General features: G+C 73.1%; 50 protein-coding genes and 1 tRNA gene (1 of these 51 running past the window's edge). 27 read left to right on the top strand and 24 right to left on the bottom strand.

The features are described from left to right. The 3 genes in view from CTE05_RS17520 to CTE05_RS17510 are tightly spaced (at most 48 nt apart) and all read left to right on the top strand, a layout consistent with a single transcriptional unit that may run on beyond the window. Positions 1-190, top strand: the 3' portion of a protein-coding gene (locus CTE05_RS17520; RefSeq protein ID WP_146847594.1) for a histidine phosphatase family protein. Its footprint begins 533 nt before the window's first position; the window shows 190 of its 723 coding nt (coding positions 534-723); its start codon lies off the left edge, out of view; the stop codon is at positions 188-190. Continuing rightward, positions 174-1,037, top strand: a complete 864-nt coding sequence (locus CTE05_RS17515; protein ID WP_146847586.1) for an NAD(P)H-hydrate dehydratase — start codon at positions 174-176, stop codon at positions 1,035-1,037. The genes CTE05_RS17520 and CTE05_RS17515 overlap by 17 nt, the downstream gene beginning before the upstream one ends. A gap of 48 nt (positions 1,038-1,085) precedes the next feature. After that, positions 1,086-2,084, top strand: a complete 999-nt coding sequence (locus CTE05_RS17510; RefSeq protein WP_146847585.1) for a tetratricopeptide repeat protein — start codon at positions 1,086-1,088, stop codon at positions 2,082-2,084. 4 nt (positions 2,085-2,088) lie between these two features. On the opposite strand, the gene CTE05_RS17505 is transcribed toward CTE05_RS17510, so the two are convergent. Both CTE05_RS17505 and CTE05_RS17500 read right to left on the bottom strand, forming a co-directional pair. Continuing rightward, positions 2,089-3,618, bottom strand: coding sequence for an alpha-N-arabinofuranosidase (locus tag CTE05_RS17505; protein WP_186814921.1), 1,530 nt, complete (start codon positions 3,616-3,618; stop codon positions 2,089-2,091). A gap of 97 nt (positions 3,619-3,715) precedes the next feature. Next, positions 3,716-4,720 carry a LacI family DNA-binding transcriptional regulator gene (locus CTE05_RS17500; RefSeq protein ID WP_146847583.1) on the bottom strand — a complete coding sequence of 335 codons (1,005 nt, stop codon included), beginning with the start codon at positions 4,718-4,720 and terminating at the stop codon, positions 3,716-3,718. A gap of 368 nt (positions 4,721-5,088) precedes the next feature. On the opposite strand from CTE05_RS17500, the gene CTE05_RS17495 reads away from it, so the two are divergent. The 3 genes from CTE05_RS17495 to CTE05_RS17485 all read left to right on the top strand — a co-directional run bounded on the left by CTE05_RS17495 (position 5,089) and on the right by CTE05_RS17485 (position 8,797). Then, on the top strand, positions 5,089-6,759 hold the full coding sequence (locus tag CTE05_RS17495; protein WP_146847582.1) for an ABC transporter substrate-binding protein: 1,671 nt from the start codon (positions 5,089-5,091) through the stop codon (positions 6,757-6,759). Between the two features lie 68 nt (positions 6,760-6,827). Beyond that, the gene (locus tag CTE05_RS17490) at positions 6,828-7,871 is read left to right on the top strand and encodes an ABC transporter permease (protein WP_146847581.1); all 1,044 of its coding nucleotides are present in this window, start codon (positions 6,828-6,830) and stop codon (positions 7,869-7,871) included. Next, the gene (locus tag CTE05_RS17485) at positions 7,865-8,797 is read left to right on the top strand and encodes a carbohydrate ABC transporter permease (RefSeq protein WP_146847580.1); all 933 of its coding nucleotides are present in this window, start codon (positions 7,865-7,867) and stop codon (positions 8,795-8,797) included. Before CTE05_RS17490 ends, CTE05_RS17485 begins: the two co-directional genes overlap by 7 nt. A gap of 3 nt (positions 8,798-8,800) precedes the next feature. Here the strand turns inward: CTE05_RS17485 and CTE05_RS17480 are convergent, their stop codons facing one another. Next, the gene (locus CTE05_RS17480; protein ID WP_146847579.1) at positions 8,801-10,435 is read right to left on the bottom strand and encodes a GH39 family glycosyl hydrolase; all 1,635 of its coding nucleotides are present in this window, start codon (positions 10,433-10,435) and stop codon (positions 8,801-8,803) included. A gap of 134 nt (positions 10,436-10,569) precedes the next feature. On the opposite strand from CTE05_RS17480, the gene CTE05_RS17475 reads away from it, so the two are divergent. Together CTE05_RS17475 and CTE05_RS17470 are read left to right on the top strand one after the other, a co-directional pair. Beyond that, complete coding sequence (locus tag CTE05_RS17475; RefSeq protein WP_146847578.1) at positions 10,570-11,625, top strand: LacI family DNA-binding transcriptional regulator; 1,056 nt, start codon at positions 10,570-10,572, stop codon at positions 11,623-11,625. 83 nt (positions 11,626-11,708) lie between these two features. Beyond that, positions 11,709-12,449, top strand: a complete 741-nt coding sequence (locus CTE05_RS17470) for a glycoside hydrolase family 25 protein (RefSeq protein ID WP_146847577.1) — start codon at positions 11,709-11,711, stop codon at positions 12,447-12,449. A 74-nt stretch (positions 12,450-12,523) separates the two neighbouring features. Here the strand turns inward: CTE05_RS17470 and CTE05_RS17465 are convergent, their stop codons facing one another. Together CTE05_RS17465 and CTE05_RS17460 are read right to left on the bottom strand one after the other, a co-directional pair. Next, positions 12,524-12,724 (bottom strand): hypothetical protein, encoded by a 201-nt coding sequence (locus CTE05_RS17465; protein WP_146847576.1) that lies wholly within the window; start codon positions 12,722-12,724, stop codon positions 12,524-12,526. A gap of 354 nt (positions 12,725-13,078) precedes the next feature. Beyond that, complete coding sequence (locus CTE05_RS17460; protein ID WP_146847575.1) at positions 13,079-14,164, bottom strand: winged helix DNA-binding domain-containing protein; 1,086 nt, start codon at positions 14,162-14,164, stop codon at positions 13,079-13,081. A 75-nt stretch (positions 14,165-14,239) separates the two neighbouring features. Between CTE05_RS17460 and CTE05_RS17455 the strand changes: the two genes are divergently transcribed. The 7 genes from CTE05_RS17455 to CTE05_RS17425 all read left to right on the top strand — a co-directional run bounded on the left by CTE05_RS17455 (position 14,240) and on the right by CTE05_RS17425 (position 20,628). Then, positions 14,240-14,653, top strand: a complete 414-nt coding sequence (locus CTE05_RS17455) for a VOC family protein (protein ID WP_146847574.1) — start codon at positions 14,240-14,242, stop codon at positions 14,651-14,653. Positions 14,654-15,155: 502 nt separating this feature from the next. Beyond that, positions 15,156-16,091, top strand: coding sequence for a cysteine synthase A (gene cysK / locus CTE05_RS17450; RefSeq protein WP_146847573.1), 936 nt, complete (start codon positions 15,156-15,158; stop codon positions 16,089-16,091). Positions 16,092-16,138: 47 nt separating this feature from the next. After that, on the top strand, positions 16,139-16,726 hold the full coding sequence (gene epsC, locus CTE05_RS17445) for a serine O-acetyltransferase EpsC (RefSeq protein ID WP_246123728.1): 588 nt from the start codon (positions 16,139-16,141) through the stop codon (positions 16,724-16,726). Positions 16,727-16,770: 44 nt separating this feature from the next. After that, positions 16,771-17,121 (top strand): GntR family transcriptional regulator, encoded by a 351-nt coding sequence (locus CTE05_RS17440; protein WP_146847572.1) that lies wholly within the window; start codon positions 16,771-16,773, stop codon positions 17,119-17,121. A gap of 104 nt (positions 17,122-17,225) precedes the next feature. Next, positions 17,226-18,269, top strand: coding sequence for an LLM class F420-dependent oxidoreductase (locus tag CTE05_RS17435; protein ID WP_146847571.1), 1,044 nt, complete (start codon positions 17,226-17,228; stop codon positions 18,267-18,269). Positions 18,270-18,277: 8 nt separating this feature from the next. After that, positions 18,278-18,610, top strand: coding sequence for an MGMT family protein (locus tag CTE05_RS17430; protein ID WP_146847570.1), 333 nt, complete (start codon positions 18,278-18,280; stop codon positions 18,608-18,610). A gap of 104 nt (positions 18,611-18,714) precedes the next feature. After that, positions 18,715-20,628, top strand: coding sequence for an acyltransferase family protein (locus CTE05_RS17425; protein ID WP_146847569.1), 1,914 nt, complete (start codon positions 18,715-18,717; stop codon positions 20,626-20,628). Positions 20,629-20,630: 2 nt separating this feature from the next. On the opposite strand, the gene CTE05_RS17420 is transcribed toward CTE05_RS17425, so the two are convergent. Then, on the bottom strand, positions 20,631-21,722 hold the full coding sequence (locus tag CTE05_RS17420) for a PP2C family protein-serine/threonine phosphatase (protein WP_146847568.1): 1,092 nt from the start codon (positions 21,720-21,722) through the stop codon (positions 20,631-20,633). A 94-nt stretch (positions 21,723-21,816) separates the two neighbouring features. Here CTE05_RS17420 and CTE05_RS17415 point away from each other — a divergent pair, with 94 nt between their 5' ends. Then, positions 21,817-23,085 carry a GNAT family N-acetyltransferase gene (locus CTE05_RS17415; protein WP_146847567.1) on the top strand — a complete coding sequence of 423 codons (1,269 nt, stop codon included), beginning with the start codon at positions 21,817-21,819 and terminating at the stop codon, positions 23,083-23,085. Between the two features lie 4 nt (positions 23,086-23,089). On the opposite strand, the gene CTE05_RS17410 is transcribed toward CTE05_RS17415, so the two are convergent. Next, positions 23,090-23,539, bottom strand: a complete 450-nt coding sequence (locus tag CTE05_RS17410) for a ribose-5-phosphate isomerase (RefSeq protein ID WP_146847566.1) — start codon at positions 23,537-23,539, stop codon at positions 23,090-23,092. Positions 23,540-23,653: 114 nt separating this feature from the next. On the opposite strand from CTE05_RS17410, the gene CTE05_RS17405 reads away from it, so the two are divergent. Next, on the top strand, positions 23,654-25,642 hold the full coding sequence (locus CTE05_RS17405) for a M13 family metallopeptidase (RefSeq protein WP_146847565.1): 1,989 nt from the start codon (positions 23,654-23,656) through the stop codon (positions 25,640-25,642). A 31-nt stretch (positions 25,643-25,673) separates the two neighbouring features. Here the strand turns inward: CTE05_RS17405 and CTE05_RS17400 are convergent, their stop codons facing one another. The 3 genes from CTE05_RS17400 to CTE05_RS17390 form a co-directional block, all read right to left on the bottom strand. Then, positions 25,674-26,201: a DUF6636 domain-containing protein gene (locus CTE05_RS17400; RefSeq protein WP_146847564.1), complete on the bottom strand. Its 528-nt coding sequence runs from the start codon at positions 26,199-26,201 to the stop codon at positions 25,674-25,676. Between the two features lie 110 nt (positions 26,202-26,311). Next, positions 26,312-26,932 carry a mycothiol-dependent nitroreductase Rv2466c family protein gene (locus CTE05_RS17395; protein ID WP_146847563.1) on the bottom strand — a complete coding sequence of 207 codons (621 nt, stop codon included), beginning with the start codon at positions 26,930-26,932 and terminating at the stop codon, positions 26,312-26,314. Between the two features lie 64 nt (positions 26,933-26,996). Beyond that, a complete protein-coding gene (locus CTE05_RS17390) occupies positions 26,997-28,541 on the bottom strand; it encodes a phytoene desaturase family protein (RefSeq protein WP_146847562.1) in 1,545 nt (514 codons plus the stop codon). A gap of 82 nt (positions 28,542-28,623) precedes the next feature. Here CTE05_RS17390 and pepN point away from each other — a divergent pair, with 82 nt between their 5' ends. Next, on the top strand, positions 28,624-31,218 hold the full coding sequence (gene pepN / locus CTE05_RS17385; protein WP_146847561.1) for an aminopeptidase N: 2,595 nt from the start codon (positions 28,624-28,626) through the stop codon (positions 31,216-31,218). A 117-nt stretch (positions 31,219-31,335) separates the two neighbouring features. Further along, complete coding sequence (locus tag CTE05_RS17380) at positions 31,336-31,839, top strand: hypothetical protein (protein ID WP_146847560.1); 504 nt, start codon at positions 31,336-31,338, stop codon at positions 31,837-31,839. On the opposite strand, the gene CTE05_RS17375 is transcribed toward CTE05_RS17380, so the two are convergent. Beyond that, positions 31,814-32,080, bottom strand: coding sequence for an AAA family ATPase (locus CTE05_RS17375; protein ID WP_186814920.1), 267 nt, complete (start codon positions 32,078-32,080; stop codon positions 31,814-31,816). The two genes, CTE05_RS17380 and CTE05_RS17375, sit on opposite strands and share 26 nt — an antisense overlap. Continuing rightward, complete coding sequence (gene malQ / locus CTE05_RS17370) at positions 32,077-34,215, bottom strand: 4-alpha-glucanotransferase (RefSeq protein WP_246123727.1); 2,139 nt, start codon at positions 34,213-34,215, stop codon at positions 32,077-32,079. The genes CTE05_RS17375 and malQ overlap by 4 nt, the downstream gene beginning before the upstream one ends. A gap of 100 nt (positions 34,216-34,315) precedes the next feature. On the opposite strand from malQ, the gene CTE05_RS17365 reads away from it, so the two are divergent. After that, positions 34,316-36,457, top strand: a complete 2,142-nt coding sequence (locus CTE05_RS17365; RefSeq protein WP_146847559.1) for a prolyl oligopeptidase family serine peptidase — start codon at positions 34,316-34,318, stop codon at positions 36,455-36,457. Further along, positions 36,454-37,593, top strand: coding sequence for a mechanosensitive ion channel family protein (locus CTE05_RS17360; protein ID WP_146847558.1), 1,140 nt, complete (start codon positions 36,454-36,456; stop codon positions 37,591-37,593). Before CTE05_RS17365 ends, CTE05_RS17360 begins: the two co-directional genes overlap by 4 nt. 12 nt (positions 37,594-37,605) lie before the next feature. Here the strand turns inward: CTE05_RS17360 and CTE05_RS17355 are convergent, their stop codons facing one another. Together CTE05_RS17355 and CTE05_RS17350 are read right to left on the bottom strand one after the other, a co-directional pair. Further along, a complete protein-coding gene (locus CTE05_RS17355; RefSeq protein ID WP_146847557.1) occupies positions 37,606-38,067 on the bottom strand; it encodes a PTS sugar transporter subunit IIA in 462 nt (153 codons plus the stop codon). Between the two features lie 23 nt (positions 38,068-38,090). Beyond that, entirely contained in the window at positions 38,091-38,321 is a 231-nt protein-coding gene (locus CTE05_RS17350; RefSeq protein WP_055921493.1) for a PTS sugar transporter subunit IIB, read from the bottom strand. A gap of 152 nt (positions 38,322-38,473) precedes the next feature. Between CTE05_RS17350 and ptsP the strand changes: the two genes are divergently transcribed. The 5 genes from ptsP to CTE05_RS17325 are packed head-to-tail and all read left to right on the top strand — an operon-like array spanning position 38,474 to position 44,211. Further along, positions 38,474-40,177, top strand: a complete 1,704-nt coding sequence (gene ptsP / locus CTE05_RS17345; RefSeq protein WP_222595509.1) for a phosphoenolpyruvate--protein phosphotransferase — start codon at positions 38,474-38,476, stop codon at positions 40,175-40,177. Between the two features lie 21 nt (positions 40,178-40,198). Next, positions 40,199-40,582, top strand: a complete 384-nt coding sequence (locus tag CTE05_RS17340) for a globin (protein WP_146847556.1) — start codon at positions 40,199-40,201, stop codon at positions 40,580-40,582. A gap of 42 nt (positions 40,583-40,624) precedes the next feature. Then, positions 40,625-41,494: an acyl-CoA thioesterase gene (locus CTE05_RS17335; RefSeq protein WP_146847555.1), complete on the top strand. Its 870-nt coding sequence runs from the start codon at positions 40,625-40,627 to the stop codon at positions 41,492-41,494. 46 nt (positions 41,495-41,540) lie between these two features. Then, the gene (locus CTE05_RS17330) at positions 41,541-42,545 is read left to right on the top strand and encodes a DNA topoisomerase IB (RefSeq protein ID WP_146847554.1); all 1,005 of its coding nucleotides are present in this window, start codon (positions 41,541-41,543) and stop codon (positions 42,543-42,545) included. 52 nt (positions 42,546-42,597) lie between these two features. Next, positions 42,598-44,211 carry an SDR family oxidoreductase gene (locus CTE05_RS17325; protein ID WP_146847553.1) on the top strand — a complete coding sequence of 538 codons (1,614 nt, stop codon included), beginning with the start codon at positions 42,598-42,600 and terminating at the stop codon, positions 44,209-44,211. Here the strand turns inward: CTE05_RS17325 and CTE05_RS17320 are convergent. The 7 genes from CTE05_RS17320 to CTE05_RS20775 all read right to left on the bottom strand — a co-directional run bounded on the left by CTE05_RS17320 (position 44,189) and on the right by CTE05_RS20775 (position 54,024). Next, positions 44,189-44,683 (bottom strand): acyl-CoA thioesterase, encoded by a 495-nt coding sequence (locus CTE05_RS17320; RefSeq protein WP_146847552.1) that lies wholly within the window; start codon positions 44,681-44,683, stop codon positions 44,189-44,191. The two genes, CTE05_RS17325 and CTE05_RS17320, sit on opposite strands and share 23 nt — an antisense overlap. A 20-nt stretch (positions 44,684-44,703) precedes the next feature. Continuing rightward, the gene (locus CTE05_RS17315; RefSeq protein WP_307724302.1) at positions 44,704-46,347 is read right to left on the bottom strand and encodes a GTPase; all 1,644 of its coding nucleotides are present in this window, start codon (positions 46,345-46,347) and stop codon (positions 44,704-44,706) included. Then, positions 46,320-48,170 carry a dynamin family protein gene (locus CTE05_RS17310; protein ID WP_146847551.1) on the bottom strand — a complete coding sequence of 617 codons (1,851 nt, stop codon included), beginning with the start codon at positions 48,168-48,170 and terminating at the stop codon, positions 46,320-46,322. Before CTE05_RS17310 ends, CTE05_RS17315 begins: the two co-directional genes overlap by 28 nt. A 110-nt stretch (positions 48,171-48,280) precedes the next feature. Then, positions 48,281-49,963, bottom strand: coding sequence for an energy-dependent translational throttle protein EttA (gene ettA / locus CTE05_RS17305; protein ID WP_146847550.1), 1,683 nt, complete (start codon positions 49,961-49,963; stop codon positions 48,281-48,283). 175 nt (positions 49,964-50,138) lie between these two features. Further along, entirely contained in the window at positions 50,139-50,642 is a 504-nt protein-coding gene (locus tag CTE05_RS17300; protein WP_146847549.1) for a single-stranded DNA-binding protein, read from the bottom strand. Between the two features lie 131 nt (positions 50,643-50,773). Then, the gene (locus tag CTE05_RS17295) at positions 50,774-52,261 is read right to left on the bottom strand and encodes a GTPase (RefSeq protein WP_146847548.1); all 1,488 of its coding nucleotides are present in this window, start codon (positions 52,259-52,261) and stop codon (positions 50,774-50,776) included. After that, on the bottom strand, positions 52,258-54,024 hold the full coding sequence (locus CTE05_RS20775; RefSeq protein ID WP_146847547.1) for a GTPase domain-containing protein: 1,767 nt from the start codon (positions 54,022-54,024) through the stop codon (positions 52,258-52,260). Before CTE05_RS20775 ends, CTE05_RS17295 begins: the two co-directional genes overlap by 4 nt. A 118-nt stretch (positions 54,025-54,142) precedes the next feature. Here CTE05_RS20775 and CTE05_RS17285 point away from each other — a divergent pair. Continuing rightward, positions 54,143-54,215 (top strand) — tRNA-Arg (locus CTE05_RS17285). A gap of 32 nt (positions 54,216-54,247) precedes the next feature. Here the strand turns inward: CTE05_RS17285 and CTE05_RS17280 are convergent. The 3 genes from CTE05_RS17280 to CTE05_RS17270 all read right to left on the bottom strand — a co-directional run bounded on the left by CTE05_RS17280 (position 54,248) and on the right by CTE05_RS17270 (position 57,216). Beyond that, entirely contained in the window at positions 54,248-55,120 is an 873-nt protein-coding gene (locus CTE05_RS17280) for a hypothetical protein (protein WP_246123726.1), read from the bottom strand. 44 nt (positions 55,121-55,164) lie between these two features. Then, entirely contained in the window at positions 55,165-55,704 is a 540-nt protein-coding gene (locus CTE05_RS17275; RefSeq protein ID WP_146847546.1) for a DUF6318 family protein, read from the bottom strand. Between the two features lie 210 nt (positions 55,705-55,914). Then, complete coding sequence (locus CTE05_RS17270) at positions 55,915-57,216, bottom strand: APC family permease (protein ID WP_246123725.1); 1,302 nt, start codon at positions 57,214-57,216, stop codon at positions 55,915-55,917. Positions 57,217-57,671 lie beyond the last annotated feature (455 nt).

Here is a 57,671-nt window from a genome sequence, read left to right as displayed (position 1 = left end):
GCTGGTGGAGGAGGAGGTGCTCGACCTCGCGCGTCGCACCCCGGTGCGCAATGCCGCCGTCACCCGGCTCGTGCGGACGTCGGCGGGTGCGCCCTGGACGCTCGCGGCGTTCAACGAGGACGACCACCTCGAGCGCGAGGGCGCCCCGGTGACCACGCACGCAGGGGATCGCGATGCCTTCCCGCACTGAGCCCCTCACCCCCGCGCTGCTGCGCGACTGGCCCCTGCCGGCGGACGCCACGTCGAAGTACGGCCGCGGACAGGTGGTGGTCGTCGGCGGGTCCCGTGCCACACCCGGCGCCGCGCTCCTCGCCGGCGTCACGGCGCTGCGGGTCGGCGCGGGGAGGCTCACCCTGGCGGTGGCGCGCTCGGTCGCCGTCCCGTTGGCGGTCGCGGTCCCGGAGGCCGGGGTGCTCGGGCTGCCGGAGACCGAGGACGGCTCCCCGGACGGCACGGGGATCGACGGGGTCGAGGACGCCCTTGCGACCGCCGACGCCGTGCTCGTCGGCCCCGGCCTCGACGATCCCGAACGGACGATCGCCCTGCTCGATGCACTCAGCGACACGGCTCCCCGCAAGGTCCCCGTGCTGCTCGACGCCTACGCCCTGGGGGTCCTCCCCCGGGTCCCCGAGGTCGCCGGACGGCTCGCGGGACGACTGGTCCTGACGCCCAACCCGAAGGAGGCCGCGCTCCTGCTCGGCGTCGACGAGATCGACGACCGGACGTGCGCGCGCATCGCCACGAGGTACGACGCGGTCGTCTCCTGCCAGGGCCAGGTCGCTGCGCCGGACGGACGTCGGTGGGAGGTGTCGACCGGCATGCCGGGCCTCGCCACCTCCGGCAGCGGTGACGTCCTGGCGGGGTCGCTCGTCGGGATCCTGGCCCGAGGAGCCGACCTCGCGCAGGCGGCGTGCTGGGCGACCCACCTGCACGCGGCAGCCGGCGACCGGCTCGCCACCCGCGTCGGCCGCCTCGGCTACCTCGCACGCGAGCTCCCGGACGAGCTACCCACGCTCCTCGACGAGCTCGCTCCCTGACGGGCAGCGACGATGGCGCCCGGTTCCGCGCGCTCCTAGGCTCCGATCGTGGACGCCGCCGCTGCCGCCGCTCTGCTGGAGGTCGCCGAGGACGCGCGGGCGCGTGCTCGACGCCAGGATCCGCTCGCGAACCGTCAGGTGGAGGACCGCTACCCCGAGCTGCTCGAGGCGATCGACTGGCACCTGGCCGTCGGGCAGAGGGACGCGGCCTACCGGCTGGCGTCGGCGCTCGTGCCGTTCTGGATCGCGTCGGCGCGGATCGACGACGGCGACACCTGGTTCGAGCGGGCCCTGGGAACCGGCGACGCCTCGGCGCGGGCACTCTACGACCACGGCTACCTCGTCTTCTTCGCCGGTCGGTACGAGGTCGCCGAACAGCGGTTCCGCAGTGCCCTCGCGCTGGCCGAGACCGCCGGAGACCGCTCGCTCCAGGCGCTCGCCCTCGCCGGCTCCGCGCGCGTGGCGCTGAGCACGGACGTGGACGCCGCCGTGCGTCTGCTGCGTCAGGCGCTGGCGGTCACCGAGGGACGTCCGGACAGCGACCCCGGGCGGTCGAGCACCCTGCACGTGCTGGGCGTGGCGCTGCAGATGTCGGGTGACCTGGAGGGGGCGCGCGAGGCCATGTCAGCGCGGCTGGCGATGGGTCGGACGTCGGGCGACGAGTTCGTCGTCTGGACGGAGTCAGCCAACCTCAGCATGGTCGAGCGACGCCTCGGCAACCTGGAGCGCGCCGAGCAGCTCTCCCTGGAGGCGCTGCAGGTCAGCGCGTCCCGCGGCGAGGAGATGATGATCGCCTGGACCGTCAACGGCCTCGCCGCGGTGACCGCGGCCGCGGGCGACCACGAGCGCGCGGCCACCCTGCTCGGCGCGGCGGCGGAGATGCTCCGGCGCGCGGGCGGCCAGTGGCCCCCCGACGAGCGCGAGCAGCACGACGCGTCGCTCGCCGAGGTGGCCGCCGCCCTCGGCCCGGACGCGCTCGCCGCGGCGCTCGCTCGCGGGGCCGGGCTGTCCCTCACCGACGGCGTCGCGTACGCGCTGCGCCGCTGACCGGTCAGGCCAGCTCGAGCGCGACCGTCACGTACGAGTGCGCCGGCAGGTCGACCTCCAGGCCGCGCGGGTGGGGCCGCACCCCGGCGTGGGCCGCCGGCGCCACCGCGTCGCGCTGCTCCGGGGTGTTGTGCGCGTGGAGCGTGGGCGCCGTGAGCACGCGTGCGGTGTGCCCGACGACGTCGCGGCCCCGCAGGTCCAGGACGAGCGTGCACGGGGCGTCGGTGTCCAGGTTCGACAGCGACACCAGAGCGGAGTCGTCCTTGACGGAGGCGGACGCGGAGACCAGCGTCAGCTCGGCGGCTCCCTCGACCCGACGCGTCGGCACGTCGCGCAGGTGCACGGTGAGGGCGCCGGCGTCGTGGTGGCCGACGTTCATCGCGAACACGTGGTACGTCGGGGTGAGGACGAGGGCGCCGGTGTCCGGGTCGGTGAGGATCATCGCCTGCAGCACGTTGACGGTCTGGGCGATGTTCGCCATCACCACCCGGTCGGCATGGTCGTGGAAGGCGTCGAAGTGGAGCGCGGCGACGAGGGCGTCGCGGAGGCTGTTCTGCTGGTACAGGAACCCGGGGTTCGTGCCCTTCTCGACGTTCCACCACGTGCCCCACTCGTCCACGACGAGCCCGACCTTGCGGTGCGGGTCGTGACGGTCCATGACCGTGGCGTGCCGGGTCAGCAGCTCGTCCATGTAGCGCGCACGCGCCATCGTCAGGTACCACTCGTCGGTCGTGAACTCCGTCGCGTCGCCCTTGTCGGCCCACGGGCCGCTCATCGTGTAGTAGTGCAGGGACACGGCCTGGAACGGCCCCGCGGGGGTGGCCGGGTCGGCGGCGAGGTCTCCCAGCGACCGCATCAGCGTCTCGGTCCAGTGGTAGTCCGCGTCGGCGGCCCCGGCCGCGATCCTCGTGAGCGTGTTGCCGCCCTGGTTGCGCGCGTAGGTCGCGTACTGGCGGGCGAGCGAGGCGAACTGCTCGACGCGCAGGTTCCCGCCGCAGCCCCAGGCCTCGTTGCCGAGCCCCCAGAACGGCACGCGCCACGGCTCCTGCCGTCCGTTCGCCCGCCGGAGGGCGGCCATCGGCGAGTCGTCCGCGCGGGTCAGGTACTCGACCCACTCGCTCATCTCCCGCACCGTGCCCGAGCCGATGTTCGCGGACACGTAGGCGTCGGCACCGAGCAGCTCGCACAGGTCCATGAACTCGTGCGTGCCGAACGCGTTGTCCTCCACCACGTCGCCCCAGTGCGAGTTCACCATTCGGGGCCGCGCCTCACGCGGGCCGATCCCGTCGCGCCAGTGGTAGTCGTCGGCGAAGCAGCCGCCCGGCCACCGCAGGCTCGGGATGGAGATCGCGCGCAGGGCCTCCACGACGTCGGAGCGGATGCCCCGGACGTTCGGCTCCGCGGAGTCCTCGCCGACCCAGAACCCCCCGTAGATGCACCGGCCCAGGTGCTCGGCGAAGTGCCCGTAGACGTGCCGGGAGATCGTCGCGCCCGGCAGGTCCAGGTCGATGACGGCGGTGGGGGTGGTGCTCACGGTGTTCCTCTCGAAGCGGGATGCAGACGTGCAGGTCCCAGGAAGGCGACCGGTGGTGTCGCACGGCAGCGTCGCCGGGCGACGAGGGTGTGCCTGGCTACCGACCCCCCCGGGTCGAGCCCCGCACCACGAGGCTGACCGGCGCGACGACGTGCTCCGCGGGGCCGTCCCCGCCCGCCATCCGGCGGTGCAGCAGGCCGACGGCGTGCTGGGCGACGCCCCGGTGGTTCGGGTCCACGGACGTGATCCCCGGGGGGACGAAGCTCGACACCTCGAGGTTGTCGAACCCCGCGAGCTGGACGTCGTCGGGCACGCGCAGCCCGCGAGAGGCCAGGGCCGCCACCGCGCCGAGCGCGATGACGTCCGTCGCGGCGAAGATGCCGTCGAACGGCAGCCCCGACGCGATGACGTCGAGGAGGGTGCTGCGGGCGGTCTCCGAGGAGTAGGTCGCGATCGGCACGACGTACCGGTCGTCGACGGGGAGGCCGGCGTCGCGGTGAGCGACCTCCCAGCCGACCCGGCGGTCCGAGGTCATCATGTGGGTCCGGTCGAGCGTGCAGCCCAGTGCCAGGATGCGGCGCGAGCCGCGCTCGATCATGTGCGCGGTCGCCAGCCGCGCCCCCTCCTCGTTCGCGAGCCGCACGTGGTCGAAGTGGTCGGGCACGTCGCGCTCCCCCAGGAGCACGATCGGCTTCGACGTCCGGACGCGGCTCAGCTGCTCGGGGTCGAGCCCGGCCACGGAGAGCAGGACACCGTCGTAGAGCTGGAGCCGGGCCACGCTGACGGCTTCCATCTCGTGCTGCGCGCTGGCGCTCGTCCGCTCCAGGACGAGATGGCGTCCGTGGGCCTCGACCAGGGGGGCGATCTGGTCCGCGACCTCGCCGAAGTAGTCGTGGAAGCTGGGCACGATGAGCGCGACCGTGTCGGTCCTCCCCGCCCGCAGGTGCCGGGCGGTCAGGTTCACCTCGTACCCGAGCGCCTCCACGGCGGCCAGGACGCGGGCGCGGGTCGGCGCACCCACGGGGAGTCGTTCGTTGAGCACGTTCGACACGGTCATGACCGAGACGCCCGCCTCACGCGCGACGTCAGACATCGTCACCATCGGCATCCTCCTGCGGGGATTGTGTCAGGCCCCAGACCCCGCGAGGCCCCGACCATCCTGACCGCCGCTGCGCGAGTTCGCAGACAATATCGTTAAAACGGGCTTCGCCGGAACCGTCCGGACGTCGTCGTCGGGACGGCGAGTCGCCGGCCGGGCGCCGGGGTGCGCCGTCGCCCTCCGGTCGGTCGGAACGCCCCGCGCACTGAGTCGGTCCCCCGTTCACGTCAGTCGCCGGAGGGTTGACTCTGCCGGCGGATACTCCTATTTTAACGCTAAAATCGCACTCGCGACCGGTGTGTCCCCCTCGCACACCTCAAGGCGGCATGGAGCTCGGGCGACAACGCCCGGGACGTTCTCAAAGGAGAGACATGAAGCTTGACCTGGCACCACGCCTGTCCCACCGCGGACGCAAGCGCGCGACGGCGCTCGTCGCGGCCACGGCCCTGATCGGTCTGGCTGCGTGCAGCTCCGGCAGCTCGGGCGACGACGACACGAGCGAGAACGACGCCGCCTCGATGAGCAGCTTCGCCGCGGACACGACCTTCAAGGCGACCGAGCCCGTGACCTTCTCGATGCTCTGGACCGACTGGCCGGAGACCCCGATCACGGACACGTGGGAGGTCTTCGACGAGATCGAGGAGCGCACCAACGTCTCCCTCGACCTGACGAACATCCCCTTCAGCGACGCCGTCGAGAAGCGCAGCCTCCTCATCAGCTCGGGTGACGCGCCCGACATCATCCCCCTCATCTACACGGGCGACGAGCAGCAGTTCGCGGCGTCCGGGGCGGTCCTCCCCCTGAGCGACTACGAGGAGCACATGCCCAACTTCCGCAAGTACGTCCAGGAGTGGGACCTGGGCGACATGGTCGACAACCTGCGCCAGGCCGACGGCAAGTACTACATGACGCCCGGCCTGCAGGAGGTCTCCGTCCCGACGTTCACGCTCCTCATCCGCAAGGACATCTTCGACGAGGTCGGCGCCCCGGTCCCCGAGACCTGGGACGACCTGCGCGAGGGCCTCGAGAAGATCAAGGCGAAGTACCCCGACAGCACCCCGCTGGCCGACGGCTTCGAGGGCGCGTCGATGCTCAACTACGCCGCGCACGCCTTCGGCACCGTCGCGGGCTGGGGCTTCGGCAACGGCACGTTCTACGACGAGGACAGCGGCGAGTTCATCTACGCCGGCGCCAGCGACGGCTACAAGGACATGGTCGAGTACTTCCACGGCCTGGTCGAGGACGGCCTGCTCGACACCGAGTCCTTCACCGCCGCGAACGACGGCAGCGGCACGGTCACCGAGAAGTTCGCCGCCGGGCAGGTCTTCGCCGCGTCCGGTGCGAACGGCACCGTCAACGACTTCTCCACCGCGCTCGACGCCACCGTCGGCAAGGGGAACTACGAGGTCGTGCAGATCGCCCCGCCGGGCGGCGAGGCCGGTCAGGTCGTCGAGCCGCGCAACTTCTGGAACGGCTTCATGCTCACGTCCGAGGCCAAGAACCACCCGAACTTCATCGCGATGCTGCAGTTCCTCGACTGGCTGTACTACAGCCCCGAGGCTCGCGACCTGCTGCGCTGGGGCGTCGAGGGCGAGACGTACACGAAGGCCGACGGGAAGTACACGCTGAAGCCGGAGTTCTCCCTGGACGCCTTCAACATCAACCCGGACGCGGAGACGGACATCCTCAAGGATCTCGGCTACTCCAACGACGTCCTGGCCGGCTCGACCGAGTCCCGGGCGCTCAAGGAGTCGTACAACGCGCCGCAGTACGTCGAGTACATCGACTCGGTCCTCTCCACGCGCACACCGCGCGACCCGTTCCCGCCCGCGCCCCTGGACGAGGCCGAGCTCGAGCAGGCCTCGCTCCTGGCGACACCGCTCAAGGACACCGTCGACACCAACACGCTGCGGTTCATCCTCGGCGAGCGCCCGCTCAGCGAGTGGGACGCCTACGTCGGTGAGCTGGAGTCGCAGAACCTGCAGGGCTACCTGGACCTGATCAACGGCGCCCACCAGCGCTACGCCGAGGACAACGGCTGACCGGTCCGAGCCCCACGTCCGGTGGGGCGGCCTCGCCGCCCCACCGGACGCCGTGGAAGGTGTGAGAGATGGACGTCCCGCACGATCGGGCACACCGTGTGCTCCTCGCCGACGACCCCGACGGGATCGTCACGACGCCGGTACCGGCACCGGACGACGTCGTCGACCCGGTGCGACGACCGCCACGTCCCCCACGCGGGACCTCGGCGAAGGTGCCCTGGCGCCTGGCTCTGCGGCGGGACGGCGCGCTGTACGCCATGGCGCTCCTGCCGCTGCTGTTCCTCCTGGTCTTCCGCTACCTGCCGATGGTCGGGAACGTCATCGCGTTCCGCCGGTTCCGGCCGGGCGGCAGCATCTTCGGCGAGGAGTGGGTCGGGCTGCGCTACGTGCGCATGTTCATCGAGGACCCGACGTTCTGGCACGTCTTCACCAACACGGTGGTCCTCGGCGCACTGACCCTCCTCGTCTGCTTCCCGCTGCCGATCGTCCTGGCGCTCCTGCTCAACGAGGTGCGCACCAAGTGGTTCAAGGGCGCCGTCCAGTCGATCTCGTACCTGCCGCACTTCCTGTCGATCGTGATCGTGGCCGGCATGGTCATGCAGCTGACGTCGCTGCAGGGCACCGTGAACCAGATCGTCGAGGGGTTCGGCGGTGAGGCGATCCCGTTCCTGCAGCGACCTGAGTGGTTCCGGGCGATCTACGTCGGCTCCGAGGCGTGGCAGACCGTCGGCTGGGGCACGATCCTCTACCTCGCCGCCCTCACGACGGTCGACAGCTCGCTCTACGAGGCGGCCCGCATCGACGGCGCCAACCGGTGGCGGCAGACGTGGCACGTGACCCTGCCGGGCATCCGGCCCACGATGATCACGCTGCTGATCCTCAACATCGGCCTGTTCCTCAACGTGGGCTTCGAGAAGGTCCTGCTTCTCTACACGCCCCTGACGTACTCGACCGCCGACGTCATCTCGACCTACCTGTACCGGGTGGGCCTCGTGTCCAACAACCTGAGCTACGCGGCAGCCATCGGGCTGTTCCAGGCCGTCATCGGTCTTGTCATGGTCCTGTCCGCGAACTTCATCTCGCGGCGAGTGGTGGGAGCAAGCCTGTGGTGAGCACGGACCTGACGCCCGTGGTCGACGAACGAGCGGGCGTGCCCGTCGGCCCGCGCGACTCGACGGGCTACCGCCTCTTCACCTGGCTCAACGCGAGCGTCCTGGTGCTCGTCACGCTGCTGATCCTCTATCCGTTCGTCACGCTGCTCGCGCAGTCGTTCTCCAGCTCCGGAGCGATCAAGGCCGGCCTGGTGAACGCCGTGCCCGTCGGCTTCAACCTCGAGACGTACCGCGTGGTCGCCGGCGACGACAGGTTCTGGACGAGCTACGGCAACACCGTGCTGTACACGGTGGTCGGCACGGCCATCGCGATGCTGCTCACGACGACCTTCGCCTACGCGATCTCGAAGCCGCACCTGCGCGGCCGCAACGCGCTGATCGGGATCGCCGTCTTCACCATGTTCTTCAACGGCGGGATCATCCCCAACTACGTCCTCATCTCCTCGCTCGGCATGAAGAACACCATGTGGGCCCTCGTCCTGCCCGGGGCGTTGTCGGTGTTCAACCTCCTGGTGATGAAGTCGTTCTTCGAGAACATCCCCCGCGAGCTCGAGGAGGCCGCCCAGATCGACGGCCTGGGGTGGTTCTCGATCTTCACCCGGATCGTGCTGCCGCTGTCCAAGGCCGTCGTCGCCACGATGATCCTGTTCTACTCGGTCGCCTACTGGAACGACTGGTTCACCGCGTTCCTCTACCTCGACGAGGACAACCTCTTCCCGCTGTCACTGTTCCTGCGCAACCTCATCGCGGGTGCGACGACGACCACGGCCGCGAGCGCGGCGGCTGCCGGGACCACGTCGGCCGCCATCTCGGCGAACATCCAGGCCGTCACGATGATCCTGGCGATCCTGCCGATCCTGTGCGTCTACCCGTTCGTGCAGCGCCACTTCGTGTCCGGCGTGATGCTCGGCTCGGTCAAGGGCTGACGCTCACCCACCCTGGACGAGCGACGCCACGGCCCACGGGCGCAGGTCCACCCGGAGCTCGAGGACGCCGGTGTCCGGGACCACGAGGGTCTCGCGGTGCAGCGCGTCGGCGACGTCGCGCAGCCGGTCGGTCTGCTGCGGCGTGAGGTTCAGCGGCTCCCCGAGCTGGTGCCACGCCTCGGCGACGTTGCCGTGGTCCCAGTCGAGGACCTCGAGGGTGAGCCGCGTCCCCGGCGCCAGCCCCTCGACGGTGTGCTGGACGGTCCGGGTGGGCCCCACGTCCTTCAGCCGACGCGTCGCCTCGTAGGTGGTCTCCGAGCCGATCGCCCTCGTCCCCATGTCGTCCGGGTAGTTGAGGAACACCGCAGCGAGCGCACCGTCGCGGCTGCGGCGGGTGAGCACCCCGTGCGGCGTGGAGAGCAGGAGCCGGTCGCCCAGCCGCGCCAGCATCGCCATCGCGTGGAACGTCGGCTTGTGGATGCCCTGCTCGTTGACCAGGCCGAAGCCGCCGTGGAAGGGGCCGATGCCGGCCCCGCCCTCCTCGAAGACGTCGGTGAAGGTCCAGTAGGAGATCGAGTCCGCCAGGGCGGCGCCCTTCAGGAACGCCCGCGTGATGTACGCGGCAGCGAAGAGCGTGTCGTGCATCCTGTCCCGGCTCGACGGCGAGCTGGACCACTCGGAGATGTGCAGCTCCGCGTCGGGGAACGGGCTGGCGTCGATGATCGCGCGCATCGCGACCAGGTCGTCGTGGGTCGCGTCGACGTGACGCTGGATCGGCCGGCCCTGTCCCCCGGCGTCGAACGCGAAGTCCGTCGGGTACAGGTGCGTCGACAGGAAGTCGACCGGGACGTCGCGCGTCGCGCACCAGTCGATGAACTCGTGGATCCACACGGGCTGCCAGTCGAGCGCGTCCGGGTCGGCCGCCTCCGCGGTGGCGACCTCGGCCGACCGGTCCTGCGTCTCCCCCGCGTACCGGGCGTCGGGGACGAACACGCTCGTCGACGGGCCCCCGACCTGGAGCCCGGGGTCGATGCCCTTGACCGCCCGGGCGGTCGCCTCGTACAGCTCGAAGTACTGCGTCCGGGTCCCGGTCCAGAAGTGCGGGACGAGGTTCGGCTCGTTCCACACCTCGAAGCGCCACTCGCGGACCTCCTCGAGGCCGTACCGCTCGATCCAGTGGCGCACCGTCGTCGTGACCAGCTCCACCCAGCGCGCCATGTCCCGCGGCGGGCTGCCGTGCGCCTTCCACCAGAAGACGGTCTCCGTCTGCGTGGCCAGCTCACGCGGCATGAAGCCGAGCTCCACGAAGGGGCGGGCTCCCGCGGCGAGGACGGCGTCGAACACCTTGTCGACGTAGGAGAACGTGTAGACGTGCTCGGCCAGCGGCTGGTTCGGTCCGAAGCCGCCGCCGTCACTGACCCGGTACACGAACATGTCGTCGTGGAAGACGCCGTGGAAGCGCACGAACCGCGCCCCCAGCACGTCGACCGCCTCACGGAAGTGGGCCTGCCAGTCGGCGCGCAACGCCTCGTTCGCCCGCCCAGCGCCCACGCACTCGTTCCAGACGTGCCGCAGGTCTGACTCGGTCGGCGCCCGCCCGTCGACCCGGAGGGTGGTCGGCCCGGCGGCAGAAGACATGAGGGGCTCCGCTCAATCTCGAAATGTTTCGACCATCGCTGGTCGGCTGGACTAGGCTAACGGCCTGATCGGGCGGATAACAGCCCGTGAGACCCTTCCGCGCGAGCGAAAGAGTTTCGAGAGGAGCGGCTCCCATGACCGAGCGTCGCAAGCCCACGCTGGCCGACGTCGCGCGGGTCGCGGGAGTCTCCCCGGCCACTGCCTCCAAGGCGCTGAACGGTCGCTCCGACGTCGCGGCGACCACGCGTGGACGAGTCCTGGCCGCCGTCGAGGAGCTCGGGTACCGGACCGGCACGTCGCCGGTCCGGGGCACGTCGCGCCGCGCGCTCGCGGTGGTCTTCGACCTCCCCGCGTCGCCCTACATCCTCAACGTGCTGCAGGGCGTGCTCGCGTCGGCCACCGACGCGCACCTGGACCTGCTCACCCGCCTCGCCCCCGCCCGCGCGACCCGCACGCAGCGCGCCACCGCCCAGGCCTGGGTCGCCGACCAGCGGTCCGCCGGAGCGGTCGGGATCGTGGGCCTGACCTTGTCCGAGCCCGACGCGCTGCTGGCCGCCGCCGCGGACGCGGGGCTGCCGTTCGTCATGGTCGACCCCGTCGACGCCCGGCACCGGCCGATGACGAGCGTCCGGTCGAGCAACTGGGCGGGCGCGCGCGCCGCGACGGACCACCTGATCGCGCTCGGCCACCGACGCATCGCCTGGGTCGGCGGCCCGGACGCGTCGGCCCCCGCCCGGGACCGCTTCTACGGGTACCGCGCGGCGCTGGAGTCGGCCGGGATCGAGCTGGACCCGCGGCTGGTCCGGAGCGACCGGTTCGACGTCGACGCGGGCGTCCGGCACGCCCGCGACCTGCTCACCCAGGCCCTGCCACCGACCGCGATCATGGCGGCCGACGACGAGATCGCCGTCGGTGTGCTCGCCGCAGCCCACGAGCTCGGCGTGCAGGTCCCGAGCCGGCTCAGCGTCATGGGCTTCGACGACACGCCGCAGGCCGCCTGGACCACGCCCGCCCTGACCACGGTCCGCCAGGACCTGGACGGGATGGGGCGGCTGGCCGTCCAGACGGTCCTCGCCCTGTCCTCCGGGGAGCACCCGCCGTCGCGGCACATCGAGCTGGCGACGTCCCTGACGGTGCGGGACACCACCGGACCGGCTCCTCGTCACGGAGCGACGACACCGGCCGCCTGAGCGACCGGCACGGTGCCGGGTCGTCCGACCGCCCGCTTGGACGCGGACGACACCGGAGCCCGTCGGTCCGCCAGACTGCCCGGGTGCACCCTCGCAGCAAGGCGGTCGTCGCGGTCGCCGCGGCGACCGTCGTCGTGGCGCTCGTCGCCGTGCTCGTCGTGCGCGGGGTGCTCTGGCCCAACCGCCTGGCGGCGGCGCGGTACGAGGTGCGCGGCGTCGACGTGTCCTCCTACCAGGGCGCGGTCGACTGGCCGCGGCTCGCGGCACAGGACGTCGACTTCGCGTACGTCAAGGCGACCGAGGGCTCCGGCTTCGTGGACGACACGTTCGAGACGAACCTGCGGGGCGCCCAGGAGGCCGGCGTGCTCGTCGGCGCCTACCACTTCTTCAGCTTCGAGAGCCCGGGCCGCGCGCAGGCGGAGCACGTCATCGCCACCGTGCCGGCGCAGGACGGGCTGCTCCCGGTCGCCGTCGACGTCGAGCACTACGGCGAGTTCTTCGACGACCCGCCCGACCCGGAGACGATCCGTGCCGAGCTCCGCGTCCTCGTCGCGACGCTGCGCGAGCACTACGGCGTCGACCCCGTGATCTACGCGACGCAGGCCGCGTACAGCCGCTACGTCGCCGGGGACTTCCGCGACTCGCCCCTCTGGATCCGGGCGGTGTACCTGCCGCCGCGCGTCTCCGACGGCCGGGAGTGGACCTTCTGGCAGTACTCCCACCGGGACCGTCTCGACGGCTACGACGGCGAGGAGTCCTTCATCGACATGAACGTGTTCCGGGGCGACCTGGCCGACCTGCGCCTCCTCCGACCGGGCGGTTGACCCGCGGGTCACCCGAGGGTCCACGGCGCCTCCGTGGGCGACGGCTGACCGGTTGCCGCTCGCCCCGCACGGCGTCAGTACCTGGTCTGCCCGACCTCGGTGTCGAAGATGTGCCGGCAGCCGGGGCACTCGCCGCGGTCCGGTCCGTCGTCCTCGGGGAACCGGGTCGTGGGGGTGACGAACCGGCCGCAGACGCTCATGCCGTCGCGGAAGAAGTGCTGCCGGCGGTCGTTCCTGGTGAGTCGGAGCCAGCCCTCGGCGTGCATGGTGCGCATGTGCACGAGTCTTGTCCGACCCCTCCGGCGTCGGCAGGGCCGAAAGGCCCGAGGCGGACGACAACGGCCCCGGTGCTGCGCCGCGACTCTCGTCGCGGGCTGCACCGGGGCCGCATGTCCGTCAGCACCTGTTGGCCTTCGCCCACCGCGCCCGCTTGTCCTTGTTGCGCGCGGCTTGAACCGCCCCCAGCGCCATTGGGGGCTGTCGAAGATCAGCCACCCGGACCATGACCGTCTGCCGCTCTCGTAGCGGCGCGTTTCATGTCCGGGCCGATCCTTCGTGATGGGATGCTGACACCATCACGCAGACCGGGAGATCCAAAGTTGAACTATACACGGGATCTGGTCATCCGTCTAGCTCGAGCCTGACTCGAGCCTGACCGGCATCCCCGCGAAGCGTCCGAGCCGGTCGAAGGCGGCCCGCGCCGCGGCACGCTGCGCAGCGTCCAGGGGCACCGCGAGGTGCGGCTCCGCGACGATCCCGTCGCGCTCGACCACCCGTCGCCACCAGCCCACCACCTGGCTGTCGAGCACGAGCGGCTGGATCACCTGGTTGGTGGTGGCCGGCGCGACGGTCAGGTCCGCGATGTTCGCCGCCGTCCGGCCCTCGGTGTAGGCGACGCCGTACTCGTCGTACCCCTGCAGGACGTGGACCGTGGGCGACGGGTCCCGCTCCGGAGCGTCCGCCGGGGCGAACCAGTAGGTGAGCCCGTCCACGTCGGCGGACGTCAGGTCCTCCCCCACGATCGCGAGGCCGCGCCGGATCTGCGTGAGCGTCAGGCTCGACCACCAGCGGAAGTCCTTCACGGTCGCCGGCCCGTGGCTGACGAAGTACCGGCGGGTCAGCTCGGCCAGGGCCTCGTCCGGGTCGGGCGTCGGCGCAGCCGGGACCCGCTCGTCGACGAGCGCGTAGGTCCGCTGCTTGCCCCGCAGGACGCCGCTGACCACCACCGCAGCCAGCTCCGCCGCCATCACGAGATAGGCCAGCCGGATGCCGCTCGCCTCGATCCCCGCCCGCGCGAGCGCGTCCTGCAGCTCGGGGCGCGTGAGGTGCCGGCCACCCTGGAGCGCCTCGCCCATCGCGGCGGTCGCGCGGTCGACGAGGTCGTCGTCGATCCCGGACCGTCGCTCGTAGTAGCGGCTCGTCTGCCGCACCCGCGGTCCGGTGAGCGCCAGCATCCAGCGGAGGTCCTCGGGCGCCACGAAGTGCCACGTCGGGCGCAGGACGTGCGTGCGCAGGATCGCCCCGGCGTCGAGGGCCGCCTGGACCGCGGCGTCGTCGGCACCCGCGCTGCGCTGCCCGAGCGACCACTTCGCCATCGCGTACTCCTGCGCCTGCGACGCGCCGAGGTGGCGCACGACGGCCGCCGGGTCCGGCAGCGGCGGGCCGGACAGGCGGTGGTTGTGGAGCCGACGGTGCGCGACCTCGAGGCGGTCCATAGCGCTCGATCCTGTTGCGGGCAGGCGGCCGGTGACAAGGTTGTCGCATCGGATCCCCGTCGAAGGAGAGCAGCCGTGGCGACGCACCTGAACCCGTACCTGAGCTTCCGTGACGACGCCCGCCAGGCCATGGAGTTCTACCGCTCCGTGTTCGGCGGCGAGCTGACCATGAGCACGTTCGCGGAGTTCCACGTGAGCGACGACCCCGCGGAGGCGGACAAGCTCATGCACGCGAACCTCTCGACGCCCGGTGGCCTGATCCTCATGGGCGCGGACACCCCCAACACGCAGGAGCGCGCGGAGACGAGCAACATCTCGGTCTCGCTCAGCGGGGAGGACGAGGCGGAGCTCCGGCGGTACTGGGACGGGCTCTCCGCCGGCGGCACGGTCACGGTCCCCTTCGCGAAGGCGCCGTGGGGTGACACGTTCGGCATGGTCACCGACAAGTTCGGCGTGGACTGGATGGTGAACGTCGTCGCACCGCGGTGATGACGCCGGGTGCCGCAGGTCGACGTCGGCCGGCGTGCCTGGCGGGAGGACCTGGACCCGCGGACCGCCGTGGTGCGCGGGCGCCCGGGCGTGGCTGGACGCGGGCGGGCTCGGCGGAGCGTCCGCCTGGTGGGGATGCTTTGCGCGCGCGTACGCGTTGACGCTAGCGTCGTGGCCGGTCGTGTCCCGCACGACGTCTGACCTACCCGGTCCCGGAGGACGAAGCGATGCGCGTGCAGCCTGCCGCCCCCGCCGTCCTGCGCCGCGCCTGCGTGGCGCCGCTCTGTTGTCGCTGTCTGTAGAGCGCTGGCTGCTCCTTCGCGCGAGGACCCCTGAACCAGGGGCCGTCTCCTGCGCCAGCGCTCGCCCCGCCCCGGACGGGCAGCACCCCGGCTGATCCCTCCTCGTCCCGGCGCACCTGCTCCGCCGGAGCCCCAGAACGCATCGCTAGTCAGTCCCCCACCAGCTGTCGGCCGGCCGGCAGCTCGACCGAAGAGGAACCATGGCACGCATCTACGACGACGCCACCGCGCTCATCGGCAACACCCCGCTCGTGCGCATCAACAAGATCACCGACGGCGCCCCCGCCACCGTCGTCGCGAAGCTGGAGTTCTACAACCCGGCCAACTCCGTCAAGGACCGGATCGGCGTCGCGATCATCAACGCCGCGGAGGCGTCCGGCGAGCTCAAGCCCGGCGGCACGATCGTCGAGGCCACCAGCGGCAACACGGGCATCGCGCTCGCGTTCGTCGGTGCGGCCCGCGGCTACAACGTCGTCCTGACGATGCCGGAGACCATGTCCAAGGAGCGCAAGCTCCTGCTGCGCGCCTTCGGCGCCGAGCTCATCCTCACGCCGGGCTCCGAGGGCATGCGCGGCGCGGTCAACCGTGCCGACGAGATCGTCGCCGAGCGCCCGGGTGCCATCCTGGCCCGCCAGTTCGCCAACGAGGCCAACCCGGAGATCCACCGGACGACGACCGCCGAGGAGATCTGGGCGGACACCGACGGCGAGATCGACATCCTCGTCGCGGGCATCGGCACCGGCGGCACCATCACCGGCGTCGGCCAGGTGCTCAAGTCCCGCAAGCCCGGCGTGAAGATCGTCGGCGTCGAGCCGGCGGAGTCGCCGATCCTCAACGGTGGCGCTCCCGGCCCGCACAAGATCCAGGGCATCGGCGCCAACTTCGTGCCCGAGATCCTCGACACGACGGTCTACGACGAGATCATCGACGTGGACGCCGAGACGGCCGTGAAGGTCGCCCGCCGCGCCGCCGCCGAGGAGGGCCTGCTGGTCGGCATCTCGTCCGGCGCCGCCCTGCACGCCGCGACGCAGCTGGCGCAGCGCCCCGAGAACGCCGGCAAGCTGATCGTCGCCATCGTGCCGTCGTTCGGTGAGCGCTACCTGTCGACCGTGCTGTACGCGGACCTCGTCGACTGATCGCGGACGCGCTCGCACGACCACCCCACCGACAGGACGAAGGCATCGTGTCCGACCACCACCTGCACTTCTTCGCCATCCTGAGGGAAGACCTCGAGGCGGCCCGGCACCGCGACCCCGCGGCGCGGTCGCTCGCCGAGGTCGCCCTCGGGTACCCGGGGGTGCACGCGGTGTGGGTGTACCGGCTGGCGCACCGGATGTGGCACCAGCCCGGCCTGCGGCTGCCCGCGCGGCTGATCTCCCAGCTCGCGCGGGCAGTCACCGGCATCGAGATCCACCCCGGCGCCCGGCTGGGGCACCGGCTGTTCATCGACCACGGCATGGGCGTCGTCATCGGCGAGACCGCCGAGGTCGGGGACGACGTGGTCCTGTTCCACGGCTCGACGCTCGGCGGCAAGTCGATGCGTCACGGCAAGCGGCACCCGACGCTCGGCGACCACGTGGTCGTCGGGGCAGGCGCCAAGGTCCTCGGCCCCGTGTGGGTCGGGGAGGGCGCGCAGATCGGCGCGAACGCCGTCGTCATCCACGACGTCCCGCCCGGGGCGATCGCCGTCGGGGTTCCCGCGACGATCCGCCTGCGGTCGGCGGCGGCACCGTTCGACGTCGAGATCGACGACCCGGCGATCTTCATCTGAGACGTCGGCTGTTCTAGTTGTCATCAAACAACTAGGATCACCCCGTGCTCTTCCGTGTGGACCCCGCCTCCCCGGACCCGCTGTTCACTCAGCTGGCCGGGCAGGTGCGTGCCGCCGTCGCGCGCGGTGAGCTGGCCGACGGCGAACGGCTGCCCGGCGCCCGGGAGCTCGCCTCCTCCCTCGACATCAACCTGCACACCGTCCTGCGTGCCTACCAGGAGCTGCGCGACGAAGGCGTGATCGAGCTCCGCCGCGGGCGCGGCGCCGTGGTCACCGCCCCGGCGCAGGACAACGCGGAGCTGCACGCCGCCGTGGAGACGTTGGTGCGCGTCGCGCGATCGCTCGGCGTCGCGCCGCAGACCACCACCGCGCTGGTCAAGGAGGCCCTCCGATGACGCCGCCCGTCCCGCGCCTGCTCGGCCGACCGACACGCGATACCCGGGGTAGCAGGTAGCCTGGCGCGGGCGTCGACGACGACGCCGGACCAGGAGGACGGACGATGCGGCTGGGCTACCACACGGGCTACTGGTCGGCGGGTCCCCCGCCCGGCGCGCAGGAGGCGGTCCTCGGCGCCGAACAGCTCGGGTTCGACTCGGTGTGGACGGCCGAGGCGTACGGCTCCGACGCCCTGACCCCGCTCGCCTGGTGGGGGGCGCGCACCTCGACCATCCGGCTCGGCACGGCGATCGCGCAGATCTCCGCCCGGACCCCGACGGCCGCGGCGATGGCCGCCCTCACGCTCGACCACCTGTCCGGGGGCCGGTTCGTCCTCGGCCTCGGCGCCTCGGGCCCGCAGGTGGTGGAGGGCTGGTACGGCCAGCCCTACCCCAAGCCGCTCGCGCGGACCCGCGAGTACGTCTCGATCGTCCGCCAGGTGCTCGCCCGCGAGGCGCCCGTCACGTTCGACGGCCAGTTCTACCGGCTGCCCCTGCCTGCCGACGAGGGTTCCGGCCTGGGCAAGGCGCTGCGCTCGACCGTGCACCCGCTGCGGTCCGACCTGCCGATCCACCTCGCCGCCGAGGGCCCCCGGAACATCGCGATGTCGGCGGAGATCGCCGACGGCTGGCTGCCGCTGTTCTACTCGCCGCGCATGGACGGGGAGTACCGGACCCTCCTCGCCGAGGGCTTCGCCAGGCGCGCACCCGAGCGCAGCGCCGTCGAGGACTTCGAGGTCGTCGCGACCGTCCCGGTCGTGCTCGCCGCCGACGTCGAGTCCGCCGCCGACAGCGTCCGCCCGTTCATCGCGCTCTACGCGGGCGGCATGGGCGCCAAGGGCGCCAACTTCCACCGGGACGTGCTCGACCGGCTCGGGTACGCCGAGGCGTGCGACGAGATCCAGGCGCACTACCTCGCCGGCGACCGCGCCCGCGCGACCGCGGCCGTCCCGCTGGAGCTCGTCCAGGACATCGCCCTGGTCGGCACCGTCGAGGACGTCCGGGCACAGCTCCCGGCGTGGGAGGGCACCGCCGTCACGACGATGCTGGTCCAGGCCGACCCCCGCACTCTCCCGGCGATCGCGGACGCCCTGCGGGCGCCGGCCTGACCACCGGCATGGACGACGACTACGCGGAGGCGGTGCTCGACCTGGTCGCCGCCATCCCCGCCGGCCGCGCGATGACCTACGGGACCGTCGCGGAGGTCGTCGGGGACCTGCTGGAGGCCCGCGACGGCGTCCGGCGCGGCGGACCGCGCCAGGTCGGGCAGGTCATGAGCCACGCCGGCTCGGGGGTGCCGTGGTGGCGCGTCGTCAACGCCGCGGGCCGGCCGCCCGCACGCCACACCACGCGCGCGCTGGCCCTGCTCGCCGACGAGGGAACCCCGCTCACCGCCGACGGCACGCGCGTCGCGCTGCGCCGCGCCATCTGGTTCCCCGACGAGGACTGACCGCCCCGCGTGTCCCCCGCCGGATCGCCCGTCGACCCGACCTACCCTGGCCGCACGGGAGCGCCCACACGCACCCCGCGCACGTGCACCGACCCAGGAGATCCATGACCGTCACCGCCCAGCGCCCCGCGCTCGCGGAGCAGCGGTCGCCCCGACCGGCTCCTGCGGCCCGCATGCCGTACCTGGGCGGGCTCGACGGGATCCGCGCGATCGCCGTCGCCGGGGTCGTGGTCTACCACCTGGGCGCGCCGTGGATGCGCGGCGGGTTCCTGGGGGTCGACGTCTTCTTCGTCCTGTCCGGCTACCTCATCACCACGCTCGTGCTCGACGAGGTCGAACGCACGGGCACCTTCGCGTTCCGCCGCTTCTACGCCCGGCGCGCGCGGCGCCTGCTGCCGGCGCTCGGCCTGCTCCTGGTCGCGATGGCGGGCGTCGCCGTCGCGATGCCGAGCGAGGCGGCAGAGCTGCGCGGGGACATCGCCGCCGCCGTGGCGTACGCGTCGAACTGGTGGCAGGTCTTCGCGGACCGCTCGTACTTCGAGATGGTCAGCCGACCACCCCTGCTCCAGCACCTGTGGTCGCTGGCCATCGAGGAGCAGTTCTACCTCGTGTTCCCGCTGGTCGTCGTCCTGGCGCTGCGGGCCGGACGGGCGCGGGTCGGGCAGGTCGCCGGGATCCTCGCGCTGCTGTCCACCGTCGCGATGGCGGTCCTGGCCGTCCGGTCCTCGTCCCCCGTCCCGAACGACCCGAGCCGCGTGTACTTCGGCACCGACACCCACTCCATGGGGCTGCTCGTCGGCGCAGCGATGGCCGCCGCCTGGACGCCGTGGCGCACCTGGGACCGGGCGGGCTCGTGGGTGCGCGAGCGCGGCCGGGCCGTCCGCCGCTTCGAGGCGGGCGTCACGGACGTGCTCGGCGTCCTCGCGCTGCTCGGGGTCGTCGCGGCGTTCGTCTGGGTGGACGAGTTCAGCGACGCGCTCTACCGCGGCGGCTTCCTGGCGTTCTCGCTGCTGGCGGCGGTGCTCGTCGGGTCCGTCGCGGACCCCGCCGGGCTGCTCGGCCGAGCGCTCGGCCGGCAGCCGTGGCGATGGCTGGGGACACGGTCCTACGGCATCTACCTGTGGCACTGGCCGGTCTTCATGCTCAGCCGCCCCGGGGTGGACCTGGACCTGTCCCCGTGGCTCGCGACGATCCTGCGCCTGGCAGCCGTGCTGGGCCTCGCCGAGCTGTCGTACCGGTTCGTCGAGCTCCCCGTGCGGCGGGGCGCGGTGGGCCGGGCGGTCGCACGCGTGCGCCGGCCGCACGAGGACCGGGCCCGCACCCTGCTGCGGGTCGTCGCTGCGGCGATCGGTCTCGCGGTCGTCGGCGGGGTCGCCACCGCGGCGCTCGCGCAGGTGCCCCGGGTGGGGTCGGAGGCCACGTCCTGGCAGCCGGAGCCGGTGCCCGCCGTGACCTCGCAACGGGCGACCACGCCACCCACCCCCACCGCCACGCGGACGCCGACCCCGACACCCACGCCGACGCCGGTCGAGACGCCCCCGCCGCCCCCACCCGAGGAGGTCGGTGCCATCTCCAGCATCGGGGACTCGGTCATGCTCGGGGCCGCCGCCGACCTGGCCGCGCGCGGGGTCGTCGTCGACGCCGTGGAGTCACGTCAGTTCGGCGCCATGCTCGAGATCGTCCGCGGTGGTGTCGCGGCGGGGACCCTCGGGCACACCGTGATCGTGCACGGCGGGACCAACGGTCCGATCGACGAGGCCAGCCTGCGGGAGCTGCTCGAGCTCACCCGGGACCGGCGCGTCTACCTCGTCAACGTCCACGTCCCGCGCACCTGGGCGGCCTACAACAACGAGCTGCTCGCCCGGGTCACCCCCGAGTACCCGCACGCGCACCTGCTCGACTGGAGCACGCTCGGCTCCGCCAACCGTCCGTGGTTCTACGCCGACGACATCCACCTCAAGGCCGGCGGCGGGCGCGAGGGCTACGCCGACTGGCTGGTCGCCTCGGTCCAGCCCTGACGTCAGTCGCGGTGGACGAGCACGACCGCGCGGTCGTCGTCGTCGCCCGCCTTCACCCCCGCCAGGACCGCCGCCGCCGAGCCACGACCGGGCGACAGGACGCGGTCCGCCACCCCCATGAACCGGTCGATGCCCTGGTCGAGGTCTCCCCCGCGCAGCTCGACCAGCCCGTCCGTGTAGAGCACCAGGACGTCGCCGTGCTCCAGTCGTCCCGCGCGCGACTCGCACCGGAGGTCGTCGACCACCCCGAGCGCGGGGCTGCCGACCGTGTCGATGAGCTCGAGCCGCCCGGAGCCGGCGTGCAGCTGGACGGCCGGCGGGTGCCCGGCCGACGACACCCAGAAGCCGCCGGTGCGCAGGTCGAGGGCCACGTGGATCGCCGTCGCGAAACCCTCGTCCCACGCCTGCGCGAGCAGGTACCGGTTGGCGGCCTGGAGGAACTCGTCGCGGGGCATGGCCCCGAGCAGGCCGCCGAACGCGCCGGACAGCTGCAGCGACCGCACCCCGGCGTCGAGCCCCTTGCCGGACACGTCGACGAGGACGATCTCGAGGGCGTCGTCGTCGGCCCGCGTGCCCGCCACCATGAAGTCCCCGGAGAAGCCGTCGGCGTGCGCCGAGCGGATCTCGCTGTCCACGCGCCAGCCGGCGGGCAACGGGGGCACGCGACCGTGCGCAGCCAGCCGGTCCCGCAGGTCGACGAGCATGAGGTCGCCGGGCGCGCCCTGCAGTCCGAGCCGCTCCCGCTCGCGCGCGAACGCGACGATCGCCACCACCGAGACCGTGATCACCACGAGGATGCCGGGGATCAGCGACGCGACACCCCACCACCACAGGCCCCACGTGCACGCCAGGACGACCAGGCCCAGCAGCACGAGGTTGCGCAGCCGCAGCAGGAACACCGCCACCAGCTCGACCAGCAGGAAGGTCGACGGCGGGACCCACTCGGGCTGCTGCGCGATGCCCAACGTCAGCAGCCCCACGCACAGCACGAGGGCCGCCGTGAGCGTCACCTGCGACCGGCCGCTCCAGCGGCGCAGGACGAGGGTCGCCCGAGTCAGCAGGCCCTGCGCCGGCACCCATCGCACTGCCCTCATCCGGCGAGCGTATCCGCAGGTCACCGGCACCAGATACTGCCCGCTCCACCTAATGGAGATGCCGTCGGGGCGTGCCATGCCGGACGATGGCGGCATGAGCCCCCTTCCCGACGGATACCGCCTCGTCGACGTGCCCGAGAGCCGCAAGGACGAGTTCATCGCGGTCGACCACCTGGCGTTCGCCTTCGACACGAACGCCGAGACCGACGCCCTCGTCCCGATCACCTTCGAGTGGGACCGGACGCAGGCCGTCGAGGATCCCGACGGTGGGCTGGCGGCGGTGCACGCCTCGTACGCGCACACGATGCCCGTGCCGGGCGGCACGGTCGCCTGCTCGGGTCTCACCTGGGTGGGGACCCGCCCGGACCAGCGCCGCCGCGGTCTGCTGACGGCGATGATCGACTCGCACTTCGCCCGGTCGCTCGCCCGGGGCGAGCCGATCTCGGCCCTGTTCGCCGCCGAGCACGCGATCTACGGGCGGTACGGCTACGGCTCGGCGTGCGACGACGTGCGGGTCAAGCTCTCCCGCGGAGCCGCCTTGCGTGACGTCGCAGGATCCGACGCGCTGACGGTGCGGCTGGCGACCGCCGACCCCGCCCGGGACAGCGCGCTGGTCGACGCCGTCCACCGCGCGGCGGGTGCCGGCCGGCCGGGCTGGACCACCCGGGACAGCGACGCGTGGCGCACCCGGGTGCTCGTCGACCCGCCGGCGTGGCGGGAGGGCGCCGAGCCCCTGCGGATCGTGACGGTGCACGACGCTGCGGGCGACGTCCGCGCGTACGCGCTGTTCCGGCGCAAGGACAACTGGGCGGAGGGCGGCCCGGCCGGCACCGTCAAGATCCGCGAGGCCGTCGCCGTCGACGCCGCCGCGACCCACCGCCTGTGGTCGTTCCTGCTGGACCTCGACCTCATGGCCACCGTCGAGAGCCCGATGCTGCCCGTCGACGACGTCCTCCTGCACCTGCTCGTCGACCAGCGTGGGGTCGTGCCCAAGCTCACGGACAACCTGTGGGTCCGGCTGCTGGACGTCCCGGTCGCCCTGGCCGGTCGCGGGTACAGCGCGCCGGTCGACGTCGTCCTCGACGTCACCGACACCCGCCTGCCCGCGAACGCGGGCCGCTGGCGTCTGACCACCGGCGTCCAGCAGGACGACGGCACCTACCCGGCCGAGGTCGCCGCGACGCAGGACGACGCCGACCTCACGCTCGACGTCCGTGAGCTCGGCGCCGCGTACCTGGGCGGCCGGTCGCTCGCGGCGCTGGCGCGCGCAGGGCTCGTGACGGAGCAGACGCCCGGGGCGCTCAGGTCCGCGGCCGTCGCGTTCCTGTCCCCCGTCGCCCCCGTCTGCACCTACATCTGGTGAACGGCTAGCGAGCAGCCTCGTAGTCCGCGAGGAGGTCGATCCGGCGCTGGTGGCGCGGGTCGTGGCTGAACGGCTCGGCCACGAACGCGTCCACCAGCTCCAGGGCCTCGTCGACCGAGTGCTGGCGGGCGCCGATCGCGACGACGTTCGCGTCGTTGTGCTGCCGGCCCAGCCGGGCGGTCGCGAGGTTCCAGGCCAGGGCGGCGCGCACCCCGGTGACCTTGTTGGCGGCGATCTGCTCGCCGTTGCCCGACCCGCCGATGACGACACCGAGCGACCCCGGCTCGGCGACGACAGCCTCCCCCGCCGCGAAGCAGAACGGCGGGTAGTCGTCGAGCGCGTCGTACGTGCCGGCACCGTGGTCGACGACGTCGTGGCCGGCGGCGCGCAGGTGCTCGACGAGAGCGACCTTCAGCTCGTAGCCGGCGTGGTCGGAGGCGACGTGGATGCGCATGGGCCCATCCTGCCGCACCACCACCAGGGCACCGCGTCGGCAGTCCGGCAGGCGGTCGTCCGCCCTCGGCATAAGCGTCGGCGGATCACGCGCGCCCGTCCGTAGGCTGTCCGCATGACGCGCAGTGGCATCGACCTGACCGCACTCGACCCCGACGTCCGCCCTCAGGACGACCTGTTCGCCCACGTGAACGGACGCTGGCTCGCGTCGCACGTGATCCCCGCCGACCGGGCGATGGACGGAGCGTTCCGCGCCCTGCACGACCGCGCGGAGGAGCAGGTCCGCGACATCATCACCGACGCGGGTGAGTCCGCGGCGGCCGGGACGTCGACGGACCCCGTGGAGGCCAAGGTCGGCGCCGTCTACGCGTCGTTCATGGACACCGACGCCGTCGCGGCAGCCGGCACCGCTCCGCTGCGCACCGACCTCGCGCTCGTCGAGGCGGCGACGACGCAGGCCGAGCTCACCGGGGCGCTGGGGGCGCTGCAGCGCACCGGCGCGGGCGGCGCCGTGCAGTTCTACGTCGACAACGACTCCAAGGAGCCCACCCGGTACGCGGTGCACCTCGTGCAGAGCGGCCTGGGCCTGCCGGACGAGGCCTACTACCGCGACGAGCAGTACGCGCCCGTGCTCGCCGCGTACCGTCCGCACGTCGCCCGCATGCTGCGGCTCGGCGGGGTGGCCGCGGACGAGGCACAGGCCGACGAGCTCGCCGGCCGCGTCCTGGCGCTCGAGACCCGGCTCGCCGCCGGGCACTGGGACGTCGTCAAGGACCGCGACGCCGACCTGACCTACAACGCCCTGACCCTCACCGAGCTCGTCGAGCGGGCACCCGGGTTCGACTGGCACTCCTGGGTGCTCGCGCTCGGCGCCCCGGCCGGGACGTTCGACCACCTCATCGTGCGCGAGCCGTCGTTCGCCGAGGCGTTCGCGGCCCTGTGGGCGAGCGAGCCGCTCGAGGACTGGAAGGCCTGGCTCAGCTACCACGTCGTCTCCGACCGGGCGCCGTACCTGAACGACGAGCTGGTCGAGGCGAACTTCGACTTCTACGGCCGGACGCTCACGGGTGCGCAGGAGCTGCGCGACCGGTGGAAGCGGGGCGTCTCACTGGTGCAGGGCGTGCTCGGCGAGGCCGTCGGCAAGGTCTACGTCGACCGGCACTTCCCGCCCGCGCACAAGGAGCGGATGGAAGGCCTCGTCGCCAACCTCGTCGCCGCGTACCGCGAGTCCATCTCGCAGCTGGACTGGATGGGCGAGGAGACGCGCGCGAAGGCCCTCGCGAAGCTCGAGGCGTTCACCCCGAAGATCGGCTACCCCGCCCGCTGGCGCGACTACTCCTCGCTCGTGGTCGCCGCCGACGACCTGCTGGGCAACGTGCGTCGCGCGTACGCCTTCGAGCAGGACCGCGAGCTGGGCAAGATCGGCAAGCCGATCGACCGCGACGAGTGGTTCATGACTCCGCAGACGGTCAACGCCTACTACAACCCGGGCATGAACGAGATCGTGTTCCCCGCCGCGATCCTGCAGCCGCCGTTCTTCGACGCCGACGCCGACGACGCCGTCAACTACGGCGGGATCGGTGCCGTGATCGGTCACGAGATCGGCCACGGGTTCGACGACCAGGGCTCCAAGTACGACGGCGACGGCCGCCTCGAGGACTGGTGGACGGCCGACGACCGCGCGGAGTTCGAGACGCGCACCAAGGCCCTCATCGACCAGTACTCGCAGTTCTCCCCCGTCCAGCTGGGCGGGTCGCACCACGTGAACGGCGAGCTCACCGTCGGCGAGAACATCGGCGACCTCGGCGGGCTGTCCATCGCGTTCACCGCCTACCGGATCGCGCTCGGCACCTCGCTCGAGGACGCCCCCGTGATCGACGGCCTGACGGGTGCGCAGCGGGTGCTGCTCGGCTGGGCGCAGGTGTGGCAGGCGAAGGGTCGCGACGAGGAGATCATCCGTCGGATCGCCACGGACCCGCACTCCCCGAACGAGTTCCGCTGTAACGGCGTGGTCCGCAACGTCGACGAGTTCTACGCGGCCTACGACGTGCAACCGGGCGACGCCCTGTACCTCGCCCCCGAGGAGCGCGTCCGCATCTGGTGACGACCGGCGCCCCTGGTCCGGGCGTCCGGCGTCAGGCCGGGAGCTCGGACCAGGAGGCGCGCGCGAGCCGGAACCCCGTGCCGGACGCGTCCGTGCACTGCACGCCGTCGGTCGCGCTGCGGCACGTGTACTCGCCGACGCTGGTGGTCAGGCCGTACTCCAGCACGGGGACGTCCTCGCCGGCGACCGCGGGCGGCGGTCCGCTGACGCAGTCGAACGCGACACCGTCCGCGTTGAGCACGATCACGTGGCCGGTCTTCTCCGTGCACCCCGCCACGACCGGCGGGGCGTAGGTGAAGCTGGCGATCGTGCACGTCGCGCCGTCGACGGACATCGTGCACGCGATGTTCCCGCTGGGCAGCGCGAACGCGACCGGCTCGGTGGACGTGGACGACGAGCTCGGCGTCGGGGTGCTCGACGCGGTCGTCCCGGTGGCCGCGTCGTCGGAGCCCCCACCGCTGCCACCGCGGCTCGCGAAGACGATCGCGAGGACGAGCAGGAGCACCACCAGCACCACGTCGACGATGACGAAGAGCCGGATGTTGCGCGCCGAGGTCATGCTGCTCCGTTCCTCCCCGTGGGGGTCGCGGCCCCGCCTGGTCTCGGGCGGAGTCGGCGACCAGGATCACACGGGAGGAACCGGACGAGCCAATCCTCCTGGTCGGGCGCTCAGAACGACGGTCCCGCCGTCCGCGAGCGCTTGAGCTCGTAGAAGCCGGGCACGCTGGTCACCAGGGCGAGCCCGTCGAACAGGCGGCCGGCGGCGTCGCCGGTCGGAGCGGGCGTCATGACGGGGCCGAAGAACCCGACGCCGTCGATGGCGACGACCGGCGTGCCGACGTCGTCGCCGACGAGCGCGATGCCCTCGCCGTGAGACTCCCGCAGGAGCGCGTCGACCTCGTCGGAGCCGGCGACGTCGGCGAGCTCCGCCGGGAGGCCGACCTCGGCGAGCGACTCCGCGATGATCGCGGCGGTGTCCGTGCGCCCGCCGGGGTGGCGGCGCGTGCCCATCGCGTCGTACAGCGGCTTGATGACCTGGTCCCCGTGGTCCCGGGCGGCGGCGACGATGACGCGCACCGGGCCCCAGCTGTCGTCCATGAGGTCGCGGTACCGCTGCGGGAGGTCGTCCTTCTTCTCGTTCAGCACGGACAGGCTCATGACGTGCCAGCGGACGTCCACGTCGCGGATCGCGGAGACCTCGTCCATCCAGCGGGACGTCATCCACGCCCACGGACAGGCCGGGTCGAACCAGAAGTCGACGACGGGGCGGGCGGTGGGCGTGCTCGTCACAGAGTCCTCCAGAGATGTCGGTGCCTCGCGCAACCGATGCCGCCCGCGACCCTATTCCCGCCGGTCACCCCTCGGACAGGACGGCCATCGCGGCTGCGCGGCCGGGGATGCCGCTCACCCCTCCGCCGCGACGAGCGCCCGCACCTGCGATCAGCACGCGTGCATCCTCCGTCTCGACACCCCAGGTGCCCACCTCGTCGTCACGCTCCGCCCACGGCCACGCGAGGTCGCGGTGGAAGATGTGGCCGCCGGGCAGCCCGACGTCCGCCTCCAGGTCGACCGGGCTGCGCACCTCCAGGCAGGGGGCTCCGGTCGCGTCGCGGGCCAGGCAGTCCTCGAGCGGTTCGGCGAGGACGCTGTCGATCGACCGGAGCGTCGCCGCCAGCGCCCGTTCACGGGCGCCGTCCGGGTCCGCGGCGAAGAGACGGGCGGGCATGTGGAGGCCGAACGCCGTCAGGGTGTGGTGGCCGCTGCTGCGCAGGTCGGCGCCGAGGATCGAGCCGTCCGTGAGCGAGTGGCAGTACGTCTCGACGGGCGGCACGTCCGGGATCCGGCTCTCGGCGGCCTGCTGGTAGGCGGTCTCGAGCTCGGTCGCGGACTCGTGCACGTGGAACGTGCCGGCGAACGCGACGCTCGGGTCGATCCCCGAGCGCAGCCGCGGCAGGCGCGTGAGCAGCATGTTGAGCTTGAGCTGCGCCCCCTCGGGCCCGGGACCGGCAGGGCGGCCGAGCAGCCGGTCCAGGACGGCCGGCGCGCACGCGGCGAGCACGTGCCGCGCGCCGACCCGGTGACCCGTGCCGTCGGCGTCGGTCCACGCCACCTCGGCGGGCGTGGTCGAGCTGCCGGGGTCGATCGCGGTCACGTCGGCCGACGTGACCAGCTCGGCACCCCCCGCGCGCGCCGCCGCCTCCAGGGCACCGGCGACCGCGCCCATGCCCCCGACGGGAACGTCCCAGTCCCCCGTACCGTCGCCGATCACGTGGTAGAGGAAGCAGCGGTTGGCGCGGCCGTCGCCGTCGTGCGGACGTGCGAAGGTGCCGATGAGCGCATCCGTGAGCACGACCCCGCGGACCAGGTCGGAGGCAAAGGTCGCGTCGACGACCTCGCCGACCGGCCGCTCGACCAGGTCGCGCCAGTCGTCCGCGCCGAGCAGCCGCCGGGCCTCGGAGCGTGACAGCAGCGGCTCGGTCATCGTCGGCCAGAGGCGTGCCGCGAGCGCGCCGGTTCGAGCGCCGAACGCCCGCCAGGCGGCGAGGTCGCCCTCGGCGCCGACGTCGGCGAACGACGCGGCGGTGGCGGCCTCGTCGGCCGTGTCGACGAGCAGCCCGCCGTCGCCGGACGGCGTGTAGGACGAGATGCGCCGGCGGCGGAGCTCGACCCGGAGCCCGAGCTCGTCGCGGACCTGCCGGGGCATCAGCGAGACGAGGTAGGAGTACCGGGAGACGTTCGCGTCGACGCCCGGGAACGCCCGTGCCGACCGCGTCGCGCCGCCCAGGTGGTCCGCGCGCTCGAGGAGCAGGACGGTCCGTCCGGCGCGGGCCAGGTAGGCCGCCGCGGTCAGGCCGTTGTGGCCTCCGCCGACGACGACGGCGTCGTAGGTCGTGTCCACAGGTCGACCTTAGGCCGCGCGCCGTGCGTGCGATGATCGACCCGGCCAAGAGCCACCCGATCGCGTCCCGAGGAGTACCTGCGTGCCTGGAGAGAACCTCACCCGTGCAGAGGCGCGCGAGCGCGCCGCAGTCGTGACCACCGAGTCGTACGACGTCACCCTGGACCTCACCACGGGTCCCGACACGTTCGCCTCCCGCACCGTCGTGCGGTTCGGCGCGACCCCCGGGGCGAGCACGTTCATCGACCTGATCGCGCCGACCGTGCACGAGGTCACGCTCAACGGGGTCGCGCTGGACGTCGCCGACGTGGTGGGCGACTCGCGGATCCGGCTCGACGGCCTCGCCGCGCAGAACGTGCTGGTGGTCGTCGCCGACGCGGCCTACATGAACACCGGCGAGGGCCTGCACCGGTTCGTCGACCCCGTCGACGACGAGGTCTACCTGTACTCGCAGTTCGAGGTGGCCGACTCCCGGCGGGTGTTCGCCGTGTTCGAGCAGCCCGACCTCAAGGCCGAGTTCACGTTCACCGTCACCGCACCGGCGCACTGGACCGTGGTGTCCAACTACCCGCAGGTGGGCATGCCCGCGGTCGTCGAGGGTGGCACCAACCGCAACGGCGGCGCCGACAAGGGCACCGCCACGTGGACGTTCGAGACCACGCCCCGCATCTCCTCCTACATCACGGCCGTCATCGCCGGGCCGTACCACGCCGAGCACCGCGAGCTCACCAGCCAGGACGGCCGCACCATCCCGCTGGGTGTCTACTGCCGCGAGTCGCTGGCGGAGCACCTCGACACCGACAACATCGTCGACCTCACGCGTGCCGGCTTCGACTTCTACGAGCGGGCGTTCGGCGTCCCGTACCCGTTCACCAAGTACGACCAGCTCTTCGTGCCGGAGTTCAACGCCGGAGCGATGGAGAACGCGGGTGCGGTGACCTTCCTCGAGTCCTACGTGTTCCGGTCCAAGGTCCCCGAGGCCACCATCGAGCGCCGCGCGGTGACCATCCTCCACGAGCTCGCGCACATGTGGTTCGGCGACCTGGTGACCATGCGCTGGTGGGACGACCTGTGGCTGAACGAGTCGTTCGCCGAGTACATGTCGACCCTCGCCACCGCACAGGCCACCCGCTGGACCAGCGCGTGGACCACGTTCTCCTCGATGGAGAAGAACTGGGCCTACCGCCAGGACCAGCTGCCGTCCACGCACCCCATCGTCGCGGACATGCGGGACCTGGAGGACGTCGAGGTCAACTTCGACGGCATCACGTACGCCAAGGGCGCCAGCGTGCTCAAGCAGCTGGTGTCGTGGGTGGGCCAGGACGAGTTCTTCGCCGGCGTCCGCGCGTACTTCGCCAAGCACGCGTGGGGCAACACCGAGCTCCGCGACTTCCTCACCGAGCTGGAGGCCACGAGCGGCCGCGACCTGTCCGCCTGGTCCGGCCTCTGGCTGGAGAAGGCAGGAGTCACGCTCCTGCGCCCGGAGATCACCGTGGACGACGCCGGTGTCATCACGTCGTTCGCGGTCCTGCAGGAGGTGCCCGACGAGCACCCCGTGCAGCGCCCGCACCGCCTCGCGATCGGCGGGTACGACCTGTCCGAGGGCCGTCTCGTGCGGACGGTCCACGTCGAGCTCGACATCGACGGCCCCCGCACCGAGGTCCCCCAGCTGGTCGGCGTGCAGCGTCCCACGCTGGTCCTCGTCAACGACGACGACCTGGCCTACGCGAAGGTCCGCCTGGACGAGCAGTCGCTGGCCGCGTCCATCGAGCACCTCGGCAAGTTCGACGACTCGCTGCCCCGCACGCTCGTGTGGACCGCGGCCTGGGACGCGACCCGCGACGGGGAGGCGCCCGCGCGCGACTTCGTCGACCTGGTCCTGAACAACATCGCCCACGAGACGGACTCGTCCGTCGTGCTCGTCCTGCTGCGCCAGCTGTCCACGGCCCTCGACCTGTACGTGGCGCCCGAGCACCGGTCCGCGACCGAGATCGCGGCGGCCGACCGGCTGCTCGAGCTCGCCCGGTCGGCGCCCGCCGGGTCCGACACGCAGCTGCAGCTGGTGAAGTCGTTCGCCGGCCGCGCCGCGACCACCGAACAGCTGGACGCCGTCCGGGACCTGCTCGACGGTCAGGCGACGCTCGAGGGCCTGTCCATCGACACCGACCTGCGCTGGGAGCTCCTCACGTCGTTGGTGACGGGTGGCCGGGCAGGTGACGCGGACATCGCCGCACAGCTGGCCGCCGATGCGACCGCGACCGGCCAGCGGGCCGCCGCCGCCGCGCGCGCCGCCGTGCCGACGGCCACCGCCAAGGCGGCCGCATGGGCGTCCGTGGTGGACGAGGACGGGCTGCCGAACGCGATCCAGGCCGCGACGATCGCCGGCTTCGGGCGGGTGCACGACCGCTCGCTGCTCGTCCCGTTCGTCGAGCCCTTCTTCGCGGGGCTGGAAGCCGTGTGGGCGGACAAGACCAACGAGATGGCGCAGAACATCGTCGTCGGGCTGTACCCGACCGAGCTCGCCGACGACGCGTCGGTGGACGTGCTCGGCGCGACCGACGCCTGGCTCGACGGCCACCCGGACGCCCCCGCGGCGCTGCGCCGGCTGGTGCTGGAGTCCCGCGACGGCGTCCGCCGCGCGCTGGCCGCGCAGGAGGCGGACCTGCGCCGCGCCTGACCCCTGCTCACCGCGACGGGCCCGCACTCCTTCGGGGTGCGGGCCCGTCGCGTCGTGGGTCCTTGCGCCCGCACGACCGGGGACGCGTGCCGCCCCGCTCCCCTAGAGTCGCTCGTCATGGGCTCGTACACCGAGGTTGTCCTGCAGCTCACGTTCACTCCAGAGACCCCCGACCACGTGCTCGCCGCATTCTCGGCGCTCGCGGGGCCCGTGCCCTACGGCGCTCCGCCGCTCCCCGCGCCGCACCAGATCGGCGACGAGACCGGCATCTGGGAGCCGACCGACGAGGTGAGCACGCCTGCAGACGACCCCCAGCCGTGGATGCATGACTGGCCCGGGTGGTTGAGCAGCTCGATGAGTGTCGCCATCACGCCTCATGCGCAGCTGACATGGTCGGACATGGGGAGATGGGTTCTCAGCTGCCGATGGGGGATCAAGTCCTGGCCGGAAGCGATCGTCCCCGCCCTGCAGTGGCTGGGTCCCTACCTCGAGGGATTCGATCAGCGACCGATCATCCTGGGGTACATGCAGTACGGGGGAGACGCACGCCCCACCCTCGTGTGGCTCTGGCAGGGGCACATCACCATCGAGAACCTCACGCCGGAGGACGAAAGGAACTAGCGGCGGGGCTGCGTGCGGTCCAGTTCCCGTCGGTCACCCAGCCGCGATGGGCCGCCGAGACGAACGCCTCGATTTGCGCGCGCGCCTCGGCCGGGTCTCGCTTGGTCCAGCCCGCGTCCCAGAACACCTCGTCGAGCTCCAGGTGAGGCACGTCGAGCCGTGCGGCCAGCCGCGCGGCGAACGTCGTCTTCCCGGAGCCGGACGTCCCGACGACGCGGACACGGCGAAGCCGGCCGGTCATGCTCCGCGGTTGAGGACAGCAGCCAGTGAGCGCAGGCGCTGGTTGGTGAACAGGTCCTCGACCAGCACGACCCGTCCGGAGGAGTCCGCGAGCGGCACCTTCCAGTTCGGGTACTCCTGGTCGGTCCCGGGCTGGTTCTGCGCGCGCCGCTCCCCCACGGCGTCGGCCAGCGAGACGCCGACGAGCACCGACGGGGTCGCCAGGACGTAGCGGTGCAGGGCCTCGACGATCTCGCGCTCCGACGGGTCGTCCCCCACGAGCCCGCGGTCGCGCAGGGCGCCGAGCATCTGGTCCTTCTCGGCCAGCGCCGCGGCACGGACGACCGCCACCGGGTCCGTCAGCAGACCGAGCCGCTCGCGGATGGCCACGTGCTCCCCCGCCAGGTACCCGGCGGTCGGGGGCAGGTCGTGCGTCGTCACGGTGGCCAGGACCAGCGGCCGGTAGTGCTCGGGGGCGAGCGGCGCCCCGTGCATGTCGCGCTCGAACCACAGCACCGAGGTGCCGAGGATCCCGCGCTCCGAGAGGTAGTCCCGCACCCACGGCTCGACGACGCCGAGGTCCTCCCCGATGACGACGGCGCCGGCCCGGTGCGCCTCCAGGGCCAGGATGCCGACCAGGGCCTCGTGGTCGTACCGGACGTACGCGCCGTCGGCGGAGTCGGCGCCCTCGGGGATCCACCAGAGGCGGAACAGCCCGATGACGTGGTCGATGCGGATGGCGCCCGCGTGCCGCAGCACCGTGCGCAGCATGTCCCGGTACGGCTTGTACGCGGCGCGGGCGAGGGCGTCCGGGCGCCACGGCGGCTGCGACCAGTTCTGCCCCTGCTGGTTGTACATGTCCGGCGGCGCCCCGACCGTGGCGCCCCGGGCGAGCACGTCGCCGAGCGCCCACACGTCCGCACCCTGCGGGTGCACCCCGACCGCGAGGTCGTGCATGACGCCCAGCGCCATGCCGCCGTCGAGGGCGGCACGCTGGGCGGCGGCCAGCTGCTCGTCGGCGACCCACTGCAGCCAGAGGTGGAACTCGACGCGCTCCGCGAGCTCGGCACGGAGCTCGGCCACGAGCGCGGACGACGGGTCGAGCGCCTCGGCGGGCCACGGCGTGACGCCGTCGTACTTCTCGGCGAGCGCGCACCAGAGCGCGAACGTCTCCAGCCCGGTGCCCTCCTGCTCGACGAACGCGTCGAACGCCGCCTGCCGCGCGGCCGACCGGGGGGCTGCGAAGACCACCTCGAGCGCGGCGCGCTTCGCGGTCCAGGCGGCGTCGCGGTCGATGGGTCCGGCGTCGTCGTCGGTGGCCAGCACCGGCTCGGACGCCCACTCCACGAGCGTGCGGTCCGCCGACGACAGGTAGCCCGCCTCACGGACGTCCTCGACGCGGATGTAGAGCGGGTTCACGAAGCGGCGCGTCGTGGGCAGGTACGGCGACGGCGTCAGGGGGACGGTCGGCTCGGCGGCGTGCAGGGGGTTGATGAGCAGGAAGTCGGCGTCGAGCTCGCGGCCGGCGAGCCAGCCGATCTCGGCGAGGTCCGCGAGGTCGCCGACGCCCCACGACGCCCGCGACCGCACCGAGTAGAGCTGGGCCATCAGACCCCAGGCACGGCGCTCGCGCAGGGCGGCGGGGAGCTCCAGGTGCGACGGCGTCACGACGAGCGGGCTGTGCGCGCTGGCGCTCGGCCCCTCGGCGACGACCTCGTGCCACCCGAGCGGCAGGTCCGTCGGCAGCGTGAACGTCGCGCGCCCGACGAGCCGACCGTCGACCATCCGGGGCTCCACGGGGACGTCGGCCTGCGCGACCTCGCGGCGGCCGCCCCCGACCTCGGGGTCGAGCTCGATCCACACCTCGACGGGGTCCTCGTGCGTGACGTGCACGGCCACGTGCGCCTGGCGACCCTCCCGCACGACGAGCACGGGCGGCAGCACGCGGCGCCACGGCATGTCCTCGACGTGGGCGATGGCCAGGTCGACGCGCTCCGGGGAGGACGCGTCGACGCCGAGCGCCGCGAGCACCCCCTGCAGCGTGGCGGCCGACGCGCGGCGGCTCTGACCGTGGAAGTCCCAGTGGTCCGGGACCACCCCGTAGGCCCCCGCGAGGCGCAGGAGGGCGTCGGACGCGGTACCCGGGTCGTCTGCCACACGCCGATCCTGCCAGAGCCTCACGCGCATACGCAGGACGGACGCTCCCGATCGCGTCACTCGCGCACCCTCGCAGGTACGCGTCGTAGCCTTGCGGACCATGACCGCACCTGCTCTGCGCACGTACCCGGCCGCGCCCCGCACCGACCTGGTCGAGGACCTGCACGGGCACCGCGTCGCCGACCCGTTCCGCGGGCTGGAGGACGCGTCCTCCGACGCGACGGAGGCGTGGTCGACCGCGCAGGACGACCTGTACGCGCAGTACCGCGAGTCGCTCGCAGGCGCCGGTCCCTTCGCCACGGACGTCCTGACCGACCGGCTGGGTGCCCTCCTGGGTGCCGGCTTCGTCAGCCCGCCCGCCTGGCGCGGCGGGCGCCGATTCTTCTCCCGCCGGGTCGGCGACCAGGAGCACGCCGTCGTGGTCGTGGTCGACGCCGACGGCGAGCGGGTCCTGCTGGACCCCGTCGCGATCGACCCGGCGGGCACGACGACCCTCGACGCCTGGCAGCCGTCCAAGGAGGGCCACCGGGTGGCGTACCAGGTGTCGTCCGGTGGCACCGAGGAGAGCGTCCTGCACGTGCTGGACGTCGCGACCGGTGAGGTGGTCGACGGACCGATCGACCGGGCGCGCTACTCCCCGGTGGCGTGGCTGCCGGGCGGCGAGGCGTTCTACTACGTCCGCCGGCTGCCCCCGGAGGAGCTGCCGGAGGACGAGACGCAGTACCACCGCCGCGTGTGGCTGCACCGCCTCGGCACCCCGTCCACCGACGACGTGGACGTGTTCGGCGCCGGCCTCGACCACACCAACTACTACGGCGTGTCGGTCTCCCGCGACGGACGCTGGCTGATCGTCTCCGCCTCCGCGGGGACCGCGCCGCGCACCGACGTGTGGATCGCCGACCTGACCGCATCGGGGCTCGAGGCGCCGTCGTTCGTCGACGTCGCCGTGGGCCTCGACGCACGGTCCGGAGCGTGGGTGGCCCGGGACGGCCGGCTGTACGTGCACACCGATCTCGACGCGCCGCGCGGACGGATCGCGGTCACCGACCCGACCGCCCCCGGCGTCGAGCACTGGACGACGCTGCTGGCCGAGGACCCGACGGCCGTCCTGGAGGACGTCGCCTTCATCGACGGCGGCGGCGCGGACACGACGCCGACCCTGCTGCTGGCGTCCTGGCGCCGGCACGCGGTGTCCGAGGTCAGCGTGCACGACCCCCGCACGGGCGAGCGCCGCCCGGACGCGTTCGCCCTGCCCGGACTCGGCTCGATCTCGGGGCTGGCGACGCACCCCGACGGCGGACCCGAGGTCTGGTTCTCGTACGCCGACCACACGTCGCCGACGAGCGTGCACCGGTTCGACGCGCGCACCGGCGAGACGACCCTGTGGGCGGCACCTCCGGGCCTCGTCGCGGACCTGCCCGACGTGCGCGCCCAGCAGATCGAGGTCACCAGCCCGGACGGCACGACGGTCCGCGCGTTCGTCGTCGCACGCTCCGCCGCGCTCGACGACGCCGGCCGGCCCCTGGCCACGGCGCCGACCATCCTCTACGGCTACGGCGGGTTCCAGATCTCGCTCGACCCGGCGTTCTCCGCGACGACGCTCGCGTGGGTCGAGGCCGGCGGCGTGTACGTCGTCGCCAACCTGCGCGGGGGCGGCGAGGAGGGCGAGCAGTGGCACCGCGCGGGCATGAGGGCGCACAAGCAGAACGTGTTCGACGACTTCCACGCGGTCGCCGATCACCTCGTCGCGCAGGGCTGGACCACCCCGGACCAGCTGGCGTGCTGGGGCGGCTCCAACGGCGGGCTGCTCGTCGGCGCGGCCCTGACCCAGCGGCCCGACCTGTTCGCCGCGGTCGTGTGCTCGGCCCCGCTGCTCGACATGGTCCGCTACCAGCGGTTCGGCCTCGGCGTGACATGGACCGAGGAGTACGGCGACGCCGACGACCCCACGGAGCTCGGCTGGCTGCTCGGCTACTCGCCGTACCACCGCGTCGTCGACGGCACGGCCTATCCGGCGACGCTGTTCACCGTGTTCGAGGGCGACACCCGCGTCGACCCGCTGCACGCCCGCAAGCTCGCCGCGGCCCTGCAGTCGGCGACCAGCAGCGACCGCCCGGTGCTCCTGCGCCGCGAGCGCGGCGTCGGGCACGGCGGACGCGCGCTGTCGCGGACCATCGCCCTGACGGTGGAGCAGCTGCAGTTCGTCGCGGACCGCACCGGCCTCGCCGGGAGCCGTGCATGAGCGCGGCTTCCCTGCTCGGCGCGGCGGCGCCGGCGCCCGAGGAGACGGAGAACCCGCTGGGCCCGAACGACGCCACGTCGGCCCAGTCGTGGGGAGAGTGGTTCCTCGGAATCCCGCTGAAGATCATCCTCATCGTGGCGATCAGCAGCATCGTGCTGTTCCTGCTCCGTCGCACGATCCGGACGATCACCAACCACGTCGCCGACGGCACCCCCTTCCTCGACCGCGGGATCCTGCGGCCCATCGGCGAGTCCGAGGTGGGCGGGGTCCTGGCGAAGGCCAACCCGCTGTCCAGCGCCCGCCGCGCCCAGCGTGCCCGCACCCTCGGCTCGGTGCTGCGCTCCAGCGCGACCATCGTCGTCGGCGGGATCGCCTTCTTCCTGATCCTGGACACGCTCGGGGTCAACATCGCCCCGTTCATCGCGTCGGCCGGCGTGATCGGCGTCGCGCTCGGCTTCGGTGCGCAGAGCCTGGTCAAGGACTTCCTCACCGGCCTGTTCATGCTCCTGGAGGACCAGTACGGCGTCGGCGACGTGGTGGACGTGGGCCCCGCGAACGGCACCGTCGAGGCGGTCACGCTGCGGATCACGAAGATCCGCGACTCCGACGGCACGCTCTGGTACGTCCCCAACGGGACGATGCTGCGCGTCGGCAACAAGACGCAGGGCTGGGCGACCGCGGTCGTCGAGATCGACGTCGACTACTTCGCTGACCTGGACCAGGTCCGGGGCCTGCTCGCGCAGGCAGCGTCGCGCGTCGTGAAGGACCCCGTGGTCGGCGCGCACGTGCTCGGGGAGCCGACCATCACGGGCATCGAACGGCTGAGCGCCGACGCGGTGACCCTGCGCCTGAAGGTCAAGACGTCCCCGGCCATGCAGTGGGAGGTGGCCCGCGAGCTGCGGACCGCGACCCGCGACGTGCTCGAGCGGGCCGACGTGCCGCTCGCCGGTCAGCGCGACCTCATGGCGACGCACCGGGCGGCCGGGCTCCCGCCGGGCGACGAGCCGGAGCCCACGCCGCGAGACCCGCGCAGCACCCCCCTGGACGACGTGGTCAGCAACCGCGACGCCCGGGTCGCGGCCACCGGCGACGAGCCGGTGCCGACGGAGGAGCCCCTCCCCGCCGACGAGCGCTGAGCGACGAGGCGGTCAGGCCCAGTCGAGCAGCGGCTCGCCGGCCTGGACGGTGTCACCGTCGGCAACGAGGAGGCTCAGCAGGTCGGGGTCGGCCTGGAGCGCGACGACCGGGCAGATCGTCGCCAGCCCCGCGGCGGAGACGTCGACCGGGGACCAGGTCACCAGCCGGTCCCCCGCGCGCACCGTCTGCCCGCCGTCCACGTGGAGCGTGAAGCCCTGCCCGGCGAGCCCGACGGTGTCGATCCCGAGGTGGACGAGGATCGTCCGTCCCTCACCGAGCTCGAGCGCGAACGCATGCGGGTGCAGGGCACCCACGACGCCGTCGGCGGGTGCGAGCACCGTCTGGTGCTGGACGTGCTGGGGCGCGATGGCGATGCCGGGGCCGACCATGCCCTCGGCGAAGACGGGGTCGGGGACGGCCGACACGGGGCGGACGACCCCGGTCAGCGGGCTCAGCAGCCGCAGGGTGGTCACCCGTCACCCCCCGCAGCGACCGGTCAGCGCAGGCTGTCGAGCTCTGCGGCGAGGTTGTCGGCCTCCGGGCCCACGATCACCTGGACGATGCGGCCGGACCGCACGACGCCGAACGCCCCGCTGGCCTTGAGGGCCACCTCGTCGACCAGGTGGGCGTCGCTCACCTCGACGCGGAGCCGGGTGATGCACGGCTCGAGGTCGACGACGTTCGCGTCGCCACCCAGCGCTGCGAGGATCTGCTCTGCCTTGCTCAATGGAACTCCCCACTCACTCGGCGCCGATCTGCGCCCGGGGGCCAGCCTAACCCTGAGACACCGCTCACACTGCGTGGCCGGGCGGCTCCCGCTGGCGTTCCCCGACGTCGAGGGACCACACTGCCGTCAGGTCGACGAGGAGGTCCCGTCAGGTGAGTTCCACGAGTGCTGCGCACGCGCCCACGATCATCACCGGGATCGGGGTGAGCCCCGGGCGTGTCGTCGCACCCGCCGTGCTCATGCCCGACCCGGTCGCCGAACCGCCCTCCGGCCGCCGGCTCCCGCCCGGCACCGACTACGCCGCCGTCTCGAAGCGGATCGGTGCGGCCTCCGAGGTGGTCCGCGCCGCGCTCGACGCCGCCGCGGACCGCGCGCAGGGCGACAGCGCCGACCTCCTGCACGCCACCGCCGCGATCGCGGCGGACCCGACCCTCGTGGCCGACGCGGAGCAGCGCGTCGTGGACGACCGGCTGGTGCCCGAGCGTGCGGTCTGGGAGGCCGCCGAGGCGGTGTCCGCGCAGTTCGAGGCGCTCGGCGGCTACTTCGCGGAGCGCACCCGGGACATCGCCGACGTCCGCGACCGGCTCGTCGCCGAGCTCACCGGCCGTCCCGCACCCGGAGTCCCGGCGCACGAGGCGCCGTTCGTGCTGGTCGCAGCGGACCTCGCGCCCGCGATCGTCGCGACCCTCGACACGGAACGGGTGCTCGCGATCGTCACCGGGACGGGCGGTCCGACGTCGCACACCGCGATCCTCGCGCGCGCCCGCGGCATCCCGACGGTCGTCGCCGCTCGCGGTGCCGAGGCAGCCGTGCTGGCCGAGGGTCTCGTGCTCGTCGACGGGTCCGCCGGGACGGTGACGGTCGACCCCACCGAGGAGCAGGTCCTGGCCGCGCTCGCGCTCGCCGCGCAGGTGCGGACGTTCGACGGCCACGGCCACACCGCCGACGGGCACCACGTCGAGCTGCTGGCGAACGTGGGCGACCCCGCCGACGCGGCGCCGGCCGCCGCCGCGGGCGCCGAGGGTGTCGGGCTGTTCCGGACCGAGTTCGGGTTCCTCGACCGCGACGAGGCGCCGACCATCGACGAGCAGGTCGCCGCCTACCGGCGCGTCCTGGCCGCCTTCCCCGGCCGCAAGGTCGTGGTCCGCACGCTCGACGCGGGCGCCGACAAGCCCCTGCCGTTCCTCGCCGGCGACGCGGAGGTCAACCCCGCGCTCGGGGTCCGCGGCCTGCGCACCGCCACGCGGCACCCGGAGGTGCTCGACGACCAGCTGACCGCGATCGCGCGGGCCGCCGCCGCCGAGACCGCCGAGGTCTGGGTCATGGCTCCGATGGTCTCCACCGTCGACGAGGCCCAGCAGTTCGTCGCCTCCTGCACGGCCCACGGGCTGCCCGTCGCCGGGGTGATGATCGAGGTGCCCAGCGCGGCGCTGCTGTCGGGGCCGATCCTGGCGCACGCCGCCTTCGCGAGCATCGGCACCAACGACCTCACGCAGTACGCGATGGCCGCCGACCGCCTGCTCGGCGCCGTCGCGGAGCTGTCCGACCCCTGGCAGCCCGCCGTCCTGCACCTGGTCGCCGCGGCCTGCGCCGGTGGTGCACAGCAGGGCCGGCCCGTCGGTGTGTGCGGCGAGGCTGCCGCGAACCCGGCGCTCGCGGCCGTGCTGGTCGGGCTCGGGGTCTCCTCCTTGTCCATGACGCCCCGCGCGCTCCCGGACGTCGCCGCGCTGCTGGCCGTGACCCCGCTCGACGAGTGCCGGCGCCTCGCCCAGCTGGCGCTCGCCGCGTCCAGCGCGGCCGACGCGCGGGCCGTGGTGCGCACCGGGCTGCCCGTGCTGGAGGAGCTCGGCCTCTGACGCGCGTGTGAGGATGGCCGCGTGAGATCCGACTCCTTCTACGAGGCGATCGGCGGGCACGACACGTTCGTCCGCCTGGTCGACGAGTTCTACCGCGGCGTCGCCGACGACCCGGTGCTGCGGCCCATGTACCCGGAGCAGGACCTCGGCCCCGCCGCCGAGCGCCTGACGCTGTTCCTCGAGCAGTACTGGGGCGGGCCGACGACCTACTCCGACGAGCGTGGGCACCCGCGCCTGCGGATGCGGCACGCCCCGTTCAAGGTCAACCCCGACGCTCGCGACCGCTGGCTGGCGCACATGCGCGCCGCCGTCGACAGCATCGACCTCGCTCCTCTGCACCGCGCGCAGCTCTGGGACTACCTGGAGCGCGCGGCGTACTCGATGCTCAACACGTTCGACGACTGAGCCCTGCAACCGCGTCCCCCGCTTCATGAGACGCTGCCGTCCATGACGACCGAGCCCGACCCGACCGCCTCCGTGCTCGACATCCTCCGGCTCGAGGACGACCCCACCACCCCCGACCTGTTCACCGGGCGGAGCCTGCCGCAACCGCGTGGACGCGTGTTCGGCGGGCAGGTGCTCGCCCAGGCGCTGCTCGCCGCCGGGCGCACGGTGTCCCCCGGCCGCCTGCCGCACTCCCTGCACGGGTACTTCCTGCGCGCCGGTGACGTGCGCGAGCCCATCGCGTTCGCCGTCGAGCGGCTGCGCGACGGTCGCTCGTTCAGCGCCCGCCGGACGCACGCCCTGCAGGGCGGGGAGGCGATCCTGTCGATGATCGCGTCGTTCCAGGAGGACCAGCCCGGGCTCGACTACTCCGACCCGATGCCGACCGGCATCCCCGGACCGGACGACGTGCGGTCGGCGCACGACCTGCTCGGTGGCATCGACCATCCCGTCGCGAAGTTCTGGACACAGGAGGCCGCGTTCGACGTCCGCCACGTCGGCGGGGCCATCTACCTGGAGCCGCCGGTCGAGGCCGTCGGTCAGCAGGCCGTGTGGTTCCGGTCGCGCGGTCCGCTGCCCGACGACCAGCTCCTGCACCGGGCCCTGCTCGCCTACGCCTGCGACCAGGTGATGCTCGAGCCGATCCTGCGGCGGGCCGGCCGGTCGTGGCGGACACGCGGGCTGTCGATCGCCAGCCTCGACCACGCCATGTGGTGGCACCGCGACGTACGGGTCGACGACTGGCTCCTGTACGTCCAGTCGACGCCGAGCGCGCAGGGCGGCCGCGGGCTCGGTGCCGCGCGCGTGTTCACCCAGGACGGGACGCTCGTCGCATCGGTCGCGCAGGAGGGCATGGTCCGCTTCCCGGACTGACGGCCCTCGCCGCGCGGACCGGCACCTCCCGGGCGAGACTTCCCGCATGGTCCGTCTCCGCCGCGTCCGCATCGACGCCCCCGGCTGGTCGCGACGTCGCGCCGGACGGGGTTTCGTCTACCTCGACCTGGACAAGGTCCGCATCGTCGACGAGGAGCACCTCGAACGGATCACCACGCTCGCCATCCCGCCCGCGTGGCGCGAGGTGTGGATCAGCCCGTGGCCGAACGGCCACATCCAGGCCGCGGGCCTCGACGACGCGGAACGACGCCAGTACCTGTACCACCAGCAGTGGACGCTGCGCCGCGGCCGCCTCAAGCACGACCACGTGCTCGACGTCGCTCGCCGCCTGCCTGCGGCCCGGCGCCGGGTGCGTGCCGACCTGGCGCTCGACGGGATGCCGAAGGAGAAGGTGCTGGCCCTCGCCTTCCGGCTGCTCGACCTGGCGTACCTGCGGGTCGGCGGCGAGGGGTACGCGCTCCAGCACGGCTCGTACGGCCTGGCGACCCTCCTGCGGTCGCACGTCCGGGTCCTCGCCCCGGAGAGCGAGAGCGACCCCGGGCGGGTGCACCTGAACTTCCCCGCGAAGTCCGGGCAGGTTCGGGACACCGTGGTCGAGGACGACGACGTCGCGACCCTCGTGCGGACCCTGACCCGCCGGCGGGACGACGGACCCGAGCTGCTCGCGTGGCGCGACGACTCCGGGCTGTGGCACGACGTGACCAGCGCGGACGTCGGCGCGTACGTCAAGGCGCGGCTGGGCGAGGACGCGACCCCGAAGGACTTCCGCACCTGGCACGCGACCGTGCTCGCCGCCCGGGGGCTGGCCGACGTCGGTCCCGCGCCCGCCAGCGAGCGCGCACGCAAGCGCGTCGTGACCCAGGTGGTCCGCGACGTCGCCGAGGAGCTCGGGAACACCCCCGCCGTGTGCCGCGCGTCGTACATCGACCCGCGGGTGATCGACCTGTGGGAGCGGGGTACGACGATCCGCGCCACGCGATCGCAGGCCGTCGCCGAGCGGGAGACGCTGGCGTTGCTGAGCAGCGGCTGAGGATCACGTCCGACCGGGTGCGCGTCGCCCTCCGGCACCGCAGACTGCGCAGATGGCCACCTCTGTCGACGACCTCCTGCCTGCGCCCGTGGCAGACACCCTCCAGGGTATGGTCCCCGGCCTCGGTGCCGACGGCCGTCCCCGCCCGGACGCTCCCCTCGTCGCGGTCACCGGCGTCACCGGGTACGTCGGCGGGCGACTCGTCCCCGAGCTGCTCGCGGCCGGCTACCGCGTGCGCGCGATCGCCCGGCACCCCGACCGGCTGCGCGGCCGTGACTGGTACGGCGACGCCGAGGTGGTCGCGGCCGACGCGGCCGACCCCGAGCAGATCCGTGCCGCTCTCGACGGGACGCAGGTCGCCTACTACCTCATCCACTCCCTCGGTTCGGGCCCACGGTTCGAGGCGACGGACCGGCACACCGCGCTCGTCTTCGGGCAGGCCGCCCGCGACGCCGGGGTCGGACGGATCGTCTACCTCGGCGGCCTCTACCCGGAGGGCGAGGACCTGTCCCCGCACCTCGCGTCCCGCACCGAGGTCGGCGAGATCCTGCTGGCCAGCGGCGTCCCGACGACCGTGCTGCGCGCGGCGGTCATCCTGGGGTCCGGGTCCGCGTCGTTCGAGATGATGCGCTACCTCACCGAGCGCCTGCCGGCCATGACCGTCCCGCGCTGGGTGGAGAACCGCATCCAGCCGATCGCGATCCGCGACGTGCTCCGGTACCTCGTCGGCTCGGCGGCGATGTCCCCCGACGTCAGCCGCGGCTTCGACATCGGCGGGCCGGACGTCCTGACGTACCGCGACATGATGCAGCGGTACGCCGAGGCTGCCGACCTGAAGCGACGGATCATCGTCGGGGTGCCGGTGCTGACCCCGAAGCTGTCGTCCCTGTGGGTGTCCCTCGTGACCCCCGTGCCCGGCGGCCTCGCCCGTCCGCTCGTCGAGTCCCTGGTCCACGAGGTGGTCTGCGACGAGCACGACATCGCCGAGCACGTGCCGGACCCGCCCGACGGGCTGATCGGGTTCGACCGCGCCGTCCGTCTCGCGCTGCGCCGCGTGCACGACGCAGCCGTCACGACGCGCTGGTCGTCGGCGGCCGTCCCCGGCGCGCCGAGCGACCCCCTCCCGAGCGACCCCGACTGGGCCGGCGGCTCGCTGTTCGTCGACGAGCGCCGGGTCACCGTCGACGCCTCCCCCGCGGCGCTCTGGCGTGTGCTGGAGGCGGTCGGCGGCGAGCGCGGGTGGTACTCCTGGGGGCTCGCGTGGCGCATCCGCGGGCTCGCGGACCGCCTCGTCGGCGGGCCCGGCCTGCGCCGCGGTCGGCGCGACCCCCTGCAGCTCCTGGTGGACGACGCGGTCGACTTCTGGCGCGTCGAGGAGATCGAGGAGGGGAGCTTGATCCGGCTGCGCGCGGAGATGCGCGTCCCGGGGCTCGCGTGGCTCGAGCTGCGGGTCGAGCCGACCGGCAGTCCCGACGCGGCGCCCACGGTCTTCGCGCAGCGTGCCCTCTTCCACCCGAAGGGCCTGCTCGGTCAGGTCTACTGGTGGTCCGTGTACCCGTTCCACGGCATCGTCTTCGGTGGCATGCAGCGCAACATCGCACGCGCCGCGGAGTCGGCCGAGCGGGCGCGCACCGACCGTCGCGTCAGCGCCGCCGGCGGATCGTGACCGGCTCCTCCAGGAACGTCGACCACGCCTCGCGCTGCTCCGGGGCGATGCGCCGCGGAGCGCCGGTCGCGGTGTCGACGAGGACGAGCGTGGTGAGCGCCCGCGCGTAGACGACCCGCTCAGGGCCGGCCTCGCCCGCGTCGCGCACCTCGTAGCAGACGTCCAGGCTGGCGCCGCCGAGGTGCCCCAGCCACATCTCCACGATGACCGGTGTGCGGCGATAGCCGAGCGGCTTGAGGTACTCGATCTCCTGACGCGCGACGAGCGTGGACACCTCCGCACCGGGCCCGGCGTCGATGACGGCCGTGGGGAACGCGCTCTCGACGCGGCTGCCGTCAGGTGCGACAGGGTGGCTCCAGAACGCCTCGATCCGCGCCTCCTCGAGCAGGCGGAGCATCTCCACGTTGTTCACGTGCTGGTAGGCGTCCATGTCCGACCAGCGCAGCTGCACCGGGATCTCGAGGCGAGTCATGCGCTCGATCCTAGGAGCGGTCAGGCGGCTGCCTTCGACGCCGCCGCGCGGCACCGGGCGAGGGCATCCATCTCGGCGGCCACCGGACCGATGACGTGGTCGTTCACGGCCTGCGCCACCGACGCCCCGAGGCGCCGACGTGCCCTCGCGGCCCGGCTCCGGCCGGCCACGACCCCGAGCACCCACCCGAGCCCGGCGACGAGCAGGCCCGCCGCCACCCCGCCGAGCAGGAGCACGGTGGGCGCCGGGAAGCCCCACCACATCGGGGTCTCCGGGGGCGGCAGCTGGAGCCAGCCGAGGCCGGCGAGCAGGAGGAGCCACAGGAGCCCCGCGGCCGCCACCACGAGCAGCACCCACTGGAGGAACCCGAGCCCGCGCCACGTCCACGGCACCCGGGCGCTGCCGAGCGGGACGCGCACGACCGTCCGGTCGAGCACGTCGTCCAGGTTCACCGCGGCAGCCCGGGTCCGGGCGGCGAGCACCCAGTGGTCGGGCGCCCGCGACGTCGCCGCGTCGACGTAGGAGCGCACCGCGCTGAGGGCGGCGGACCGCTCGCCCGCGGCCGGCGCCGACCGGGACGACCGCAGGAGGTCGTCCTGGCCCGCCTGCACGCGCTCACGACCGAGCCCCAGTCGCCGCAGCGGGTCGGGCCGCAGCCGGGCGACCCACCGCGTCACCGGCCAGCCGGTCGCGGCGCGCGCGGACCGCTTCGTCGAGCGGCGCACGGCCTCGGCGACCTCGTGGACCCCCGCGGCGGCTTCCCACGACCGGACCAGCGTCGCGGCGGCGCCGACCTCCCGGCGCGCGTCCGGCGGCGAGCCGCACGCGTCCACCAGGGCGCGCGCCGCCTGCCGCACGTCGCCGGTCACCCGCTCCGTGGCGGCCAGCCGCCGCTGCGCCGCCCGGGCCAGCAGGTCGCGGAGCTCGGTGACGCCCGCGCCCGTCGACGCGCTGACCGCAAGGACAGGTGCCGAGCCCAGCCCGTCCTCCGCCGCCAGGCGCTGCAGGTCCGCCACCATCGCCTTCTGCTCCGCGGGCGACAGCCGGTCGGCCTGGTTGAGGACGAGCACCACCACGCCCGCGTGGTCGCTCAGACCGCGCAGGTACCGGGCGTGCAGGGCTGCGTCGGCGTACTTCTGCGGGTCCACCACCCACACCAGCAGATCCACCCGCTCGTACAGCCGCTCCGCGATCGTGCGGTGCTCCGTGACGACCGAGTCGTGGTCGGGCAGGTCGAGGAGAACGAGCCCCGTCGCCGACTCCTGCAGGACCCGGCTGCTCGCGACGTGCCGGTCGCGGACGTCGAGCCAGTCGAGCAGCTCGTCGGCGCCGTGCTGGCCGTCCGTGCCCGGCGTGGGGACGATCACCGCCACGGGCTGACCGGTCGTCGGGCGTCGGACGCCCGGCTCGGCGACGTGCGCGTCCGCGAGCGCATTGATGAGCGACGACTTGCCCGAACCGGTCGCTCCCGCGAGCGCGACCACGGTGTACTCCCCGGACAGCGCCGCGCGGTCGCGGGCCCGGGCCACCACGGCGGCCGGCGCCTCGAGCGTGGCGTCGGGGAGCCGACCGCGCGCCAGGCCCACGGCCTCGTCCAGCGCCTCGACGCGTCCGCGCAGCGTCCCGGCGGACGCGCTCACCCGCGGCGCCAGCGGGACCACCACCGCGTGCGCTCCGGCTGCTCGGGCTCGGCCACGACGACCGACCGCGCAGCAGCGCCCGTGCCGCGCAGGTGCCCCGACCCCCCTGCGGGCAGGTCGCCAGACCCCCAGGCGGTCGCGGGGGTCCGCGCCGACATCGCCGACCGCACCCGGTCCGCTGCCGCGCGCAGGTCGTCCCCGTCACGGCTCGCCGCCCCCGTGGCGTCCAGCTGCCGGGTGAACCGCGTCGACTCCTCCTCCAGCAGGGCGTCCGTCCGGGCCGCGAGCCGCGTCTGCGCCTCCTGCGTGAGCCGGCGCACGGCCTCGTCCCCGAACACCGCCTCCAGCAGCCGCTGCGCGAGCAGCGCGGAGCCGCCGACGATCCCGACCTCGGCGCCGGTGAGACCACCGGTGGACGCGAAGACCGCGACCATGAGCACCGCGCCCAGCCCGTTGACGCCGTAGGACAACGCTCGCGCGGTCGTCCGCCGGTCGGCGCCCTCGGTCTCGACCAGGCCCAGCACGTCGCCCTGCCACGCTCGCACCTGCTCGGCCGTCCGCGACCGCAGGTCCGCCGACGCCCGGGACAGCGCCAGGCCGTCGAGCAGCGCCAGCCCTGCAGGGTCGTGCCGCCACGCCGAGTGGGCCTTCTCGGCCGCCTCCTCCGCGGCGTCCTGGATGACCGCGGACAACCCGTGGGCGACAGCCTCGACGAGGGCCGGTTCCGCCGGCCGACGTCCACGCACGAAGCCGACGACCCGGTCGCGCAGCCGCGACACCCCCTGCTCCAGCGACCGGAACCACTCGCTCGTGCCGACGACGTCCTGCCACCGCGCCAGCACCTCGCCACGCAGCAGCGACCCGTCCGACGTCGCGTGGGCGATCTGCTCCGACGCCGTCGCGTACGCCGCCGTGACGGCCGCGCGCAGTCTCACGTCCGCCGCCTGCTGCTCGTCAGCCGCGGTCGCCAGGTCGAGCGCGCGGCGTGACACGTCCGTCACCGCCCCGTCCCACGTCTCGGCCAGCGCCGCCGCACGGACCGCCGGGTCCGTCGCAGTCCTGGTCAGGACGTCCGCGATCGGGCCGATCGCCGCCTCGGGCAGGAGCCCGTCCTCGAGCTCGACCTCCGGCACGACGATGACCGTGGCCGAGGCCAGGCCCGCGTCGGCGAGCATCTGCCGCAGGTGGTCACCCACCGCCGTCTCCGTGCCGGGGTCCACCCGGTCGAGCACGAGCGCCAGGTGCGTGCCGCGGCGGGCGGCGTCGGCGAGCAGCTCCCACGGCACCGCGTCCGCGTACCGCGCCGCCGTGGTCACGAACAGCCAGACGTCCGCCGCCCCCAGCAGCTGGGCAGCGAGAACGCGGTTGCCCTCCTCGACCGAGTCCACGTCGGGCGCGTCCAGCAGTGCGAGGCCCACCGGCACCGCCTCGGACGCGACCAGCCGGAGCCCGGGGCGCGCACCGGTCAGCCCGTGCTCCCCCGCCGCCTCGGCACGGCTGAGCGACGGCAGCACCCGGTCCGAGCTGAACCACCGCACGTCCAGCGGGTGGTGCACGAGCACCGGCCACCGTGTCGTCGGACGCAGGACGCCCGACGGGCTGACCTCCGCGCCGACCAGCGAGTTGACCACCGTCGACTTGCCCGCACCGGTGGACCCACCGACGACCACCAGCACCGGGGCGCCCGGGTCCCGCAACCGCGGCAGGAGGTAGTCGTCGAGCTGGTCCAGGACGCGCGTGCGGTCCGCCCGCGCGCTGGGTGCCGTGGCGGTCTCGAGCGGCAGCCGCAGGTCGGCCACCCGCTCACGCAGCCCGAGCAGCGCGCTGACGAGCTCGTCGTGCTCCATCGCGCCACCGCCTCCCAGGTCGTCAGCAGCGTATCCGCGCAGGTCGTGGGCGGCCCATCGACGACGAGGCCGCCCGCTCCCTCGGGGAACGGGCGGCCTCGTCGGTACGGTCAGTCGCGGCGCAGCTTGCGGTACGTCACGCGGTGCGGGCGCGCCGCGTCGGGGCCGAGTCGCTCGACCTTGTTCTCCTCGTAGGAGGCGAAGTTCCCCTCGAACCAGTACCAGTTCCCCGGGTTCTCCTCCGTGCCCTCGTAGGCCAGGATGTGCGTCGCCACCCGGTCCAGGAACCACCGGTCGTGCGACACCACGACCGCGCAGCCGGGGAACTCGAGCAGAGCGTTCTCGAGCGAACCGAGGGTCTCGACGTCCAGGTCGTTGGTGGGCTCGTCGAGCAGCAGCAGGTTGCCGCCCTGCTTGAGCGTGAGCGCGAGGTTCAGGCGGTTGCGCTCACCACCGGACAGGACGCCTGCGGGCTTCTGCTGGTCGGGGCCCTTGAAGCCGAACGCGGCCACGTACGCCCGCGACGGCATCTCGACGTTGCCGACCTTGAGGAAGTCGAGCCCGTCCGAGACGACCTCGAACAGCGTCTTCTTGGGGTCGATGCCGCCGCGCGACTGGTCGACGTAGGAGATCGAGACCGTCTCGCCGACCTTCAGGTCGCCCGCGTCCAGCGGCTCGAGCCCGACGATCGTCTTGAACAGGGTCGTCTTGCCGACGCCGTTCGGGCCGATGACACCGACGATGCCGTTGCGCGGGAGCGTGAAGCTCAGGCCGTCGATGAGCACGCGCCCGTCGAAGCCCTTCTCCAGGTTCTTGGCCTCCAGCACGATCGAGCCCAGACGGGGCCCCGGCGGGATCTGGATCTCCTCGAAGTCCAGCTTCCTGGTGCGGTCCGCCTCCGCCGCCATCTCCTCGTAGCGCGCGAGACGCGACTTGGACTTGGTCTGCCGGCCCTTGGCGTTGGACCGCACCCACTCCAGTTCCTCCTTGAGGCGCTTCGCGAGCTTGGCGTCCTTCTTGCCCTGGATGGCGAGACGCTCGCCCTTCTTCTCCAGGTATGTCGAGTAGTTGCCCTCGTACGGGTACAGGCGGCCGCGGTCGACCTCACAGATCCACTCGGCGACGTGGTCGAGGAAGTACCGGTCGTGGGTGACCGCCAGGATCGCGCCCGGGTAGTCCTTCAGGTGCGCCTCCAGCCAGAGCACGCTCTCGGCGTCGAGGTGGTTGGTGGGCTCGTCGAGGAGCAGCAGGTCGGGCTTCTCCAGGAGCAGCTTGCACAGGGCGACCCGGCGGCGCTCACCACCGGACAGCACGGTGACGTCGGCGTCCGGCGGCGGGCAGCGCAGCGCGTCCATCGCCTGGTCGAGCTGTGCGTCGAGGTCCCACGCGTCGGCCGCGTCGATGGCCTCCTGCAGCACCCCCATCTCCGCCAGCAGCGCGTCGAAGTCGGCGTCCGGCTGCGACATGAGCTCGGAGATCTCGTTGTAGCGATCGAGCTTGCCCTTGATCTCGGCGACGCCCTCCTCGACGTTGCCGAGCACCGTCTTGGACTCGTTCAGCGGCGGCTCCTGCTGCAGGATGCCGACCGTGTAACCGGGGCTCAGGCGGGCCTCGCCGTTCGACGGCTGGTCGAGACCGGCCATGATCTTGAGGATCGTCGACTTCCCGGCGCCGTTGGGTCCGACGACGCCGATCTTGGCACCCGGCAGGAAGTTCAGGGTGACGTCGTCGAGGATGACCTTGTCGCCGTGCGCCTTGCGCGTCTTGTACATGGAGTAGATGAACTCAGCCACTGGCTCTTCGTCCGCCTCGGTGCTCGATGGGGGTCGCCCCGCACGCTCGGTTCTCGCGGCGCGGTTCTCGGGGCACTGCTGACCGGCTCACCCGCGAGGCTGGTCGACCGCGCTGCGTGGTGCGCGCGGTCCGACCGGCCACGTCGTCGGGTTGCCGGTGCCCCAGCCTAGGCGATCACCTGGCACCGGCCAGTGCGAGCTCCTGCTCGTCGTCCGCCACGGGCTCCAGGCCGGCACCCTCGTCCTCCGGCAGCTCCTCGAGCTCGGAGACGTCCGTCGGGCCGTCCTCCGTCCCCGCGGCCGGCGCCGTGCTCACGTTCCGCGCGAAGTGGCTGCTGCCGAACGCCAGGTTCGGGCCGAGCGCGCTCGCGTCCAGCACGAGGGAGGTCCGCGGTCCGTCGGCGCCGACCCACTCCTCGGTGGACAGCAGCCCCTGCACGATGACCGGGTCGCCCTTGCGCAGCGACCGTGCCGCGTTCAGGGCGGTGGTCCGCCACACCTTCACGTTGAACCACTCGGTCTGCCCGTCGCGCCACACGCCGGCCTGCCTGTCGAACCAGCGACGCGTGCTGCCCAGACGGAACGTGGAGAACGGGACGCCACCGTCCGACTCGTGATGGATCCGCACGTCCGTGCCGATCCACCCGACGACGGTCAGGTCCAGGGACTGCATGCTCATGGGGTACCTCCGGTGCGGTGCGCCCCGCGGGTGCGGGGCTCGTGCGACCAGGGTCGACGCGGGCAGCACCCGGCGGCGCCGGACAGAGCGAACCGGTGGACCAGGCGCCGTGCAGCGGGGCTGTGGGCGGATCAGGCCCGGGCGGAGGCGACGAGCTCGCGCACGGCGCGGTGTTCCGCCAGCACCGCCTCGGTGGGCACCGCGAGCCGCGCCCGCGCCACGTTCTCGAGCGCCGACCGGCCGTCCTCGAGCACCCGTGCGGTCCGCCGCCGCCCCGCCGACCGGCGCGCGGCACCGGCCGCGACGAAGGCGAGCACCGACGCGACGAGCAGCACGACCGCCCCCACGGGCGCCCACACGTTGGACTCCCCCGGGCCCACGAGCGAGCCGACCGCGACGGACCCGACGAGCAGCGCCGCACCGGCGAGCGCCACGGCCGCGACCGTCAGCGCGAGCGCGAGCCCGGAACGTCGCGCGGTCAGCGTCAGCTGGGTCAGAGCGTCGGTCACGGCGAGCCGCATCTCGGTGGTCGACGCCACCCGCGAGGCGACGTCCTTGCCCCACCGGCGCGGCAGACCCGTCGTCACGGCCTCGAGCCACGTCGCCCGCGCGAGCTCGACCGCGTCCTCCTGGACCGCGCCGAACCCGGGCGTCGAGGCGGATCCCGTCCGCACCGCCGCGCCCACCCCCGCGGCCACCGCCGGCAGCCCGATCGCGGCCGCCAGGCGGTCGACCACGTCCGTGACCGACAGGGCGGCCGGGGCCGGCTCGCGCGCGGCGACCTCCGCCGCGAGCAGCGTCGCGGCGTCGTTCAGCTCGGCGCTCGCGCGCCGAGCGGCCAACGACCTGGACTCCACGTAGGTGGCCAGGAGCTCGCGCAGCGCGACCAAGCCCTCACCAGTGCGTGCGGAGGCCTCGCGGACCGGGACCCCGGTGAGCCCGTCGTCGACCAGCAGGTTCTCGACGTCCGCCAGCAGCGCGGGCCGCACGTCGGGCGGCACGGTGTCGACCTGGTTGAGCACCACGACCATCGAGGCCTCGTGCCCGACCAGCCGCCGCAGGTAGCCGCTGTGCAGGGCGTCGTCCGCGTACTTCTGCGGGTCGACCACCCACGCGAGCAGGTCGGCCTGCGGCAGCAGCCGGTCGACGACCTCCCGGTGCTCCGGGGCGATCGAGTCGTGGTCCGGGAGGTCGAGCAGCACGAGACCCCGCAGCGGCGCCTCGCTCTCGCCGTCGAGGAGGCTCTCCCGCTGGATGCGGCGGTCCGGCACGACGCCGAGCCAGTCGAGCAGCGGACCCCCGTCGTCGCCCCACACGCACGCCGTGATCTCCGACGTCGTCGGGCGCCGGACACCCACGTCGGCGAAGTCGAGGCGGCAGATCGCGTTGAACAGGCTCGACTTGCCCGACCCGGTCCCGCCCACGAGCGCGACCACCGTGTGGTCCACCCCGAGGTCCAGCCGTTCCCGCACGCTCTCCACGGTCGAGACCACGCGCTTCACCACGGTCGGCGCCAGCCGCGCACCACCGATCGCCAGGGCACGACCCAACGCGTCGACACGAGCCGTCAGCGCCGCCGTGTCGTCGCCGTGCAGGGTCGATCCGATGGTCTCGGTCACGTGAGTCCCTTCAGCACGGCGAGCCGCAGTCGCAGCCGCGACGAGGCGTCCTCGGCGAGGTCCGGGTCGGACAGCACCTCGCCGACCGCCGCACGCTCGACCGCCACCTGGCCCGCCACCCGGGCGACCAGGTCGTCCCGCAGCTCGTCGGCGGCGCGCTCCCCGGCGGAGTCGATCAGGTCCACGAGCAGGTCACGGGCCTCGCGCACCCCCGACGCAGCAGCAAGCGCGACGACGGCAAGACCTTCGTCGCCCAGCGCACTCGCCGCCTTGCCCCTCCGACGGACCTCACGTGCCACGTCGCGACGCGGCCGCGCGATCCCGTCGGGCGTCGTCTCCGCCGGTCCCACCGTCAGCGCCGCACGCACCACGCGCGGGCCCTGCGCCGTCCACGCACGCGCCGCCTGCTCGGCGGCGCTCCGCCGACCGGTGCGCAGCGTCGACGACTCCCAGGCCGCGTCGACGGAGGCACCGCCCGCCGGCGCGTCGGGACCCGTGAGCGCTGCCCGCAGGACCCCTTCGGTGTGCGCGCCAGCAGCCGTGAGCGTCGCCGCCGCCGAACGCGTGAGGTCCTCGAGCAGAGGCTGGATCGCGGCGACCCGCGCACGGCCCTCCCGCGACGAGCCCCGGACACGACCCGACGGACGGACCACCCGCCCGAGCGGGCCGCTGTCCGCCGCGAGCTCCGACCACCGCGCCCGCACCGCGCCGTCCGCGACGGCACCACCCCGGATCGACGCCGCCGCCTGCGCCGTCGGCGCCTCGATCGCCTCGTCGAGGACCGCCGCGATCGCCCCCGCGGCGTCAGCCTGCGCCTGCACCGCCTCGGCCAGCTCGTCCACCCACGGTCGCAGCGCCGCCAGCGAGCCCCGCAGCGTCCGGCCGATGACCGTGCGCGCGCGGTCGGGCCCGGCCAGCATCGCGAGCCACCGTCGGATCGGCGCGACCACCGCGGCAGGCAGCAACCCCTCGTGCGGCCCCAGGTCGGGGACGACGAACAGCGGCGACCCCTGCAGCCCGTGCCCGCGCAGCCGGTCGAGGAGATCCCCGCGCACCGTAGGCAACGACGCCGGCGGCACCCGGTTGAGCACCATCGCGATCGACGCCCCCCGCTCGACAGCCCCCTGCAGGACCCGCCACGGCAACGCGTCGCCGTACCGGGCAGCCGTCGTCACGAAGAGCCACAGGTCGGCCGCCTCCAGCAGCCGGTGCGCCGACTCCCGGTTCGACTCCAGCACCGAGTCGAGGTCCGGTGCATCCAGCAGCGCGATGCCGCGCGGCACCTGCTCGTCGGCGACCACGCTCACCGACTCCAGGACCGGGTGGTGCGACAGCAGCTCCTCGTCGAGCGGGTTGTGCACCAGCACCGGCCGACGCGTCGTCGGCCGCAGCACGCCTGCCGTGCTGACCTCCGACCCCACCAGCGAGTTCACCAACGTCGACTTGCCCGCACCCGTCGACCCCGAGATCACGACGACCGCAGGCGCAGACAGCTCCGTGAGGCGCGGGACCAGGTGCTCCCCGAGCTGGTCGACGAGCCGCGCCCGCGACGCCCGCGCCGACGCGATCCCCTCGATCTCCAGCGGGAACCCGGTGCGCTCCACGTCACGGTGCAGGTCCCGGACCGCGTCGAGCAGCGACGTCGCCGCCAGCGGTCGCGCGAGGACATCACGTGGATCGGAGGCGGCATGACGGGCGTGTGCCGCCGGTGGCCGCGAGGTCGGCACAGGCTGCACTGGCGCGGTGCCGGGCTGTGCGCTCACGCGACCATTGTCGCGGTGTCATCTGACCTGGCAAAACGCGCCACGCGGTGCGGTCCTGTCCGGTTCGTGCCGAGCATGCGATCGCGCGCCCCGCCATTAGGCTGTGGGCGCACGTCCAGCCCTCGTAGCTCAATGGATAGAGCAACGGCCTTCTAATCCGTAGGTTGCAGGTTCGAGTCCTGCCGGGGGCACCCATGCAAGGAGCCCGGCGGGTCCCTGTGCCTCAGCAGTCGTCCGGTTTCGGGTCGTCGGTGCACAGGCCGGTGACCAGGCGGGTACGAACTTCGCGGATCTCGAAGACCGGTCCCGTCGCGGTCGTCGTGGCCGTACCGGTGACCTCACGCCACTGCGGGTCGCCCTCGACCTGGTACCGCCCCGACCACTCCGTCGTGATGGTGATAGCAGCCTGCCCGAGGTCCTCGTAGACGTGGACCACGTCGAACGCCGGGTACGGCGCACCCGGATCGCTCGTCACGACAGGCCGCGACCCGTCACCCCACTCGTACGTGAACCGCGTCGGGGTCGCCTCCACCGTCACCGTCCGACCCAGCAGCTGGGTCGTCAGCGTCACCGGCGTCGGGTCGGTGTAGGCGATCGTCTCCTTGTTCACCAGCACCCAACCCGTGTCCGGCTGCATGTGCACCGAAGGCGCCGGCAACGGCAACCGCCGGAACTCCTCCGCCGTCAGCACGGGCAGCTCGTCGCCGCCGCATGAGCCGTAGTCCACCCGGCGCCACGGACTCCAGTCCGTCGCGGGCGGAACCTGGAACCGCCGCCAGCGCGGCTCAACCCACCCCTGCCCGGCACAGTCGAGGGCAGGCGCTTGCGGCACTCCGCTGATACACCCACCGTCGTCACCCGCCGGCACCCAGTGCCCTGACACCTCCAGGCACGCCATCGCGTGCATGTACTCCCACCTGGTCGTCGGGACGACGCTGTGACCCGATCCGCCAGGCGCGGTTGGGCTTGCCTGCGATTGGCCCCATCCCGCGAGAAACTCGAAGGCATCGCCGCGTTCGGTGTTGGTTCCGGCGCGCACGTAGCTGCGTCGAGTACCTTCCTCCGACTGTATTTCACCAGCCGTTGCTCCGGTCACGGCGAGTAGGGCAGCGAGACCAGACGTGGCCATTGCCCGTTCAATCACGCTACGACCTCCGTGAGATCGACCGCCTCCACACGCCATCGGTCACCCAACCAACTCATGGCAAAGAGGAAGTCCGTGACGTTAGCCGCAGACTCAGCGACGACCTTCCCGTCGGCATCGAGCTCCTGAGTCGCGGCTTGCTCTACGCGTAACAGGGCCGAGAACCACTCGTCGGGCCGAATCTCGGTCGATTCAGATGTCAAGACCCGCGCCGGATGCCCCACCGACGATCGCCCTTCCGACGTCATGGCGACCACGCTCTCTTGGACGTAGGCGCATAGGTCGCATGTCTCCGCAGACATCTCCATCAGCGGACCGGCGTCTCCACTGGCGAACGCGTAGTCATACAGCGACAGGAAGTACGTCGCAGCCGCGATCGCGCCGTCCGTCGTCGGCTCGCCCATCGCGTCCGGCGGCTCCGGCTTCACTACCGGTGTCGGAGTGGGTGTCGGTGTCTGTGTCACCTCGACGACAGGCGGCGCTGTCGACTCCGCCGGCTCGGATCCGCTTCCTGTACACCCGGCGACCAGCGCCATCCCGACCACCGCCGGAACGACCCTCCGCCACACCCTTGCCGTGCTGCCCCGTCCACGCATGCGGGAGAACCTACCGATTCCGGACACACCACAACGGAGAACGTCCGAATCTGTGGACAGCGACTGAGCCATGGCGGGTCGGACGCACCGAGTTGCGGTCGACCGTCCACCGGGAGGCCGGCGGACGGAGGACAATCGCAGTCGACCGCGCTACGGGTCACCCGCCGAGGTCGCACCCCGCCGCGCCGCGCCGACCCCCACCGCCACCACCGCGAGCCCGAGCGGGACCACGAGGTGCCATCCCGCGAGCACGGCGAGCCCGAGCGACAGGACGCAGGCGGCGACGGCGGCCCACCACCCGGCACTCCCCCGGTCGAGGAGCCGCACGGCGGCGGCCATGCCGACGGCGTAGATGGCGACGATGCAGCTGGTGTGCACGAGCACGAAGGGCTCGAGCTGCCCGCCGGTGGCCACGGCGATCGCGAAGTAGACGGTGATCATCCCGGCCACGAGGAGCAGCGCGCGTCGCGGGACCCCACCCGGTTGGGCGCCCTGCGCGATGCGGCGCGGCAGGTCGCCGTCGCGCCCGAGGGAGGCTCCGAGCTTGGCGAAGGCCCCGACGTAGGTGCCGAGCACGCCGAGCGTGACGATGGCCGCGACGACGGCCACCGCGACCCGCCCGATCCCGGGGAGGCCGACGTCGACGAGGTCCATCAGCGGCACGTCCGACGATGCGGCGTCTCCGCCGAGCACGGTCACGGTCACGTACTGCAGGGCGAGGTAGGCGACGCCGACGACGACGAGCGCGATCGCGGTCGCGCGCGGGATGGTGCGCCGAGGGTCCCGGAACTCACCGGCGAGGTGCGTGACGGCCTCCCACCCGGCGAACGCCCAGACGTACAGGCTCGCCGCGGCGCCGACGCCCGCCCAGCCGTGCGGCGCGAAAGGCTCGAGGTTCGCCGGGTCGGCCGCGGGCAGGGACACGAGCACGACGCCGACGACGAGGGCGACGAGCGCACCGGTGAGCGCGAGCTGGACGGGTCCGGCGAGCCGCAGCCCGACGGCGTTGGTGACCAGCGGCGGGACGAGGAACGCGGCGCCGACGAGGTAGACGTGCCACTGCGCGCCGCCCAGCATCGCGACGACGTACTGCGCGCCGAGCAGGGCCACGACGGACGCGCCGACGCAGACGCCGAAGAAGAACCAGTAGCCGGTCATCCGCGCCGCGGTGGGGCCGAGGGCGAGCCGCACGTAGGTCGCCACGCCGCCGGAGTCCGGGTGCCGGGTGGCGAGGGCGGCGAACGCGGCGGCGAGCGGGACCGAGGCGAGGAGGACGAGCGCGACGGCGACGACGGACGCCGGACCGGCCGCGCGCGCGGCGAGGGTCGGGAGGAGCAGGATGCCGGTGCCGAGCACCGAGGCCACGTAGAGCGCGGTGCCGAGCGCCAGGCCGATGCGCGGCTGGGTGTCGGTGGGGGCGCTGGTCGGGGCGAGGGCGGCGGGAGCAGGCACGGTGCAGCGTCTCCCGGTGCGCCGACCACCGACCAGGCGGCAGACAGGCGACGTCCGTCGAGATCCCGCCACGAGCACGAGGGCGTCACAACGGTCGAAAGCGGCACGAAAATCAGGTGACGACACCCGACGGCGCATGGTCGAGTACTCCCACACCACCCAGATCGTCCGGGCTCCGGCCCGGACGCCGTCATGCCCGAGGAGAACCCCGTGTACCCGAACCAGACCTACGAGCTCACGCGCCAGGCAAACGCCGAGCGCCTCGCTCAGTCGCACCAGGCGCGCGTCCGCGAGGCCGCACGCCACGCCAGACAGCCGACCGCGAACGCCGGTCGACCTCCGGATCCGCGGCGCGTCCCGACGCGCCCGGCGAACCCCGTCGGCGTCCTCGTCGCCCGATGATCCGCACCCCGGTGGGCGCGGACCGATCCTCTGAGAGGAACAGGTCCGCGCCC

The organism is Cellulomonas terrae, from assembly GCF_007990265.1.
GTDB lineage: Bacteria > Actinomycetota > Actinomycetes > Actinomycetales > Cellulomonadaceae > Cellulomonas > Cellulomonas terrae.
Note: the sequence above shows the minus strand (reverse complement) of the source record. Positions and strands in the feature narration are given on the sequence as shown.

Bases quoted from the DNA above. Each gene is read 5' to 3' on its own strand.
- CTE05_RS17515 (WP_146847586.1), top strand. From the start codon at position 174: ATGCCTTCCCGCACTGAGCCCCTCACCCCCGCGCTGCTGCGCGACTGG.
- CTE05_RS17500 (WP_146847583.1), bottom strand. From the start codon at position 4,720: ATGGTGACGATGTCTGACGTCGCGCGTGAGGCGGGCGTCTCGGTCATG.
- CTE05_RS17495 (WP_146847582.1), top strand. From the start codon at position 5,089: ATGAAGCTTGACCTGGCACCACGCCTGTCCCACCGCGGACGCAAGCGC.
- CTE05_RS17490 (WP_146847581.1), top strand. From the start codon at position 6,828: ATGGACGTCCCGCACGATCGGGCACACCGTGTGCTCCTCGCCGACGAC.
- CTE05_RS17480 (WP_146847579.1), bottom strand. From the start codon at position 10,435: ATGTCTTCTGCCGCCGGGCCGACCACCCTCCGGGTCGACGGGCGGGCG.
- CTE05_RS17475 (WP_146847578.1), top strand. From the start codon at position 10,570: ATGACCGAGCGTCGCAAGCCCACGCTGGCCGACGTCGCGCGGGTCGCG.
- CTE05_RS17465 (WP_146847576.1), bottom strand. From the start codon at position 12,724: ATGCGCACCATGCACGCCGAGGGCTGGCTCCGACTCACCAGGAACGAC.
- CTE05_RS17460 (WP_146847575.1), bottom strand. From the start codon at position 14,164: ATGGACCGCCTCGAGGTCGCGCACCGTCGGCTCCACAACCACCGCCTG.
- cysK (WP_146847573.1), top strand. From the start codon at position 15,156: ATGGCACGCATCTACGACGACGCCACCGCGCTCATCGGCAACACCCCG.
- CTE05_RS17435 (WP_146847571.1), top strand. From the start codon at position 17,226: ATGCGGCTGGGCTACCACACGGGCTACTGGTCGGCGGGTCCCCCGCCC.
- CTE05_RS17430 (WP_146847570.1), top strand. From the start codon at position 18,278: ATGGACGACGACTACGCGGAGGCGGTGCTCGACCTGGTCGCCGCCATC.
- CTE05_RS17425 (WP_146847569.1), top strand. From the start codon at position 18,715: ATGACCGTCACCGCCCAGCGCCCCGCGCTCGCGGAGCAGCGGTCGCCC.
- CTE05_RS17420 (WP_146847568.1), bottom strand. From the start codon at position 21,722: ATGAGGGCAGTGCGATGGGTGCCGGCGCAGGGCCTGCTGACTCGGGCG.
- CTE05_RS17415 (WP_146847567.1), top strand. From the start codon at position 21,817: ATGAGCCCCCTTCCCGACGGATACCGCCTCGTCGACGTGCCCGAGAGC.
- CTE05_RS17410 (WP_146847566.1), bottom strand. From the start codon at position 23,539: ATGCGCATCCACGTCGCCTCCGACCACGCCGGCTACGAGCTGAAGGTC.
- CTE05_RS17405 (WP_146847565.1), top strand. From the start codon at position 23,654: ATGACGCGCAGTGGCATCGACCTGACCGCACTCGACCCCGACGTCCGC.
- CTE05_RS17400 (WP_146847564.1), bottom strand. From the start codon at position 26,201: ATGACCTCGGCGCGCAACATCCGGCTCTTCGTCATCGTCGACGTGGTG.
- CTE05_RS17380 (WP_146847560.1), top strand. From the start codon at position 31,336: ATGGGCTCGTACACCGAGGTTGTCCTGCAGCTCACGTTCACTCCAGAG.
- CTE05_RS17375 (WP_186814920.1), bottom strand. From the start codon at position 32,080: ATGACCGGCCGGCTTCGCCGTGTCCGCGTCGTCGGGACGTCCGGCTCC.
- CTE05_RS17365 (WP_146847559.1), top strand. From the start codon at position 34,316: ATGACCGCACCTGCTCTGCGCACGTACCCGGCCGCGCCCCGCACCGAC.
- CTE05_RS17360 (WP_146847558.1), top strand. From the start codon at position 36,454: ATGAGCGCGGCTTCCCTGCTCGGCGCGGCGGCGCCGGCGCCCGAGGAG.
- CTE05_RS17335 (WP_146847555.1), top strand. From the start codon at position 40,625: ATGACGACCGAGCCCGACCCGACCGCCTCCGTGCTCGACATCCTCCGG.
- CTE05_RS17330 (WP_146847554.1), top strand. From the start codon at position 41,541: ATGGTCCGTCTCCGCCGCGTCCGCATCGACGCCCCCGGCTGGTCGCGA.
- CTE05_RS17325 (WP_146847553.1), top strand. From the start codon at position 42,598: ATGGCCACCTCTGTCGACGACCTCCTGCCTGCGCCCGTGGCAGACACC.
- CTE05_RS17320 (WP_146847552.1), bottom strand. From the start codon at position 44,683: ATGACTCGCCTCGAGATCCCGGTGCAGCTGCGCTGGTCGGACATGGAC.
- CTE05_RS17310 (WP_146847551.1), bottom strand. From the start codon at position 48,170: ATGGAGCACGACGAGCTCGTCAGCGCGCTGCTCGGGCTGCGTGAGCGG.
- CTE05_RS17300 (WP_146847549.1), bottom strand. From the start codon at position 50,642: ATGAGCATGCAGTCCCTGGACCTGACCGTCGTCGGGTGGATCGGCACG.
- CTE05_RS17275 (WP_146847546.1), bottom strand. From the start codon at position 55,704: ATGGCGCTGGTCGCCGGGTGTACAGGAAGCGGATCCGAGCCGGCGGAG.